The sequence below is a fragment of the Paenibacillus sp. FSL K6-1217 genome (assembly GCF_045040735.1).
In the GTDB taxonomy this organism is placed as follows: Bacteria; Bacillota; Bacilli; order Paenibacillales; family Paenibacillaceae; genus Paenibacillus_AQ.
Window position 1 is genome coordinate 5,876,126 of record NZ_CP150271.1, and the last position, 57,671, is coordinate 5,933,796.

The window sequence follows — 57,671 nt, forward strand, 5'->3', positions numbered from 1 at the left end:
GGGATGGACGTACCGCTGGTGCATCAGTTGTTCCGCCAGGAGCATGGCTGAGTAGCTACGTACGGACGGGATAAGCGCTGAAAGCATCTAAGCGTGAAGCCCCCCTCAAGATGAGATTTCCCAGTATGTAAGACCCCTTGAAGACGACGAGGTAGATAGGTTGGAGGTGGAAGTGCAGCAATGCATGGAGCTGACCAATACTAATCGGTCGAGGGCTTATCCAATATCTAGTACGCAGATTCGTTTCGGATTCAGTTTTCAGGAATCAAATCCTGAAGCATTTACGCTGTAAATGCCCGTTTGGTGGCGATAGCGGAGGGGTTCCACACGTACCCATCCCGAACACGACCGTTAAGCCCTCCAGCGCCGATGGTACTTGGACCGAAGGGTCCTGGGAGAGTAGGACGTTGCCAAGCACACAAGACCACTGTTGATTCTCAAACAGTGGTCTTTTTGTATATTCGGCGATGCGTGAAAGTAGTTATCTACAATTGCCTCAGCACTAAAATAACTAAGAGCCAGGAAGTTCTGGATGTGGACAGTTTGTGCGCAGAATACAGGTGAATTCAAGATGAAGAATACTTATACACATGTGGATAGATTTAGTTTTTTTGATACTTCTCCCCAAACGATGTGGATATCCGTTAGAATAATGTGGATAGGTACCGAAAATTGGGGATAGATAGGTGAAGGAGCCAAAAGTTATGGACAAGCATAGCAGCTTTTTGTGGACAGAGCATTTCAGGGTTCAGGCAAGTGACACGGATTACCGGTCAAGGGGCAAGCTCTCCTTCCTGCTGGATATTATGCAGCGTGCTGCGGATTCGGCTGTAAGCAGTCTGGGGCTAAGTATGGAGAGCATGCTCAAGGCGGGAATGGGCTGGATGATCATCACCCTTGATCTGAATCTGCAGCGTCTGCCGTCCCCGGGTGAGCTTCTCGATGTACATACCTGGAGTAAAGGAAACAAAGGACCCCTCTGGCAGCGGGATTACCGGATCTATGATGCCCAAGGTGTAGAGCTTGCTTCGGCGCGCTCGATCTGGGCGCTTGTGGATATCGAAAAGCGGAAGATTCTGCGTCCTTCTGCACTACCTATTGCGGTGGAGCCGTATCTGGAGGATTCCGTAGGGAGTCTGCCGGATAAAGTGATCATTCCACCTGAACTTTCCTTGCAGGAGGCTTACCGTTATCAGGTGAGATACAGCGGGCTGGATAACAACAAACATCTTAACAATGCGCGATATGTAGATTTATGCTGTGATGCACTGTCGCTGGAGGAGTGGGAGGAGTTAGAGCCTATAGGGCTTCATATTACCTATACCCATGAGGCCAAGTATGGTGAAGAGATCCGTGTTATGCGTTCCCCTCTGACTGAAGAAGGATTATATCTGCGCGGACATGACGGGGAGCGGATATTTTTTGAAGCATGCCTGAAGCTTAAGCGTTAGGTTGATTACGGTTAAAGTTACTTTCATAGCATAAAATTTGGACAGTTGCTCGGATTACAGGGAAACTGTCTTTTGTCGTATTCGGCTATTTCTCTAGATGTCACAAATATACAGTTGGCATTCGTTATACAGGTGTAAAAGGAAAATGGAGGTGATTCCTTTGGAGCAAGGCAACCCCGGGAGCCCATTGAATCCAAATAAGATTGAAGATGCCATTCTAAAGGTACACGCAGGTGACAGGCAGGCGTTCACAACCATAATCACTGCGTATGAAAGAAAGATCTACACGTATTGCTACTATATTTTGAGGAGCCGTGAAGAAGCAGAGGATGCTGTGCAAGATATATTCGTTAAAGTGTATCAGCAGCTTAGGCGTTATGAGCAGCGGGTTTCTTTTTCGGCCTGGCTGTATAAGGTGGCTTATCATCATTGCCTGGACCAGCTTCGCAGGCGTAAGCGCCGCAGCCGGTTGCTGTCCCTGTATAAGCTGCAACTGATGACGAATCAACAAGCGTTGCCGGAGGAGTCGCCGGTAGACCGGATTTTTGAAAATCTCACTTCTGAAGAGCGGGGGCTATTAATCCTTCGTGTCATTGAACAATACAGCTTCGAAGAGATCTCACTGATTACAGGAAGCAGTTCGGCGGCGCAGCGCAAAAAGTATGAACGGCTCCGTAAAAAACTGATTCAGCAAAAAGCGGATGAAGGAGGATGTGCTCATGGCAAAATGGCAGAGTCAAACTGAGAAGCAAATGCTGGAACAGATTCGCGGCAGCCTCGCAAGCGTGGAGTTTCCTGTGGACAGCTATAATGAGCAGATTATGAACCGGATTGAGCATTTGGAGACTAGAAGAGGAAGCAAATTGCTTAAAAAGACGTTGGCAGCCGCAAGCATAGCTGTAGTGATAGGGGTAGGTACAATCACAGCAGGATTCATCTCCCCTGCCTGGGCTGATACATTGAGTCAAATCCCCGTGTTCAACAGTATATTCAAGCATACGGAGAACCCGGGACTGAAATTGGCGGCGGAACAGGGCCTGACGACTTCACCTAACATGAGCGTGACCAAGGATGGAGTGACGTTAAGTGTTACGGAGGTGTTTTATGACGGGATTCAGCTGGCTATTGGATTTGAAAGAGCTGGAGTAGAGGATGGGCGGATGCTGGCTGAAATCACTGATTATAAAACTCACGAATTCGATCAATCGACCAAAGGGCTGCTGGGGTTGCCTGAACTTACCCTGGAATCCGGGGAGCCTATCGGTTCCGGTTCTTCTTCTACAGGAAACGTAAAGGGACAACCGAATACCCTTTTATTGGAAATAAGGGAATTGTGGAATGCATCAGCTTTGGGAGATGAATTCAAGGTGAACATCCGTGTGCCGGTTGCCCAGATCGCCGAGCCCTTTGAGTTCCAGGTAACGGCGAAGAAGCTTGCGGAGGGAATCATCAATCTTACTCCGGGTCTGGGGGCAAGTAAAGACTCCTTCCATTATAAAGTAAAGAGTCTGGACATCACGCCTGCTGCTATGAGGCTGATCGTCACCAGTGAAGGAGAGGTGCCTGCATCGCCGGAGCAGACAGGGGAATATGGTCCAACGGCGGTATTTTATGAGCTTGTGGATGATGCCGGTAATGTTGTTACTTCCAAGCAAGGATATGCCTTGATGAAGGCAGTTCAGCATCCCATTGTGGATAGCCTGTATAATACCTTCCCGCAAATCCCTAAGACGATTACGGTCAGACCGTATACAATGACTTTGGATAATGAGCTGAAGCTCTTGCTGGATGCCAATGGGAAACCGGTGCGAACTTATCATAAGGACCTTGAGAGCACTATTGTGATTCCGTGAACCCGCGAAAGCGGGAATGGTTAAAATTTGGATGTTTCTGGTCCGCGTCTGCTGTGCAGATGCGGGCTTTTTTTGATAGATAAGAATATATGTTGTGGGGTTATCTTGCTGATTAGAGCAGCGTTAACGGGATGTAGATTTCACTTACGGAGTCCGGATGGTGGGGGCCCAGATAGTCTTGGCCGTAGTATTCAAATTCATAAGAGAGGTTCAGGCGGTAATCGGTTCTAGGCAGAAAAACGCCATAGATATATTTGTAGGTGGCAGAGACTTCTGCAGATGGCCCTGTATGCTTAAATCTGAGATAACGTGCTGGTGGCAGTGTGTGGATAGGCAGGCTGTTGCCTAATTGTCCACAGCTAGTCTGAAGGGTAGTGCCGGCACGTACAGTTGTTGAGGCATTCAGCTCGCAGGCAATGTGAAAGGAGATTCCGTTATCTTCATAGTTATCAGGCCAATAGCCTAGCTGGTAATACTGTTCTGGAACCTTACGGTCAGGGATGACGGAAAGACTGCTGAATAGCTGTTCCCATGCCGCACCGATGACTGACTGATCTTGGGTAATGGTAATGAACGGCCCCTGCAGCCTGATCTCACCAAGCTCAATCAGGTCAGGAGAGGCGCCCTTCTGATCTGACCAATGAGGCAAATCAGCCGGCTGTAACGGATGCAGCAACAGAGGGATATCCGGGTTAGACTTGTGGCGGATATGGGTGGGGGTAGTGTGCAGCAATCTTTTGAAGGCCCGGGTGAAGGTCTCGTAATCATTATAAGCATAGTCCAGTGAGATCTCGTGAAAGGTCCGCTCGGGTCTGCCTAGAATATCTCTGGCCGCCTCGGAAATCCTCCGTCTTGCAATATAGTCGCCCGGTGTGAGTCCGGTAACTCCCTGAAACAGGCGGATGAAGTGGAACAGCGAATAGCCCGTCTCCCTGGAGAGGGTCAGAACAGACAGCGGCTGCTTCAGATTGGCTTCAATATACTGGATGGCCTGCAGAATAAGCTGGCTGTTCTTCATGTAAATCCTCTCCTTGACGTTCTATTCTACAGTCCACTCTCCCCATGTGGCAGCCCATCCGGGTACTCTAACCTCACGGACACGGTCGGTGGAAGGGAAATAAGCTTTGATATCAAGCACTGGCGTTCCCGGATAGGCATCCAGTCCGCTGACCTCTACAAATCCCTGATCAAGGTCGACGGAGATAATACGGGCAACCGTAAGTCCAAGCGGATTAGGGCGGACTGGAGACCGGGTCGCAAAAACACCGCTTACCGGGGCATCATAGGGAGGCTCGATCTGAGTAGTCCCCCGGAAGCAATCTTCTGCAAACTCATGAATCCACCACAGGATCTGGCAGTGGCTGAAAGCATCTAACCCCTTCAAGGCAGGTCTGTATTCGGGTCTAATCTCAAGTCGCAGGTTATGCTGTGTTCCCGTTACTACTCCTACTGGTATAATATTATACGATTCTAAGGCGGGCATTGGCTGTGACTCCTTTCGGCTGGGGGATGATTCTAGTCTATCGGAAGTGAAGGGAATTCGGCCTGATGATAATTGCGGACTTGTATGTCATGGTATAATAGGTTGTTGATGACAGGAAGGGGATGGAACGATGAAGGTGCTGGTATTGGCGGAGAAGCCGTCGGTGGCCCGTGAGCTTGCGCGGGTGCTGGGGTGCGGGAATAAACAGAAGAGCTATATGGAAGGTCCGAAATATGTGGTGACCTGGGCGCTGGGGCATCTGGTGGGCCTGGCTGAGCCTGAGGACTATAACAATAAATATGCAACCTGGGCGCTGGAGGATCTGCCGATTCTTCCAGAGAAGGCCAAGCTGAAGGTGCTGCGCGAGACGAGCCAGCAATATAAGGCTGTGCAGCAGCTGATGAAACGGCAGGATATCGAGGAGCTGATTGTAGCAACGGATGCGGCGCGTGAGGGTGAACTGCTGGCGCGCTGGATTATGAATATGGCTGGCTGGAAAAAGCCGTTCCGGCGGCTGTGGATCTCTTCGCAGACGGATAAGGCGATTAAGGAAGGGTTCGCTTCGCTGCGGCCTGGGCGGGACTTCGACCGGCTGTATGAATCTGCCCGTTGCCGGGCCGAGGCGGATTGGATGATCGGATTGAATGTGACACGGGCCTTAACCTGCAAGTTCGGCGCGCCGCTCTCGGCAGGGCGTGTACAGACCCCTACGCTGGGGATGATTATGGACCGGGAGAATGAGATTACCGGCTTCCGTTCCCAGGAATATGATCTGCTGACGGCAGATTTCGGGAATTTCCAGGCAGGATGGCGCGCGCAGGGCGGGGATGGCCGGATTTTTGATAGAGAGAAGACAGGAGTTCTTAAAGATAAGCTGACAGGCCGCAGCGGGCGGATCACCAAGGTGCAGAAGAGTGAGAAAAGCGAGCCTCATCCGCTGGCCTATGATCTGACAGAGCTGCAGAGGGATGCCAACCGCAAATTCGGCTTCTCGGCCAAGCAGACTTCAAGTGTGCTGCAGAAGCTGTATGAGCAGCATAAGCTGGTCACTTATCCGCGTACAGACAGCCGCTATTTGACCGCAGATATGACGGGGACGCTAAAAGAAAGACTCGACAGCGTGGCTGTCGGGCCGTATGCGGCCCTCGCCAGACCGCTGCTGCGGAAGCCGCTGCCGATCACGAAGCGGATTGTCGATGACAGCAAGGTCAGCGATCACCACGCGATTATTCCGACCGAGCAGACGGTGCTGCTCAATCTGCTGAGTGCGGAAGAGCGGAAGCTCTACGATCTGATCGTACGGCGGTTCATCAGCCTGTTCTATCCTCCGGCCCGCTATGATGCGGTAGCTGTGACGGTAACTGTGGAAGGAGAAAGCTTCCATGTGAAAGGGACCACCGTCAAGGATGCCGGCTGGCGTGAAGTGTACGGCGGGGATATGAGTTCCGATGAGGATGAAGATGAGAGCAATGCGGGGGATGAGCCCGCAGCAGGCAGTGTGAAGCTGCCGGAGCTGCGGGAAGGTGACAGTGTGAAGGTTGCGCGCTGCATCATCAAGCCGGGGCGGACACAGCCGCCGAAGCGTTATAATGAAGCTTCGCTGCTGACGCAGATGGAGAAGCATGGCCTGGGGACCCCGGCTACCCGTGCGGATATTATCGAGAAGCTGGTCAGCTCGGATACGATTGAACGGCAGGGGAATCTGCTGCATCCGACCGGCAAGGGCAAGCAGCTGATCGGGCTGGTATCCGGCAAGCTGCGTACTCCGGACCTGACGGCGCGCTGGGAAGCGGAGCTGGAAAGAATCGCGCGCGGGCAAGGGCGCCCGGAGCCTTTTTTGCAGGGTATCCGCAGTATGGCCGAGGAGCTGGTGTCCGGGGTGAAGAACAGCGGAGCGGAATACAAGCCGCATAATGTCTCTAACAGCCATTGTCCGGAGTGTGGAACAAGGATGTTAGAGAAGAAGACCAAGCGCGGCAAGCTGCTGGTCTGTCCCAAGGAAGACTGCGGCTACACCCGGGCGGGCGAGAAGCAGCTGTCGAACCGCCGCTGTCCGCAGTGCCATAAGAAGATGGAGATGAAGGAAGGCAAGGCCGGGAAGTATGTGCAGTGCCTCGGCTGCGGGATTACAGAGACGATGGATAAGGACCACAAGCATATCAACAAACGCGAGCAGCAGAAGCTGGTTCAGCAGTACAGCAAGACGGAAAGTGCAGGCAACAATCTTGGAGATCTGCTGAAGGCTGCGATGGAAGCAAAGCAGAAGGGCAAGTAGCCGCAAGAAGGTGGAAGGCTGTACAACCGGGCAAGCTAACCTGATGTGGGATAGAGCTGTTAGGTGGATGGGCTCATGATGAAAGACTAGGTAACAAAGAAAGGCGCCTAATAAGACTGCCGGGACATACCGGTGGTCTTATTGCGGCTTAAGGACTGTCCAAGGGACGGCAGATATGATTTACTTAGAGGGTTGAAACGGGATCAGGGGTTAGGGTTCCGGTAAATAGAGCGGGGCGGGTGATGAAGTGGCGGCGGCTGAAGGGATGGAGAGAGTGGTGAAAGCGGCAGAGGCTCCGGGGAAGAAGGGGAGCAGCCGGTTGTATTTTTTGGTGATTGTCTTCATGTTCTGGTTCTCTTCTTATATCTATGTTCCGGTGCTCTCTCCGTATGTGGAGCATCTGGGGGCTTCTTATGTCATGGTGGGATCGGTGCTCGGCGTATACGGCCTGATGCAGATTCTGTTCCGGCTGCCGATAGGTATCGGCTCGGATATTCTTAACCGGCGGCGGCCGTTTATTGTTCTGGGTCTGATCGCAAGCGGGGCGAGCTGTCTGCTATTCCTGGCAGGGGCACATCCGGGCTGGGCACTGGCGGCACGCGCGGTCTCGGGGATTGCGGCATCGGCGTGGGTGGTGTACTCGGTGATGTTCGCGGGATATTTTCCAAAAGAAGAGGCGGGCAGGGCTATGGGCATGCTCCAGTTCACCACGGTGATTGCCCAGTTGACCAGCATGATGATCAGCGGCTATATCGTAGATCACTTCGGCTGGAATACCCCGTTCATTATCGGGGGGATTGTGGCGGCGGCCGCGATGCTGCTGGTCATCCGTCTTCCAGAGCAACAGCTGGAGAAGCGCACGGCGATCCAGATCAAGGATCTGGCCGGTGTGGTGAAGGAGCCGCTGCTGATCAAAGTATCCCTGTTGTCCGTGCTGGCACATTGTGTGCTGTTCATTACGATGTTTGGCTATACGCCGAATCAGGCGCTGTATATTGGAGCGAGCAAGGGGAGTCTCGGCTGGCTGACGCTGGCTTTTATGCTGCCTCATGCGATAGCTACCCTGTATGGCGCGCGATTATTCGGCCGGTGGCTGGGGGACCGGGGGACGCTGATGCTGGGTTTTGCCGGAAGTGCGGTGTTCACGCTGCTCATTCCTTCGATGCCGACGCTTGCAGCGCTATGTGCAACACAGATCGGGAACGGCTTCATGCAGGGCCTCATCTTCCCGCTGCTATTAGGTAAATCGGTCTCGGGGGTAGCTCCGTTCAAGCGTGCGACGGCCATGGGCTTCTATCAGGCGGTGTATGCGATCGGCATGTCCGGCGGCCCTTTTGTGGCGGGATGGATGAGTGCGGCGTATGGCCTGCGCGGAGGTTTCTGGCTGGGGGCCATTGCAGCTGCGCTGGCTGCGGGTCTGTCCTGGTTCTGGATCAGAGAGGCCGGAGAAGCAGGCGAAGCGGGCCAAAAAGGACGGCGGATGCCGGGCCGGTGATGGCAGGTTATTGGTTTTTTGCCGGAAAGGGTAATATAATAGAGAGCAGGATAGGATGCTAGGAGGAGGGGCCGGAGGGATGGTCAAGGTTGTATTGCTGTGGTTCGCGCTGATCAACATTATCGGGTATGTGGTGATGTCGGAAGACAAGAACAAGGCCCGGAAAAGACGGGATCGGGTGCCGGAGAAAACACTGTTTCTGCTGGCGTTCATGGGCGGTGCGCTGGGTGTGCTGATTGCCATGTACCGCAAGCGCCACAAGACAAGGCATACTTCCTTCAGACTCGGAATTCCGCTGCTGCTGCTGCTGAATATGGTGCTGTACGGGTATTTTTTGAGGTAAGTGGCTTGCAGGCTTGGCTAAGATGTAAATAATAGAAAGAGGTGGCGTATATGTTATTCTCTAAAATCGTGCTTGCCTATGACGGTTCAAAAGCTTCGAATCTGGCCCTGGAACGGGCGATCGAACTGGCTAAGGTAACGCCAGGGTCCTCCCTGTACGTCGTACATGCATTTGAATTCCCGCGGTTCTTCATCGGGGAAGCTCTCGCGCCTCTGCCGGCATCGGTGAACAAGGACTATTATGACCTCGCGGTCCAGACTACGGATGAAGTGAAAAGCCGCCTGGAAGCCGAAGGCCTGAATGCTACAGTAGAGCTGCTGCAGGGATCGCCTGCGGAAGTGATTCTGAATTATGCGAAGGAACAGGGTGCAGATGTGATTGTAATCGGCAGCCGCGGGCTGGGCGGAATCCGGGAGTTCGTCCTGGGCAGCGTCAGCCATAATGTGGTGCAAAGTGCACGCATTCCGGTGCTGGTTGTTAAATAATAGGAAGTTTAGGAGAGGAGCGCTGCGGCGTTCCCCTCTTTTTTAGTATGCAAATGGGTAGATTAGCGGGAATAAGATTTTTATTCATGCTCAAAAGCGAACAATTTACAGTCATGATATGACAATGTTCGTGTTTAAGTTGACATGATGTGTAGGGCATTGTTAAACTGAATCTATGAAGAGCTCGTATAAAGCCGGGGATAGGGCCCGGAAGTTTCTACCCGGTAACCGTAAATTGCCGGACTACGAGGAAATAGGATAACTGGAACGGCAGCCGTTGCCTCCCTCTATACCAGGGCGGTGTTCCTGCACCCTCCTCTGTTCAAGGACGGGTCTGAACAGGTGCCGGCCCGTTACCTCCTGATTCCTTAGTAGTCCGGGTCCACCCGCAGCACAATGCGTCTGGAATCCGGGCTATTTTTTTGTCGGATGTGCGGGAATACGACAGGAAACGGGATACACTTAAATCAGAGAATTCTCTATTACGGAAATGGAAGGCTGGGTGAACGATGTCTGTGCAAGTAGGTGTCATTATGGGCAGCAAATCGGACTATGAAACGATGGAGCATACCTGTGCGGTGCTGGAGGAGCTGGGCATAGCTTATGAGAAAAAGGTTGTCTCCGCACACCGCACGCCGGATCTGATGTTCCGTTATGCCGAGGAGGCGGCGGAGCGCGGCCTGCGGGTCATTATCGCCGGAGCGGGCGGCGCGGCGCATCTGCCGGGTATGGTGGCTGCTAAGACCACGCTGCCGGTCATCGGTGTACCTGTGCAGTCGAAAGCCTTGAACGGCATGGATTCGCTGCTGTCTATTGTGCAGATGCCAGCGGGTGTCCCCGTAGCCACGGTAGCTATCGGCCGCGCCGGAGCTATTAATGCGGGGCTGCTGGCGGCGCAGATCATCGGCGCCTTCGAGCCGGAGGTGGCGGAACGGGTGCAGCAGCGGCGCGAGGCGACTCAGCGCGAGGTGCTGGAAAGCAGCGAGAGCCTATGAGGCCGGAGGAGCTGAAGGCCGGAGGCCTGGAGGGTAGCGCGGAGCAGGTTGGGGCTGAGCGGGCGATCAAGGCTGAAGGTGCCGGGGCTGATCGGGCGGTAAAGGCTGGAGGCAGAGAGATAGCTGCCGGGGCTGAAGCGGAGTCGGAAGAGACCGGGGGGCAGCCGCCACGGACGCTGCTGCCCGGCGCAACGATCGGCGTGCTCGGCGGCGGGCAACTCGGGCGTATGCTGGCGCTGTCCGGCAGCGCCATGGGCTACCGCTTCGTGGCGCTGGACCCAGCCAAGGATGCGCCGTGCGGGCAGGTTACGCCGCAGATCACCGCGGCGTATAATGACCGCGATGCCGCGCGTGAGCTGGCGCGGCGCTCGGACGTCATCACGTACGAGTTCGAGAACGTGGACGCGGGCGTAGCCGCGCTGCTGACGGAGGAATCGTACGTGCCGCAGGGCAGCGCGCTGCTGTACACGACGCAGCACCGGCTGCGCGAGAAGGCGGCTATCGAGGCGGCGGGCGTGCCCGTTGCCCCATACCGCAAGGTCGGCAGCCTGGCGGAGCTGGAAGCGGCGGCTGCCGGCCTGGGCCTGCCCTGTGTGCTGAAGACAGCCACAGGGGGGTACGACGGCAAGGGACAAGCCGTCATCCGCAAGCCGGAAGAGCTGACGGCGGCGTTCCGGCAGGTTGCGCCGGGCGCATTGGCCCAGGCAGACGGGGCCGCGCCAGTGGACGTCCCCGAGCTGGTGCTGGAGAAATTCATCACCTTCAAGTGTGAGATTTCGGTCATTGCCGCCCGCAGCGCATCCGGAGAAGTTAAGAGCTTCCCGCCTGCCGAGAACATTCACGTGGATAATATCCTGCATCTCTCGATTGTGCCCGCCAGGGTGCCGGAGGAGATTCAGCGGCGGGCCTGCGAGCTGGCGGAGAAGATTGTCTCCGGCATGGGAGCTGTTGGACTGCTGGCGGTAGAGATGTTCGTGACGGAGGACGGAGAGCTGTTCGTTAATGAGCTGGCGCCGCGTCCGCATAACTCCGGGCATTACACGATGGATGCCTGTGTGACCTCGCAGTTCGAGCAGCATGTGCGGGCGATCTGCAATCTGCCGCTGGGGGATACCTCGCTGCTTACGCCAGTTGTGATGGTGAATGTACTCGGCCAGCATTTGGATGGAGCCATTCAGGCAGCCTGCCTGCCGAGCGAAGAAGCAGACAGGCTTGGGGTATCAGCCAAGCTTCATATATACGGCAAGACAGAGAGCAAGACCGGCCGCAAAATGGGCCATATCAACCTGCTCTGCAAGGATACCGGCGACGGATTGTCCTGGGTAGAGCAAACTAACCTTTGGAGGAACTGAAAAGCTATGATCGAACGTTACAGCAGACCTGAGATGCGGGCCATTTGGACCGAAGAGAACAAATTCAACGCGTGGCTGGAAGTTGAAATCTGTGCCTGTGAGGCGTGGGCTGAACTGGGTGTGATCCCGCAGGAGGATGCCGCGAAGCTGCGCAAGGATGCCAAATTCGACATCGCACGGATCGACGAAATTGAACAGGAAACGCGCCATGACGTCATTGCTTTTACCCGTGCGGTATCCGAGAGTCTGGGGGCAGAGCGCAAATGGGTGCATTACGGTCTGACCTCCACGGACGTTGTCGATACGGCGCTTGGCTATCTGCTGCGTCAGGCCAACGAAATTCTGGAACAGGATATTATCCGCTTTATTGAGATTCTGAAGGATAAAGCCATCGCCTACAAGGATACCCCTATGATGGGCCGTACCCATGGCGTACATGCGGAGCCAACGACCTTCGGGCTGAAGATGGCGCTGTGGTATGAGGAAATGAAGCGTAATCTGGAGCGTTTCCGTCATGCGGCAAAAGGGGTGCAGTTCGGCAAAATCTCCGGGGCAGTCGGCACCTATGCCAACATCGACCCGTTCGTTGAGGAATTTGTCTGCCGGAAGCTGGGCACAAGCCCCGCTCCAATCTCGACGCAGACCTTGCAACGTGACCGTCACGCGGAATACATGGCGGCGCTGGCGCTGGTTGCCACTTCCCTGGATAAGTTCGCTACCGAGATCCGCGCTTTGCAGAAGAGTGAGATCCGCGAGGTAGAGGAAGCTTTTGCCAAGGGTCAAAAGGGTTCATCAGCTATGCCGCACAAGCGCAACCCGATCGGCTGCGAGAACATCTCCGGCCTGTCGCGCGTGATCCGCGGCCACATGATGACAGCTTACGAGAACGTGCCGCTGTGGCATGAGCGCGATATCTCGCATTCCTCGGTAGAACGGATTATCCTGCCGGATGCGACCATGCTGCTGAACTACATGCTGAACCGCTTCGGCAATATCGTGAAGAACCTGACCGTGTTCCCGGAGAATATGAAGCGCAACATGAACCGTACCTTCGGCGTTCCGTTCTCCGGCCGCATCCTGACGAAGCTGATCGACAAAGGCTTCAGCCGCGAACAGGCATACGACACTGTACAGCCGCGTGCCATGCAGGCCTGGGAAGAGCAGACCCAGTTCCGTGACATCGTGGAAGCCACCCCGGAGATCACGGCCGTGCTCAGCCCGGAAGAGATCGAGGATGCGTTCAATCCTTCCTGGCATCTGAAGCATGTGGACACCATCTTCCGCAAGCTGGAGCTGATCTAATTATTTTTTTAAAAAAGGTAAGTCAGTGGTGAACTGATGAGCTGGAGAAGATATGGCGGAGCGGTGGGGGCAGTAGTTGTTCTGGAGTGTAAGCGACAGGGGGGACACGATTAGACATTGGGGTTAAAAGAGGAACGGAGAGGAATTTTGGAACTGTAGAAGCGACAGCGTTCGCCTTTATGTTTGGATTTCTACCGCTGCCTGCGGTTCAAATCAGGAAATTCAAACATAACAGCGATCGGAAGTCCAAAATTTCCGCAGTGACCCTATTAACCCAAAGGAGTAATTCAGTTTCCGCTCAAGCGAAGCGAAGGAATCTCAGCGCCTCAAGCGCTTTTAGCCCAAATATACGCAAGATCATTTGTTCAAGGGAGGAAAGGTCATGACATCAACGGCCGTATCCACTGCCGTGGAACTCGTAAATGCGCCGCTGCTCTACAAAGGCAAGGTTCGTGAGCTGTACGATTTGGGGGATGAGGTGCTGATTGTCGTTACCGACCGGATCTCCGCATTCGATTATGTGCTGGACCCGGCGGTGCCGGACAAGGGCAATGTGCTGAACCGGCTTAGCGCCTTCTGGTTCGGCCAGACAAAGGAGCTTATCGAGAACCATGTGGTTCATATCGAGGTGGATAAGCTCGGGGATATTGCGAAGGACCGCGAAGCGCTAAGGAACCGTATTATGGTGGTTCGCAAAGCCCAGCGGATCGATATCGAATGTGTCGTGCGCGGCTGCATTACAGGCGGCGGCTGGCGGCAGTATCAGGAGACCGGCCGGGTGAACGGCATCGGGCTGCCCAAGGGACTGCGGAAGAATGCAGTGCTGGCGGAGCCGATTTTCACACCTGCGGCTAAGAATGATGTAGGTCATGACGAGGACATTCCGTTTGAGCAGATGCAGGAACAGATCGGTGCGGAGCTTGCGCAGGAGCTTAAGGAGAAGAGCCTGAAGCTGTTCGCTTTTGCCAGAGAATATTGTAATGAACGCGGGATCATCCTCGCCGATTGCAAATTCGAGTTCGGCCTGCTGGACGGTAAGGTGATTCTGATCGATGAGATTTTTACACCGGATGCTTCCCGCTTCTGGGCCAAGGACAAGTACGCTCTGGATATTGAGATCGACAGTATGGATAAGGAGCCTGTGCGGACGTACCTGGCAGCCTCCTCCTGGGATAAGAATAGTACGCCGGACCCGTTGCCGCCTGAGGTGGTCGAAGAGACATCGCGCCGGTACCTGGATATCTACCATAGACTTACCGGGATGTCGCTATAAGGAAAACCCTCTTTTGTAGATTAACCATTAAGTGTTAACTGTACTTTGTACAACTAAAACGTTCGAGAAGCCTGAAATCCGCAGTTTAACTGTACTCTGTGCAACTAAAACCTGCAGAAGCTCTTAAAAACAAGGATTCGCTGATATTTAGCTGTACGAAATACAACTACAATGAATATTGTCCCTGAAAACCGGATTTTAGATGTACAGAATGCAATTAAAGTTCCAGTTACTACCGACCGCAAGCGTAGGTGAGCGTTTCTTTTCAGATAAAGGCCTAATTCAGTTCATTAAACTCTAGGAGGAACTACAAGCGTATGTTAAAAGCGACAGTCTACGTCACCATCAAGAAAAGCGTGCTCGATCCCCAAGGTGTTGCCGTGCAGGGTGCCCTGCACTCCGTCGGTTTCCAGGAAGTTGAAAGTCTGCGGATCGGCAAGTATATGGAGCTGACGCTCGATACCGATAACCGCGCAGAAGCGGAAGGACGTCTGAAGGAAATGTGCGAGAAGCTGCTGGCCAACACGGTGATCGAGGATTACCGCTACGAATTGGAGGACTAACCATCATGAAATTTGCAGTACTTGTCTTTCCGGGCTCCAATTGTGACATTGACTGCTACAAGGCAGTAGAAGACAGCCTCGGCGAACCTGTAGAATATGTATGGCATACGGCGACAGACCTGTCGGCATATGACTGTATTCTCGTGCCGGGCGGCTTCTCTTATGGTGACTATCTGCGCTGCGGCGCAATCTCCCGGTTCGCTCCGGTAATGGCTGAGGTGGCTAAGGCGGCAGAGCAAGGCAAGTTCGTACTGGGCATCTGCAACGGGTTCCAGATTCTGACCGAAGCGGGCCTCCTGCCGGGTGCGCTGCGCCGTAACATGTCGATGAAGTTCCGTTGTCATGACACGGTGCTTAAGGTCGTTAATAACACAACCCCGTTTACTATTGACTATGTGAAGGATGAAGAGATTGTCATCCCGATCGCGCATGGCGAAGGCAATTACTATTGTGATGAAGAGACGCTCGCAGAGCTTAAAGCGAATAATCAGATCGTATTCACCTACAGTGACAACCCGAACGGTTCGGTAGCCGATATTGCCGGAGTCAGCAATGTGGCAGGCAATGTGGTTGGCATGATGCCTCACCCGGAACGTGCAGCGAATAGTCTGCTGGGCTCGGAAGACGGCAAACGGATGTTCACATCCATTCTCAAGACATGGAGGGATCGTTATGACGCAGCAAGTATCCGCTAAGGAGCCGACCGCAGAGCAGATCGCGGAGCAGAAAATCTATAGTCAGTTCGGGGTATCGGACAGCGAATATGAGCTCATTACTTCCTTCATGGGACGTAAGCCTAACTATACAGAGATCGGCGTATTCAGCGTAATGTGGTCCGAGCACTGCGCATATAAGAACTCGAAGCCGCTGCTGAGCCGCTTCCCGACAAGCGGGCCGAAGGTGCTCATGGGACCGGGCGAAGGCGCGGGGATCGTGGACATCGGCGATAACCAGGCGGTTGTCTTCAAAATCGAAAGCCACAACCATCCGTCAGCGGTAGAGCCTTATCAGGGCGCGGCGACCGGGGTGGGCGGGATTATCCGCGATATTTTCTCCATGGGTGCAAGACCGGTAGCTCTGCTCAATTCCCTGCGGTTCGGGAAGCTTGAGAGTGACCGGGTAAAATATCTGTTCGAGCATGTGGTATCCGGGATCGCGGGCTACGGCAACTGTATCGGCATCCCCACGGTCGGCGGGGAAATTATGTTCGATGACAGCTATGACGGCAATCCGCTGGTCAATGCGATGTGTGTCGGCCTGATTGATCACGATAAAATCCAGCGCGGTGTCGCCAAAGGGGTAGGCAACCCCGTATTCTATGTAGGTCCTCCTACCGGCCGTGACGGGATTCACGGTGCGACCTTCGCCTCGGTTGAGCTTAGTGATGAGTCGGAAGCGAAGCGGACGGCGGTTCAGGTCGGCGACCCGTTCATGGAGAAGCTGGTGATGGAATCCTGCCTGGAGCTGATCGACAGCGGTATCGTACTGGGGATTCAGGATATGGGTGCAGCCGGACTGACCTGCTCCAGTGCTGAGATGGCAAGCAAGGCAGGCAACGGTCTGGAGCTGTATCTGGATCAGGTGCCGCAGCGTGAGGACGGCATGACTCCTTATGAGATGATGCTCTCCGAATCACAGGAGCGGATGCTGTTCGTGGTAGAGCCTAAGGATGAAGCACAGGCACAGGAAATCTTCGACCGTTGGGGCGTTATCTGCCGCAAGGTGGGGAAGGTTACGGATGACGGCCGCCTGAAGCTGTTCCATCACGGCGAAGTGGTCGGCGATATGCCGGTAACGGCACTGGTGGATGAATGCCCTATTTATAACAAACCATCGGCAGTTCCTGCTTATTATGAGGAGAATGCCTCGGTGGATACGCTCCGTTATGAAGAAGTAACCGATCTGGGCGGCGCTCTGCGTACCGTACTGGGTTCGCCTACGGTAGCAAGCAAAGCATGGGTGTACAACCAATATGATTACATGGTACGCACCAGTACTGCGGTTCGTCCGGGTTCCGATGCGGCAGTGGTAACCATTCATGGCACCCGCAAAGGTCTGGCCATGACTACAGACTGCAACGGACGTTATGTCTATCTTGATCCTGAAGTGGGCGGACGGATTGCTGTCAGCGAAGCGGCGCGCAACATTGTCTGCTCCGGTGCCCAGCCGCTGGCGATTACGGATAACCTGAATTTCGGCAGTCCCGAGAAGCCGGAGATCTTCTGGCAGATGGAACGTGCGGTAGACGGTATGGCTGAAGCCTGCCGGGTGCTGGATACGCCGGTTATCGGTGGTAATGTCAGTCTGTACAATGAAAATGCCTCTGGAGCCATCTACCCGACACCGGTTGTCGGCATGGTGGGCCTTGTGGAAGATACCGATCATATTACAACCCAGGCCTTCAAGCAGGAAGGCGATGCTATTCTGCTGCTCGGGATTACGAAGGCAGAGCTTGGCGGCAGCGAGTTCCAGTATGCCGTTCACGGCTTGACCGAAGGCCGTCCGCCGGAGCTGGACCTGGCGACAGAGCGCAAGCTGCTGGATGCAGTACTCGCTGCAATCCGCAGCGGGAAGGTGCGCTCGGCGCATGACCTGTCGGAAGGCGGTCTGGCCGGAGCACTCGCCGAGAGCTGCATCAGCGGCAGCATCGGCGCGAATATTGAATTGTCCGCCGGCGGGCTCCGCCCGGATGTAGCGCTGTTCAGTGAGAGCCAATCCCGGATTATCCTGACTTCGGCGCCTGACCGTGCAGAAGAATTGCGGGCAGCGGTTGCCGCTTACGGCGTACCTGTAGAGATCATCGGAACTGTGGGCGGGGACCGCCTGCGTGTTACTCTGGACGGATCAGCTGCACTGGATGAAGCTGTTACTGAACTCAAGACCATTTGGGAGGATGCTATTCCATGTCTTATGAAATAAAGACCGGGAACAAGCAGGAAGCCCCTATCCTGTGGACCGGCGACTTTTACAACGAAGGAACGGGCTCGGGAGATATTTTTGACACGTTAAAAGAAGAATGCGGCGTCTTCGGGGTCTTCGGACACCCGGAAGCCGCCTCCATGTCTTATTACGGCCTGCATGCCCTGCAGCACCGGGGAGAAGAGAGCGCGGGCATCTGCGTGGCGGATGGACGCGACTTCAACTATCACCGCGGCATGGGCCTCGTGAAGGAAGTCTTCGACAAGGACAAGATTGCTTCGCTGGTGGGAGACATGTCCATCGGCCATGTGCGTTATTCCACCAGCGGAGACAGCCGCCTGACCAATGCGCAGCCGCTGGTCTTCAAATACCGTGACGGCGATCTGGCGATTGCCACGAACGGCAACATCGTCAACGAGCCGCTGATCCGCAAGCAGCTCGAACAGGGCGGCTCGATCTTCCAGACGACCAGTGATACCGAAGTGCTGGCGCATCTGATTGCGCGGTCGCAGAAGGATTTTGTCGAAGCTACGAAGGATGCCTTGTCGCAGCTGGTCGGCGGCTTCGCCTTCCTCTTGATGACCAATGACAAGCTGATTGTCGCCTCAGACACCCATGGACTCCGTCCGCTTGTTATGGGCCGTCTGGGCGAAGCCTATGTCTTCGCTTCTGAATCCTGTGCGCTCGAAGTGATCGGCGCCGAGCTGGTGCGTGATATCGAGCCCGGCGAGCTGCTAGTGCTCGATCAGAACGGCTTCCGTGAGGACCGCTTCGCAGAGCCTAAGCGCAAAGCACTGTGCGCGATGGAGTACATCTACTTCGCCCGCCCGGACAGTGATCTGAACGGCTCCAACCTGCACTCTGCGCGCAAGCGGATGGGCAGCCGGATGGCGCTCGAAGCCTTCGTGGACGCGGATATTGTAACCGGCGTGCCGGATTCCAGTATCTCCGCCGCCATCGGCTATGCCGAGCAGACGGGCATCCCGTACGAGCTGGGACTGATCAAGAACAAGTACACCGGCCGGACCTTCATCCAGCCCAGCCAGGAGCTGCGTGAGCAGGGCGTGAAGATGAAGCTCAGCGCCGTGCGCCGTGTCGTGGAAGGCCAGCGGGTCGTCATGATCGACGACTCCATCGTGCGAGGCACCACCTCGCGCCGGATCGTTAACCTGCTCCGCGAGGCCGGAGCACTTGAGGTTCACGTGCGGATCACCTCGCCGCCGTTCAAGAACCCTTGCTTCTATGGCATTGATACCCCGGACCGCCGGGAGCTGATCGCCTCCTATAAGACGATCGCCGAGATGTGCGAGGAGATCAACGCCGATTCCCTGGCGTTCCTCTCCCCGGATGGGCTGATCCAGTCCATCGGCGGCTATAATAGTGACGATTACAAAGGCGGCTTATGCCTGTCCTGCTTCGACAATGATTACCCGACGCAGGTGGATTTCGGCGGGGAAGAGAAGGACGGATGCTCGTGTTAGGTGAGACATCCCCCTAAGTCTGTGGGGCTCATCCCCCTAAGTCCCCCTTGCGAAGGGGGATTCCAGAGGGCGCTGCCCTCCGGCCACCCGAAAGCTTGGCGGTCTGTGTCTGCTCTAAACTTGCTAAGTAGGCTTGGGTGCGGGTCCCCGCTTTGTCCCTGTGTGCTGCGCACGGACGGGACACGCTTCACGGCGCTGCACCCCCGGCGGCCTGCGGTCCGCCGGGCCCGCTGGCTCCAGAATCTGTCCCGTTTGCTGCGCAAATCCGGAGATTCTGTCGCCTTAAGGCCCGCACGGCTTCGCCCCGTGCGAGGAATAGCTCCCGCCCCCGTCCTGTTTGCTGCCGCAAAATCGGGGTGACGGTCGCTCTAGAGCCCGCACGGCTTCGCCCCGTGCGAGGAATAGCTCCCGCCCCCGTCCTGTTTGCTGCCGCAAAAACGGGGTGACGGTCGCTCTAGAGCCCGCACGGCTTCGCCCCGTGCAGGCCTAGCTCCCGCCCCCGTCCTGTTTGCTAACGCAAAGTCGGGGGACCGGTCGCCTAAGGAGGCGCTGTGCGAAGCCCAGCGCCGACCCCTTGCCGCTGTGCAAGGCGCGAAGCTTCGGCTTGCGGCAGGGATTTAAACCCGGTGGTGTGAGTCATGGAGAGGAAATTTGGAACTGTAGGAGCGGTAGCGTCCGCCTTTATATTTGGATTTCTACCGCGACCTGCGGTTAAAATCAAGGAAATCCAAATATAACAGCGGCCGTAAGTCCAAATGTTCCTCGTAATGACGACTATAACCACCTCCCCTCTTAAGGGGGTTCAAATCCCTGCCGCCCCGAACACGCGCTCTAAACTAATCTAAATGAGGTGTCCAAACGTGTCAGAAGCGTACAAGAAAGCCGGAGTGGATATTGCGGCTGGCAATGAAGCAGTAGAACGCATGAAGAAGCATGTGAAGCGCACATACCGTCCGGAAGTGATGACAGAGCTGGGCGGCTTCGGCGCCCTTTTCGGCCTGAATAAGGACAAATACGAAGAGCCGGTCCTCGTATCGGGCACAGATGGTGTGGGCACGAAGCTGAAGATCGCGTTCGCGGCTGACCGCCACGACACGATTGGCATCGATGCCGTCGCCATGTGTGTGAATGACATCGTGGTGCAGGGCGCGGAGCCGCTGTTCTTCCTCGATTATCTGGCCTGCGATAAAGTGGTGCCGGAGAAGATCGAGGCCATTGTAGCCGGGATCGCCGAAGGCTGCCATCAGGCGGGCTGCGCGCTGATCGGCGGCGAGACGGCCGAGATGCCGGGGATGTATGCGGCAGGCGAATATGATATCGCCGGATTCACCGTAGGCGTGGCCGATAAGGCCAAGCTGGTAACCGGAGCGGATATTGCACCCGGGGACATTGTCATCGGCCTGGCTTCGAGCGGGATTCACAGCAACGGCTTCTCGCTGGTGCGCAAGCTGCTGCTGGAGGAAGACGGATACAACCTGGATGAGGTTGTACCTGAGCTGGGAGCGCCGCTCGTGGACGTTCTGCTGGCTCCAACCCGGATCTACGTGAAGCCGCTCCTCGCTCTGCTGGAACAGCTTCCGGTCAAGGGGATGGCCCATATTACGGGCGGCGGGTTCATCGAGAATATTCCGCGCGTGCTGCCGGAGAACGTGAATGTTGAGATTAACTACGGCTCCTGGCCGATCCAGCCTGTATTCAGCCTGATGCAGAATAAAGGCAATGTAAGCAACCGCGATATGTTCACCACCTTTAATATGGGGATCGGCCTGGTGCTGGTAGTAGCGGAAGCGGACGGGGCGCGTGCGCTGGAGCTGCTTAAGGCGAGCGGGGAAGAGGCTTACCGGCTCGGCTCGGTCACTGAAGGAGAGCGCATCGTTACCTTTACAGGAGCTGAAGTCTGATGGAGCGGAGCCGAATCGCTGTGTTTGCCTCGGGAACGGGCAGCAATTTCGCTGCACTGGTCCAGGCACAGCGGGAGGGCAGGCTGGGCGGAGGCAGCATAGAGCTGCTGGTCTCGGATAAACCGGAAGCGCCTGTAGCACAGCGGGCGGAGGAGGCGGGAATCCCTGCTCTGCTGCTGCGGCCGAAGGACTTCGCGGGCCGGGAGCAGTATGAGGCTGCGATTGTGGCCGAGCTGCAGCGCCGGAACATCGGACTGGTGGTGCTGGCCGGCTACATGCGGCTGATCTCGCCGGTTCTGCTCGCCCCGTATGCCGGACGGATCATCAACATTCATCCTTCGCTGCTGCCGGCCTTCGCCGGGAAGGACGCCATCGGGCAGGCGCTGGAGTATGGCGTGAAGCTGACGGGCGTGACGGTGCATTTTGTCGATGGAGGCATGGATACCGGACCGGTGATCGCCCAGCGCTGCGTGGAGGTTCAGTCTGGAGATACCGCCGAATCGCTGGCTGAACGCATCCATCAGGTGGAATACGCGCTGTATCCTGAGGTAGTGAGTGCTTTTGCCGCCGGAAAAGTAGAATTGAACGGAAGATTGACGACTCTTGGCAATTAAGCGAAATTGCTGCATATCTGCCTGTGCTGGCTGTTTAACCGGAGTATTTTCGACATTTCAGGCAACCCCCGGCCGATTCTGATATTTCTCAGGAAATAGTTCAGAGGCGTCAGGATTTGACGGAATATCTGGCGGGCATGGCCTGAAATTGCAAAAATACAGGTTTGCTGGCGTAAGGACAGTAGCACAAATAGCAGAACAGAAACACCAGGAAATTCTAAATTAATAGTTTGTTCTACAGGATTCGTTGCTGTAATCATCCGGAGTTCTCCGGCAAACATTCATAGGCACGGGGATAATCTGATTTAAAGGTTCAGTATTCCCAACCCAATAAGCTAAGCTGCTGGAAACAGGTGGATTGTCTCCACCTAATCTGGTTGATATGTGCGGTGAACGGAGCGTAAGTGGAAAAAGTACAACTAATCCCGCCCCAATCGAATGATTGACCTTATCAGGCGTCATTTAAGTGTACATTTTCCAACTACTGCCCCGCTACGTGCTTCCCCGCCGGAATTAGATAACAAAAATCCAACTAAATCAGCAGCGCCAATGATTGGTTGCAAGCCGTCTTCAAGAGCAGCCGATTCATCAAGTAACTCTTACAACACCCCAATAATCTAGCGTGAATCCAGAGGAGGACTATTCAAAGTGAGTATCAAGAGAGCGCTGGTCAGCGTATCGGACAAACAGGGCATCGTGGATTTTTGCCGCGAGTTGTCTGCACTAGGCGTAGAAATTATCTCCACAGGCGGCACCAGCACACTTCTGGCGAAGGAAGGCGTTCCGGTCATCGGCATTTCCGATGTCACGGGCTTCCCTGAGATCATGGATGGACGCGTTAAAACTCTGCACCCCGCCGTACACAGCGGCTTGCTTGCAGTGCGTGACAACGAAGAGCATACCCGTCAGATGAATGAGCTTGGCCTTGATTACATCGACCTTGTCGTGGTGAATCTGTATCCGTTCGCGGAGACGATTGCCAAGCCGGATGTGTCTTATGAAGAGGCGATCGAGAACATTGATATCGGCGGACCGACGATGCTGCGTTCTGCGGCGAAGAACCATGCTTTTGTCAGTGTGGTGGTCGATGCGGCCGATTATGCGAATGTGCTTGAAGAAGTGCGTGCCGGCGGAGATACGACCCTTGCCACCCGCAAACGTCTTGCAGCCAAAGTCTTCCGCCATACGGCGGCTTACGACGCCCTGATTGCCGATTATCTGGCGAATGTCACCGGTGAACCGCTGCCGGAGCGCTATACGGTCACTTATGAGAAAATCCAGGATCTGCGTTACGGGGAGAACCCGCATCAGAAGGCTGCGTTCTACCGCAAGCCGCTGGCGGCGCAGGATACCCTGACGGCGGCCGAGCAGCTGCACGGCAAGGAGCTGTCCTACAACAATATCAATGACGCGAACGCAGCGCTCCAGATTGTCAAAGAGTTCGAAGAGCCTGCCGTTGTAGCCGTTAAGCATATGAATCCTTGCGGAGTCGGCGTGGGAACGAGTGTCTATGAAGCCTATCAAAAGGCGTACAATGCGGACCCTACCTCCATCTTCGGCGGAATTGTGGCGGCCAACCGGATTATTGATGCCGATACGGCTAATCTGCTGAAGGATATTTTCCTCGAAATCGTCTTGGCACCGGGCTTCACGGACGAAGCGCTGGAGATCCTTACGAAGAAAAAGAATATCCGGCTGCTCAAGCTGGGTAACCTCAGCACCGCCGCTTCCCGCAAGAGCAGCTTTGTTGTAACCTCTGTTGAAGGAGGTATGGTGGTGCAGGAAAGCGATGTGCACTCCGTGAATCCTGAGGAATTGCAAGTGGTAACAGACCGTAAGCCTAGCGAAGAAGAGCTGAAGCAGCTGCTGTTCGGCTGGAAGGTCGTTAAGCATGTGAAGTCCAACGCCATCGTGCTGGCGGCTGATGATATGACGGTCGGCGTAGGGGCAGGACAGATGAACCGTGTCGGTGCCGCCAAGATTGCCATTGAGCAAGCCGGTGAGAAAGCCAAGGGTGCTGTGCTGGCCTCGGATGCCTTCTTCCCGATGGGGGATACGCTGGAAATGGCCGCTAAGGCCGGTATTACAGCTGTGATTCAGCCGGGTGGCTCCATTAAGGACGAGGAATCGATTAAGGTCGCCAACGAATACGGCATTGCCATGGTCTTCACCGGCGTACGCCACTTCAAACACTAGCACGCTGGGAGGATCAGAGCCTTATGGATATTTTAGTAGTCGGCGGCGGCGGACGCGAGCATGCCATCATCTGGAGCTTGTCCCGCAGTCCCCGTGCCGGTAAAATCTACTGCGCTCCCGGCAATGCCGGGATTGCGCAGCTTGCGGAATGTGTGCCGATCGGCGTCTTCGAGTTCGATAAGCTGACCGCTTTTGCCAAGGAGAAGAAGGTAGGTCTGGTAGTCATTGGACCGGATGATCCGCTCGCTGCAGGCATTGTGGATGCCTTCGAAGCCCAGGATATCCCGGTATTCGGCCCGCGTAAGAATGCCGCAGAGATTGAGGGCAGCAAGACCTTCATGAAGGATCTGCTGCATAAGTACAGTATTCCGACAGCGGCATATGAGAAATTCAGCGATTATGATACAGCACTGTCTTACCTGCGGACGCAGGGGCTGCCGATTGTGATCAAGGCGGACGGACTGGCCGCAGGCAAAGGGGTAACCGTAGCGCATTCCCGTGAGGAAGCGGAGCAGGCCCTTCAGGAGATCATGGTCGACAAGGTGTTCGGGGAAGCCGGTGCCCAGGTTGTGATTGAAGAGTTCCTGGCCGGGCAGGAAATGTCGATTCTGGCCTTCGTGGATGGCGAAACGGTGCGGCCTATGGCTGCGGCCCAGGACCATAAGCCTGTATTCGACGGCGATAAAGGACCTAATACGGGAGGCATGGGGACGTATTCCCCGCTTCCGCATATCGATGAGGCGGTCATCCGTGAAGCGGTGGAGACGATCATTGAGCCGACGGCCAAAGCGATGGTGGCGGAGGGCCGTCCCTTCAGCGGGGTGTTGTTCGCGGGGCTGATGATCTCGCCGGACGGCAGTCCGAAGACCATTGAATTCAATGCCCGCTTCGGGGACCCCGAGACACAGGTGGTTCTTCCCCGGCTGCGAAGCGATCTGCTGGAGATCTTCCTCGCTGTGACCGAAGGCAGACTCGCCGATATTCCGATCGAGTGGAGTGACGAGGCGGCAGTCTGCGTGGTTCTGGCCTCGGAAGGGTATCCCGGGCCTTACCCGAAGGGTGTGCCTATTAGCGGGCTGGAAGACAGCGGCTCTGCGCTGGTCTTCCATGCAGGAACGGCACGCGCCGGGGACGGCGGCTGGGTGACCACCGGCGGCCGTGTGCTTGGGGTGGTAGGCCTGGGGGCAACCCTTGCCGAAGCACGTACATCGGCCTATGCCAGTGCGGAAAAGATTACTTTTCCGGGTAAACAGAACCGCAGCGATATCGCTATGAAGGCGCTGGTCTGAGGAGAAAGTCCCAAAAAAAGGACTGACAAGTTGTAGGAGAAGTGCTATAATACAACTCGTACGGGGGAAAATGTGCGGATAAATACAGATAAAGGGTCTTTCCTTTCAGGGAAAGGCCTTTTTTAAAAATATAAAAATTTATATGTTTGAAATCATAGCTTATCCTGCTATTTCTCGCTGAAACGGTGCCGTCCCTAAAAGGACGGCACCGTCGTTTCCACTTGCAATTCCAGAACGAATGCTATAATAGCAATAACAGTGGTGTTTATGCAGATGTACAGTTACAGATTTAAGGGGGAATTGGTTTTGAGTAAGGTAGGAAGAAACGACTTATGCCCGTGTGGAAGCGGGAACAAATATAAGAAATGCTGCATGGAGAAAGACAGAGCGGCAGCCCTGTCGAATCTGCGGCTGGTCACCGCCGGGGATGCAGCGGCGCAAGCGCCTGTAACCATACCCGGCGTAATCGTGCATGAGGAACAACCGGCTGCGGAAGGGACTGTCTCTGCCGCGGGCAAGCTTACGCTGCCGAAGCTGAAGAAGATGGTAGCGAAGGAGCTGAAATGGGAGCATCCGGCCCATGAACAGCTCGCGCTGGAGCTGATCGAGAGCATGAGAGACCGGTATGACCGGGAGCTGATCCTGGAAGCACTGGTGCTATGGAATGGCTTCTCCCGTCAGACCAAGCCGGCAGTGAAGAAGACCGGCTCCTTCTGTGCGGCGATCGAATACCTGCTGTCCGAGGAATACGGCTTCATGCTGTCGCAGGCAGAGCTGGCCGACAAATACGAGGTTACCACGGCGACGATCTCCCGCAAGGTTAAAGAGATCTATAACTATGTCGAGGAATACGGCATGGCCGGAGAAGCGGATGAATTGATTGCACTGAACGGTGCGGGAACTCCGCAGGAGAAGGCGAAGGCCTTGCTGGGCAAGGCGCTGGAGGCGACTTCTGTGAAGCGCCGGGTCCAGCTGGCGGAGAAGGCGCTTGAGCTCTATCCGGACAGCCCGGAAGCCTACCTTATTCTGGCTGAGGAATCGGAGAATGAGGAGGAGGCCCGTGAACTTCTCAAGGCGGGAATCGCCGCAGGCAGACGGGAACTGGGCGAGTTGTATTTTACCAAGCATAAAGGGCATTTCTGGGGGCTGTATGAGACCCGTCCTTATATTCGCATCTGCCAGAGCTACGCGGAATCCTGCTGGTTCGCCGGCAATGCGGAGGAAGCGGCAGAGATGCTGGAGCATATTCTGGAGCTGAATGAGGACGATTCTACCGGTGCCCGCTATCTGCTGACGGCTGTATATCTGTATAGCAACCAGTTGAAGGAAGCGGAACAGATCATGAAGGACTATGGTGCAGAGGATGCCGCAGCAGCCTTTGCCTATGACCGGATCGTGCTGGAGTTCAAGCAGAACGGCATCACCTCGCAGCTCAAAATGCTCTACCGGGTTGCCCGCGGAGTCAACAAGCATGTGCCTGACTATCTGCTGGGTAAGAAGCGCCTGCCGCATAATCTTCCGGATTATGTCGGTATGGGCGATTCCAATGAAGCGATTGAATATGTGATTATGCACTCACGGTTGTGGGCGAGTATGCCGGATCTGCTCAAGTGGATGCTGAAGCAAGAGACACTGTAATAGACACTATAGATGCAATACCAGACACAGTCCTCCGGGGCTGTGTTTTTTGATGATTCAGGAATTGTAGGAGAAAAACTGAACACAATGGCGGAGGCATTATGTTACGGAGAATACCCCTTGCCATCTTAGTCTAATTAGACTATATTATGAATTGTAGTCTAATTAGACTAAATTTTCAGAAAAGAGGTCCTTGTCATGTTATTTATTACTGGAGCAACAGGAACCGTTGGAAGTCGGGTTATACAAACCCTCAAGCTTAAGGATGTTACATTTAAAGCCCTCACCCGGACACCCGAGAAGCTGTTAGCAGACCGGACAGATCAGATGATTGTCGTGACCGGCGATATCAAGGATTGCAGCGGCTGGTCAGACAGCCTGCGCGGCGTGGAGACCTTATTCCTGATCCTGCTGGATGATGCCGAAGAGATTCTGCAGGCTGCCCGGGACCAAGGTATACGGAATATCGTGTTCTTATCCTCGGCCTCCATTAACCGTTCGGATGCAGGCTACAACGAGAATGCAATGAAACATAAAAAGGTCGAGGAGCAGATTCAGGCGTATGGCTTTCAGTACGTTTTTATCCGGGCCGAGGCCTTCATGCACAATACCGTTTACTGGAGAGACCTTTTTAGATACAATAAGGGAACGATCCGGCTGCCGGCCCTTGAGGCTAAGCTGGCCAGTGTGCACGAAGCAGATATTGCCGAAGTGATCAGTGTGGTGGTAACCGATTTTGACAGATTCTCCGGGAAGGTCTTGACCCTTACAGGGGCGAATATTCTTAGCCAGCGGAACATACTGTCAGAGATCTCCAAGCAATTGGGACAATCCATTCAGCTGGAAGAGCAGACCATCGATGACTTCCGTTCCTATATGGGCAACTACATCGCTGAAGAGTATATAACCCTTAGAGTCCAGGACTGGGAGTATTCCCTGAAGCATAAGCTCGCTGTGACCGATACGGTGCTGATGATTCTTGGCCGGGAGCCTTATACGTTCAGAGAATGGATCGCTGAGCATATCCGTGATTTCCAATAATCGTATAGAAAGAGGAATTGCTATTATCCCCTTATTAATACTGGGCCTGCTGAAGGATTGCGGACAATCCAGCGCTTATGAATTATTGAATGTCTTCAAGGAGCGGGATTACAGGTATCTCGTTCATATGACGAAGGGATCGCTGTATTACAACCTGCAGAAGTTAGCGGGTGAAGGCTTGGTGCGGCTGGTTGAAGTCGTTAGCATTAACAACTATCCTGAACAATACATTTATGAGATTACAGCGCAGGGTGACGAGCATTTCACAATGCTGATGGCCAAATATTCGCTGCAGACGGACGATATTACATTAGCCTTTTATATGACTACGCTGTTCGCCCACCAATATGATGCTGAGCAATTCAAGGCGGCCGTAGCGGTGCAGATGGAGCAGACACGGCGCAAAATTGCCGAGATCGATCATGCGCTGGATGCCAAGCAAGAGAAGATCTACGATATGGCGAAGTCGATGATGAATAATGTCAGGGCGCATCATGAACTCAACCTGAAATGGTTTCAGGAGCTGCTGGAACAGTAGTGCGGCACTCCCAGGGACAATGAATTGAATAGCGGTGTATGAGCGCATACTCCCTTTTATTTGCTGAATACGGCAGATACATGGGAGTATTTTTGTGCACACGAACGAGCGGGGACTGATAATATGTCTCTATAATTCCACTGTCAGTGGATGATGTGTTGTGTGGAGAGGACAAGGGTTGAAAAAATGTCCTTGGAAGAGTATGTTACAAGAAGCGAAAACGATAAGAAAGAGACAGTGAGGCGGGAAAACATGAGAGAAGGCGAAAACCGGATCGTAGGAATGGAAGATATAGTACGCGCACACCATGTGCTGCGGGAGGTAATCGTCCGTACGCCGCTCCAGCTGGATGCGGTATTGTCGGCTAAATACGGCTGCAATGTGTACTTGAAACGCGAGGATTTGCAGATTGTACGCTCCTTCAAAATCCGGGGGGCCTATAATATGATCCGCAGTCTGTCTGACGAAGACAGGGCCAAGGGGATCGTCTGTGCCAGTGCTGGGAATCATGCCCAGGGTGTGGCCTATTCCTGCAAGGCGCTTGGCATCAAAGGCAAGATATTCATGCCTAGCACTACACCTAATCAGAAGATTAAGCAGGTCCGGCGCTTCGGCGGCGAATTCGTGGAGGTTATTCTGAAGGGGGATACCTTCGATGATGCCTACGATGAGGCGCTGCAGGCCTGCATTGACCATAGCATGACGCTGATCCACCCGTTCGATGAGCCGCGCATCATTGCCGGCAACGGCACCATTGCCATGGAGGTGATGGAGAACCTGGACAAGCCTGCGGACTTCGTGTTCGTCACGATTGGCGGCGGCGGGCTGGCGGCCGGTGTAGCCACTTACATCAAGACGGTGAGCCCGGCGACTCAGGTCATTGGTGTGGAGCCTAGCGGCGCAGCCTCCATGAGCGAAGCCATGCAGAGCGGTGAGGTGATCACCCTGAAGGAGATCAACAAGTTTGTGGACGGCGCGGCGGTGAAGCGTGTCGGCGGCTTAACCTTCGACATCTGCTCGAAGCTTCTGGATGATGTGGTGAAGGTGCCGGAGGGCAAGGCGTGTACCACGATTCTGGAGCTGTATAACGAGAACGCCATTGTAGTGGAGCCTGCCGGTTCCCTGCCGATTGCTGCTCTGGACATGTACCGTGATCAGATCCGCGGCAAAAGCGTGGTCTGCATCGTCAGCGGCGGCAACAACGATATTGACCGGATGCAGGAGATTAAGGAGCGTTCCTTGATCTACGAAGGCCTTAAGCATTACTTCATGGTGAATTTCCCGCAGCGCGCGGGTGCGCTGCGCGAGTTCCTGACCGAGGTGGTGGGACCGGACGATGATATTACCCGGTTCGAGTACACGAAGAAGAACGAGAAGGAGAACGGCCCGGCGCTGGTCGGCATTGAGCTGATGTCTACCGAGGCCTACGCTCCGCTGATTGAGCGGATGAAGCAGAAGGGCGTCGATTATGTGGAGATCAACAAGGACGTTAATCTGTTCAGTATGCTGATCTAAGGTGGCCGTATAGTAACATATAGACAAAGCAAACCCCGTCGAGCAAAATCTGGACGGGGTTTTTGATCAGAAAATGATAAATTAAGATACGTTGGCCCAGACGAACCGTCTACAGCTCAGGAACCTCAGTCTTGAGATACTGCTCAGCTGCGTCGTCCAGCAGGTAGCCGTTACTCTTCATCAGCTTCATGAAGCCGTCCAGCTTCTGCAGGAAGGCGCTGGAGCTGCCGTTCTTGGCCAGGATGCTGGCGTAAGCCTTCTGCGCCTCCAGATCCATCTCCTGATTATCGTAATGGAAGAGCGGGGTGTTGTTCTGGCCGTAGAAGGTATTCACAGCATACTGGTTATACAGCTTCTTGACGGCCTGTACCCGGTTGGATTTGGGATAGGTCTGGATGAACTGCTCCTGGGTCAGCGCACGGTCGGCTACCTCGCCCCAGGCAATGATCAGCCCGTTATCCTTGGACGGGGGCAGATCTGATTCAGCCGCCATAATGGAAATATAGCTGCTGATATCCTCTGTTACGTAGGGCTTATATTTGCGGTAAGCCGCATAATCAATCACCGGGTAAAAGCTGCCCTCGGCGGTATCCAGCTTGTACCCGCTCTCTCCCGCACTTTGCAGCATGGCGCGCAGGGCGGGGCTCTCCGTACTCTCGGCCAGCTTCGCCATGCTGACACCCCCTCTGTAGACGGTGAGGAGCTTCCGCTGGATATCGCTGCTGCTGAATTTCTTCTCCCAGGAGGGCAGCAGCGCCTTGTGCAGGTTCTCCAGCTTCAGCGTCAGCAGGGTCGCCTGATAGGGAGTGACCGCATACAGCTTCGTCTTCATATACGCAATGGTGCCCGGCAGATTGCCGCTGGACAGCAGCGGCAGCGCGCCCTTGTAGACTGCTTCCGCATGGCTGGCGGCAGTGGCCCCGCTTCCGCCGGACTTAGCGCCCGCAGTTGACCCCGGAGTGCCTGTGCTGCTTCCGCTGCCTGCGGCACCGGCCGGGGCGGACATCATTGCCTGAAGCCCCATGAGCAGGGCGATTGCGGCGGATAGAACGTGATGCTTTTTCATTCAAGTCTCCTCCAGTGTGGAATAGATATGGGATACAGCCTCTAAGATGGGAAGAAAATAAACTTCAGCCCCAGACCTCCGGCAGCTGCCAGCGCCAGACTGACCCAGGGCGAGACCGGAATGACGGGGAACAGATTGTCCAGGAACATACCGGCGAATACCGCAATAACGGCAATTCCGATGTAGATGCCCAGGCCCTTGATGTCGAAGGTCTTGGGCTTCGGGCTGTCGTCCTCCGACAAGGAGGTCATCCATTTCATTATAAGTTCAACCAGCGGGACGGAGCCTGCGCCGACGGCGACCAGCGTGAACAAGCTGAGCTGGCTGAATACTTGCTGCGGGCCGCCGATCCACTGCGTAATCAGGCCGGCAATGCCCATCGTCCCGAACAGCAGAGTCAGAGCGGCCCAGGAGATCATCAGGGAATTCTTCAGCCGGCTGCGCGGAGTACGCGGGGGAGCGCTCTCCATCACCGCCTTGAAATAATCGCCCGGCATCCCTCCGAAAATCTGCTTGGCGTTCTTCCCCTTGGCTTGTCCCTTCAGCAGCAGCACAGCCGCCTCCAGCAGCAGCTCCTCTGCACGTACAGCATCTACGGAACTGGCGCGCATCGCCAGAATCATATCTTCGAAATAAGAGCGGTTAGACGGCGTCATCTGCTCCCGCAGCAGGTTGTTCTGCTTAATCATAGCTTTGACTTTCATAGTGTGGACCTATACCTCCAGCATTGAGTGATCAGGATACCTTCAACCTAGAGTATACGTTTGTGCACCAGCCGTGTGCAAGGACAACGTTTGTTCACGAAGAGCTGAATAATCCTTTTGGAAGAGTAAACACTGAAGAGGTGGTTGCTCCACAAATCAGGCTAGAGGGAAGGCAGGGAACGTTATGGAACAGGAGAACAAGCAAGAACCCGGCAAAGCTGTGAACGGCGGCACCGCGCCTGCACCGACTAATAATGTGGGGGACTGGGGCAATTCTGACGGCTTCAGCCTATGGGATGCTGCGGCGCAGGGCGAGGAGAACGGGCTTGAGGATTGGGACGGCCGGCAGGAGACTCACGATATGTTCCACGACAGCTATGAATGAGTGATGCTTAAACGGGCAGACATGGGCCTCTTTTGCTCCTGCGGGAGTGAAAGGGGCTTTTGTCAAATACAGGGGAGTGGAATTGCGGGCTTGATGCTTATTGACAAGAAATTAGCACAGATATTATAATGGAGGCATAAATCATACTAAGTTAATCGGAATTATTATCTTTCAAAATAAATCAGTAATCCAGGGGAGGACGCCGCAATGGAACGGAATATCATCATCCGGCATAACGGAGAGGAACTGACAGCGAGCATACACTATCCGGCCGCAGACCGGGCAGGGACAGGACGGTGCAAGAACCGGGTGCCGCTTGCTGTAATCTGCCACGGCTTCGTAGGCAGCCGGATCGGTGTTGACCGGATCTTCGTTAAGGCCGCCCGTGAGCTGGCGCAGGATGGCTACATGGTGATCCGCTTCGATTATGCGGGCTGCGGGGAGAGCAGCGGCAATTACGGCAGTGAGGATATGGAGTCGATGATCGGGCAGACCCGGGCGGTGCTGGATTACGGCATCAGCTCGGCCGATGTGGACCCGCAGCGTGTAACGCTGATCGGGCATAGTCTGGGCGGGGCGGTGGCGCTGCTGACCGGTGTCCGTGACCGGCGGGTGAAGAACCTTGTGCTCTGGTCCGCCGTCGGCTATCCCTTCAATGATATCGTCAAGATTGTCGGAAGAGAAGCCTTCGACCGGTCGGTGAAGAGCGGGTCGGCCGATTATGCAGGTTATTCGTTCACTCCGGTATACTTCAATTCCCTCGCTGCCTTCCAGCCGTTCCAGGAGGCCGGAAAGTTCAGCGGCGATGTGCTGGTCATCCACGGAACCTCCGATGATGTGATCCCTGTGGACTATGCGTTCCTCTACCAGAAGCTGTTCTGGACCCGGCCGGAAGGGCGGTGCGACAAGGAGATTATTTTCCAGGGCGATCATACCTTCTCTTCGGGTCCTGCGCAGGAGCAGGTGCTGAAGCGCACCCGGGATTGGATGAACCAGCAGGAGCATCTGCAGGAGGAATGGCAGAACTGGATGATATAGGAGCATTGCCGCACTCGCAATGGCCGGGAATTAGCTGTAAAATAAAGGGGCAGACCATTACTTGGGAATGGAGGCTCTTACCCTATGAAATTACCGGCCTTTTTTATTGCGCACGGCTCCCCGCTGCTGGTGCTTGAGGATAACGACTATACGCGTTTCCTGGAGCGGCTGGGTTCGGATCTGGGGAAGCCCCGCGGCATTGTCATCTTCTCAGCCCATTGGGACAGTCCCGAGCAGTTGATTACAGTGGATACGCAGCATGATACGCAGCATGATTTCTACGGGTTCCCGGAAGAGATGTATCAGCTCACTTATCCTGCTCCAGGTGATCCCGCACTCAGCAGCCGCATTTCGGAACTCTTCAGGGACGGTAATCTGCCTCATCAGCCAGTGCTGGGCCGGGGGCTGGATCATGGCGTCTGGGTTATCCTGAGCAAAATGTTCCCGCAGGCGGATATCCCCGTCGTGGCCTTATCCGTGGATTCGCTCCGCTCGCCTGAAGAGCAGTATAACATCGGACGGCTGCTTGCACCGCTGCGCGAGGAAGGTATCCTCCTGATCGGCAGCGGCGGCCTGGTTCATAACCTCAGACTGCTGAAGCAGGATGATCAGCCGGAGCAGTGGGCGATGGGCTTCGACGGATGGATTGCACAGCGGCTCGAAGCCTGGGATCTTCCCTCCCTGTATGCCTATGAGAAGCAAGCCCCGCATGTGCGGGATGCCGTACCTACCTACGGCAAGGAACATTTCGTCCCGCTCTTCTATGTAATGGGCACAGCCGATGAAGGCCGGCGGGCCCAGTTAATGATTCAAGCCTATCAATATGGTACGCTCAGCCTGAACTGCTGGATGCTTGACTGACTGACGGATAACTGACTAAGGGTTGACTATTATATGAATGAATACAGGACACAGCCGCTATAAGGCTGTGTCCTTTTTCTGCTGATCTCAAGACAAACTCTGCCAGCTATGATTAAATAAAAGAAGCAAGCTGTAACTTAACGATTAGGAGGAACAACGTGTCAATATCGATGAACCGTTATGCATCCCGTCCTGTATATGCTCTGATCCTTGCTGCGATGCTGCTCTCTGCCTGCAGTAACGGGCAGGCCACGCCTGTGCCCGTACCAACATCTGCACCCACAGCAGCGCCAACCCTGGAGCCGCAGCCGACAGAGGCGGTGGAGCAGACACCGGCCCCAGAGCCTGCCGCCGGGACGGTCTCCGGCTTAACGGGCCTGCCTGCGGAGGAAGGGAGCCTGCCCCGGCCGCTGGCGGTCATGATCAATAATGCCCCGGCGGCCCGGCCGCAGTCCGGGATCAGCGAGGCGGATATTCTGTACGAGGTGCTGGCGGAAGGCGGAATTACCCGGCTGATCGGTATCTTTCAGAGTCATTCCGGCGTGGTGAAGATCGGGCCGATCCGCAGTATCCGCCCGTATCTGCTGGATATCGGCGAGAGCTACAGCGGCATAACGGTCCATGCCGGAGGCAGCCCGGCCGCTTATGCCATTCTGCAACGGGAGAAGAAGGCGGACATGGACGAGATCGGCCGGGCGGGAGCTTACTTTTGGCGGGACAAAGAGCGCAAGGCCCCGCATAACCTGTACAGCAATGCCGCCAAGCTGCGGGAGGGCGCAGCGAAGCTGGGCTATGCGGAGAGCGTGAAGGTTCCCGGTTTTCTTTTCCACGATCCGGATTATATTCCTGTGGAGGGCGACCCGGTGCTTGCGCTGAGCGTGAACTTCCTGCTGAAGAGCTACAATGTCGGGTACAAATATGACGCAGAGCAGCGCATATATGCCCGCTGGGTGAACGGCAAGCCGCATCTGGATCTGAATAATGCCCGTCCGGTGGAAGCGGCGAACATCATCGTGATGGGTTCGGACCATAAGGTGCTGGACGATATCGGCCGGCTGCAGGTGGACACGGAGCTGGGGGGAGAAGCGGTGCTGTTGCAGCGCGGCGTAGCTCTTAAGGGCAAGTGGTCGCGCAGCCCCGGAGACGTCATCCGGTTCGTGAAGCAGGATGGCAAGGAGGCGCTGATGTTCCCGGGAATCACCCATATTCTGATCGTCCCGAACAGTCCCTCGTTCAGCAGTCATGTCGAATATGCGCTGGCACCTGCGTCCCGCTGAGTCCGGCTGGAGAATTGAATGTTCGGATGATAATTTTCGCAATTACAGGGAATTGTTATTATAGTGTGAAAAAGTTCGGTTTTTTGTCTTCTATCCCTTCTATCGATATGATAAGATAACAAGGGTTGTCATTCATTTTCATGCGTTTTACATGGAATGACTTCATTTTTTTCACGGCAATATTATGTAAAGGGGTCCTAGACTAATGAAGCTCAGAAAAAAGGATATATTCTTTGAGACGCTGGAAAACATGGCTGACACCATTGTTCAGGCGGCCGATTATTTCGCTCAGAATATCTCGACTCTCGAGGGCAATGTGGAGAATTTCGCTGCGGAGATGAAGAAATACGAATCCCAATGCGACACTTACACGCACACTGTCATTAAGGAATTGAACAAGACGTTTATTACGCCGCTGGAGCGGGACGACATCATGGATCTGATCACCAGCATGGACGATGTCATTGACGGGCTGGAGGCCTCTGCCTCGCGTTTCTATATGTATAATCTGCTGGATGCGGATGAATATATTGTTCAGTTCGCTGAGATTCTCCGCCAGAGTGCGTACGAGATCCAGAAGGCGGTTCATTTGCTATCCCAGAAGAAGCTTCTGGCGATCCGTGAATACACCATCCGCCTGAATGATCTGGAGAACCAGGGCGACGAAGTCCTGCGCATCTGTACCAAGGCCTTGTTCGAGAAGGTGAAAGACCCGATTGAGCTGATTAAGCGCAAAGAATTGTACGAGCGGCTCGAGACAACCACAGACAAATGTGAAGACGTAGCCAATATGCTGGAATCGATCATCATGCGCAACTCATAAGGGGCTCTGAAATATGGATACATCTATATATGTACTGGCTTTTGTTATCTTCCTTGCGCTGGCGTTCGATTTCATCAACGGGTTCCATGATACCGCCAATGCGATTGCGACTTCTGTCTCCACACGTGCGCTGAAGCCGCGTACAGCGATCATGCTGGCTGCTTCCATGAACTTTATCGGCGCCTTGATGTTCACCGGAGTGGCGAAGAAGATCGGGGGAAGCATTACCGATCCGACCTTGCTGGACAACGGGATAGACATTGTGACAGCGACGCTCATTGCGGCGATTATCTGGAATCTGGTCACCTGGTGGCTCGGTATTCCATCGTCCTCTTCCCATGCACTTATCGGTGCGTTAGCCGGTGCGGTATACGTTGGGGCAGGTACGGAGCATATCAAATGGAACGGATTCATTGAGATTGTGGAGGGGCTGGTCTTCTCCCCGCTGATCGCTTTTGTAATCGGGTATATTGTGATGACGATTCTGAAGTGGATCTTCGCGAAGCGCAGTCCGCACACGGTCAACAAGGGCTTCCGTTCGATGCAGATCATCACAGCAGCACTTCAATCCTTCACCCATGGTACGAATGACGCGCAGAAGGCGATGGGGATCATTACCTTTGCCCTCGTGACCTCGGGACGGCTGGATACGATGGAGGTTCCGCTCTGGGTTAAGATCGCTGCGGCTACATCGATGGCGCTCGGAACGTCTATCGGCGGCTGGAAGATTATTAAGACGATGGGCACGAAGATTTTCAAAATCGAGCCGATCAACGGCTTCGCAGCGGATATTTCGGCGGCCTCTGTTATTTTCACAGCGACGCTGCTGCATCTGCCGGTAAGTACGACACATGCGATCACCTCATCGATTCTGGGTGTAGGTTCAGCCAAGCGCTTCTCCGCTGTCAAATGGGGAGTGGCCGGACGGATCGTGGTCACCTGGTTCATTACGATTCCGATCAGTGCCGTGCTGGCGGGAGTGATCTTCAAGCTCTTCTTCTAGATCCGAACAGAATAGATTGCCTGGACAAAGATGTCGCGGAAGCCATGGATGGCTTTAGGACATCTTTTTTTGTGTTCAGCGGTCAGCCTCCGCCTAAGAGGGGTTCTTTGATTTTTCAAGCGAGAAATGTCACAAAAAGTCACAACAACTCGATAAAAAACGTTAATAGGCGTTCGAAGAAAATGAAATACATAACATAACTAAAAGAAAATAACATTATGGAATTAAATTTTACATAGTATTATGTAGGATTCGGTAGTCTCTACAGTAAGGTGTGTTTTAAGTGTTACCATTGCTGACAAACACCCGAATAGACAAAGGAGGCTTAGCTATTGATCGACTTTCATCAGGTAGACAAACATTACGGACAATTCCATGTACTGAAGGCCATTGACCTGCATGTTCAGGAAGGGGAAGTTGTTGTGGTAGTTGGTCCCTCCGGCTCCGGCAAGAGCACGATGCTGCGCTGCATTAACCGTCTGGAGACGATCACGAACGGCGGATTAACCGTGGACGGTATAACTGTAAATGAACGCAAGACAGATATCAATACCCTGCGCAAAGAGATCGGAATGGTCTTCCAGCACTTCAACCTGTACCCGCACAAAAAGGTGATCGACAATATCACTCTGGCTCCCGTGAAGGTGCTTGGTCTAAGCAAGGCGGAAGCGGAGAAGACCGCGATGTATTATCTGGAGAAGGTCGGCATTGCCGATAAGGCGCAGTCCTATCCTTCCCAGCTATCCGGCGGACAGCAGCAGCGGGTGGCGATTGCCCGGGGGCTGGCGATGAAGCCGAAGATTATGCTGTTCGACGAGCCGACCTCGGCCCTGGACCCGGAGATGGTCGGGGAGGTGCTGGATGTCATGCGCGCCTTGGCGCGTGAGGGGATGACGATGGTTGTCGTGACCCATGAGATGGGCTTCGCCCGCGAGGTGGCGGACCGGGTCATCTTCATGGATCAGGGGCAGATCGTGGAAGAGGCTGAGCCGGAGCAATTCTTCGCCAGCCCGAAGGAAGAGCGGACGCGAACTTTTCTCAGCCGTGTGTTAAGCCACTAGACCAAATATATAGGAATCCGGGGAGGAAGCGAAATGAAAATGTCCAAAAGCTTCAAGGTGTTAAGTGTGCTGATGATTGCGGCTATGCTGGTGATTGCCGGGTGCGGCAACAACAAGAGTAAGAACGAACCTGCGGCAGGCGGCAATGCTGCCGGAGGGGCAGCCGCTGATTCTGAAGCGATTGCCAAGATCAAGGAGCGCGGCAAGCTGCTCGTCGGCGTGAAGTTCGATACCCGCCTGTTCGGTCTGAAGGACCCGGCCTCTGGCAAAGTGGAAGGCTTCGATATCGATATCTCCAAGGCCATTGCCAAAAAAATTCTGGGTGACGAGAATGCGATCGAGCTGAAGGAGGTCACCTCCAAGACACGCATTCCGATGCTGAATAACGGCGAGATTGATATGGTAGTGGCTACAATGACCATTACGGAAGACCGCAAGAAGGAAGTCGATTTCTCCGATGTCTATTTCCAGGCCGGCCAATCGCTGCTGGTGAAGAAGGGCAGCCCGATTACAGGTCTTGAGAGCGTTACGAAGGACACGAAGGTCCTCGGCTCCAAGGGGGCAACCTCGATCAAGAATATCAAAGAGAAGGTGCCGGGTGTAACCGTGCTTGAATTCGATAACTACCAGGATGCCTTCAGCGCGCTCAAGGCAGGTCAGGGCGATGCGCTCACTACGGATGATGCCATTCTGTACGGGATGGCTTCACAAGACCCCGGCTTTGAGGTGGTAGGCAAGCCGTTCACCGATGAGCCTTACGGTATTGCAGTCCAGAAAGGCAACGCCGATGTAGTTAAGGCCATTAATGATACACTGGCTGAACTGAGAGCCAATGGGGAGTATGATGCCATCTATACGAAATGGATTGGTAAAGCTCCGGCCAAGTAAGCCTGTTCCAAGCAAGGGCTTCACACGAATTTCCAGTAGAAACGGTACCGTCTTGTCTAAGGACGGCAACGCCGTTTCTACTTGTGTGTAGGAACAGCCGCCGTAGTCCGGGCAGGAAAGAACTCATACCCATAGGGTAAAGGCAGGTGAAAATTGATGGATTTCTCGATTCTAACGAATTACTTCGGATTGTATATGGAGGGCTTCTACGGTACGCTGCTGTCCAGTGTGCTGGCCCTGATCGGCAGCTTTCTGATCGGCGCGGTCGTTGCCGTCTTCCGCATGACTTCAGTCAAGGGTCTGCGCTGGTTCGGCGCGGTGTATGTGGAATTTATTCGCAATATCCCGCTGCTGCTGGTCGTGTATATTTTCTATTACGGGCCTTCCGCTCTGGGCTTCACGCTGGACGGCTTCAAGGCAGGAACGATCGGTCTCGCCGTATATACCTCGGCCTTCATCGCAGAAGCGATCCGTGCCGGAATTATGGCCGTGCCCAAGGGACAGATGGAGGCGGCACGTTCCTCCGGCCTCAGCTACATACAGACCATGCTGCATATCATTCTGCCGCAGGCGATCAAGCTGGTCATTCCTCCGCTCGGCAACCAATTCATTAATCTGATTAAGAACTCCTCGGTACTGACTCTGGTGGCCGGACTTGATCTGATGTACTTCGCCGACGGCATTTCTACCGAGACTTACCGTACCTTCGACACCTACATTTTCGTGGCGGTATTCTATCTGTTGCTTACGCTTCCGCTCAGCTATGGCGTGCGGATCTGGGAGCGCAGACTGCAGCGCAACTATTAAGAGAACTCTGAAGCTGAGGGAGGAATATTATGGATTTCGCAGGTGCGTATTCCGCCGATAATCTGAAGTTTCTGCTGGACGGACTATATGTGACGCTGATCGTTGCTTTTGTATCGATCTTCCTGAGCTTTATCATCGGCTGTATGATTGGCGTCATCCGCTACTCGGAAGTGCCGGTGCTGTCTCCGGTCATGTTCTATCTGGTGGAGCTGATCCGTAATCTGCCGCTGCTGCTGATCATCTTCTTCATCCGATTCGCTTTGCCGGAGGTCGGGATCAAGCTTGGACTGATCACTGCGGCCATTGCAGCACTAACCATTTTCGAAGCGGCAATGATTGCCGAGATCGTCCGTGGCGGCTTAATGTCGATTGACAAAGGGCAGATTGAGGCGGCGCGTTCTTCAGGGTTAAGCAATGCCCAGACCTTATGGCATATCGTGCTTCCCCAGGGACTGCGGCGGATGGTTCCGCCACTGGTCAGCCAGTTCATCTCCCTGCTGAAGGATACGTCACTCGCCGTGGTGATTTCCCTGCCGGAGCTGATGCATAATGCCAACATTGTGATCGGTCACAGCTATAGCTATGCCATCCCTACGCTGGCGCTGGTTGCCCTGATCTATTTCGCCGTCAATTATCTGCTGTCGCTGCTGTCGAGAAGGCTTGAGCATAGAGTGATATAACCTGAGCAGAATGAGGATTAAGCCATATTCAATCCAGTGCCGCTATGATACTATAATTGTCAACCTCTCTAGGCAGGAGCAATGGCGATGGGACAATCGATTCTGAGAATACAGGCGGTACAGATTCTGCTGGTGGCCGCCGTTACTGCGGTAGCCGGAGAATTCAAGATCAACCCGTTTGACGGAGATCTTTTCCGGATTGCCATGGGCAGCAGCGCGTTTCTCCTCTTCCTGTTGTTAATGAGACAGCTGCCGTATATCCGCACAGGCTGCGCTACCGGGGTGGTCGTGCTGTTATTCCGCACCGCCATGGATATGGCGGAAGGCAGCGGGATGGCGGTAGAGCAGAGTCTCAGCAGCCACTTCTCGGCGATGATCTATTATATAGTGTTCGGCGCGCTGATGCATGTCATCAAGAGCCGGATCGATACCTTCCATCCGCTGGTGCTTGGCGCCGTTGCCGCGCTGATTGATCTCCTGTCGAATGAGATGGAGCTGCTGACCCGGCTGATCGTGCTGGATTCCGCGACCTTCCGCCTGAACGAGTGGACGTACCTGATGGCGATTGCGGTCCTGCGTACGTATTTCACCACCGGGGTATACAGCAGTATCTCTGTCAGCCAGCTGCGTATCCGGGAGCGGGAGCAGCAGGAACGGACCCGGCAGATGCTCGGCTTCGGCTCCGGCCTGTACGGGGAAGTGTTCTATCTGAAGAAGTCCATCGGAACTCTGGAGCAGGTAACGCTGAACAGCTTCGAGCTGTACAGCAGACTGAAGGACGGGGAAGACACGGGACGGCACAGCCGGCAGGTGCTGGACATCACCCAGCAGCTCCATGAGGTGAAGAAGGATTCGCAGCGGATTCTGGCCGGGCTGGTGAAGCTGGTGGAGCGTGAGGTGAACGGGGACATGCCATTATCGGAGATTCTGCGCTTCGCGGTCAAGAGTAATGCCAAATATGCGGAAATGCTGGGCAAAGAGATCCGGTTTCAGGTGCAGATCACCTCCGATTACACAACCGACAGCCACATTCCACTATTAACCCTGCTTAACAATCTCACCGCCAACGCGGTGGAAGCCGTTCAAGGGACAGGCAGCATCCACCTGAACGCTGATGAGAAGGACGGGATGACGATTCTATCCGTGGCCGATAGCGGCCCAGGCATCGGGAAGCGTGATCTTGACCTGCTGTTCGAGCCGGGCTTCACCACGAAATTCGATGAAGAGGGCGTCGCGGCCACGGGGATCGGGCTTTCTCATGTACGGGATATAGTGAATATGTTCGGGGGAAGCATTATAGTTCAGCCGGTATCGCATACCGGAGGGGCCATGTTCCAGATTCTATTGCCGGGCGCAAAGCTGCGGAAGGAGGAATAGAGGATGCCGCTATCATTCTGTATTGTTGATGACGACGCGTCAGCGAGAAGGATGCTCCAGCATATTATAGAAGACAGCGGGCTTGGCGAGGTAACCGGTATCGCGGAGAGCGGGCAGGAGGGAGCAGCCCTGATTCTGAGCGGGACCCCGGACATTGTGCTGATGGATCTGCTGATGCCGGGTCAGGACGGGATTGAGACCATCCTCGCTCTACAGGCCCAGGGCTGCCGTTCCAAGTTCGTAATGATCTCGCAGATCGAGAACGGGGATATTGTCAGCCGCGCCTACAAGAGCGGCATTGAATTCTTCATCCGCAAGCCGATCAACAAGATTGAAGTCGAATCTGTACTATATAAAGTGAATGAGCGTTACGCCATGAGCCGTTATCTGGATGAGATCAAGCTGACGCTGGGGAAGCTGGAGGGCCTGCAGTTCGGACTGCCGCAGCATCCGCCCGGCAAGCGTACCGTCAAGGAGATTGTCCAGCCAATTCTGATGAATATGGGCATGATCTCGGAGAACGGCAGCCGTGATATCATCACGATCATGGAGCTGGCGGTAGCCGAAGGGAACAGCGGAAGTCTGCCGTCACTGAAGGAGCTGTATGAGCTGACCGCTGCCAAGTACAGACCGGTGCCTGCGGAGGCAGCCAGAGAGGTCAAGGCCATCGAACAGCGTCTGCGCCGCGCCTTGGCGGCGGGGCTGACCCATCTCGCGTCCATCGGTCTGACGGATTACGGGAATCCGAAGTTCGAGCATTATGCGCCGCTGTATTTCGACTTTGAAGAGGTGCGCCTGAAGATGAAGGAGATTGAACAAGGCCGGGATACCGGCAAGGTGAAGGTGAACATTAAGAAATTCCTGCAGGTGCTGCATCTGGAGGTACTGGAAGGCTTGGGCCGCTAAGCCGAATAGGGGACAAGGGCCGGGCCCCCGGATGCCGCAACGGCATGTACAACGATAGAGACAAGACCAAGAAACCACCGGAGCCGCTGGTCAGCGGGCTGGCGGTTATTTTTTTGCGGATACATGCGGTACAATGATAGGAAGCAACTAGAACAGCGCAGCTCTGCTGCGGATTGCCTGGATAGGGCGGAGGACTTATATTATGATACGAACACTTGCCGTAACCCATACGGGTGAGGTACTGAACGATCTGCAGCTTCAGGATATCGTGCTGGATGATTATGCCTGGATCTGGGCGGATTTCGCTATGCCGACGGAGGAAGAGACGTTGGCGCTCGACACGTATTTCCATTTTCACCCGCTGGCGATTGAAGATTGTATGCATGTCTTGCAGCGGCCGAAGCTGGATTATTACGAGGATGTGCAGTTCTTCGTGCTGCATTCGCTGAATGAGCGGACGCTGGAGGCCGAAGAGATCGACCTGTTCCTCAGCCGGAAATTCCTCGTCTCCTACCATCATCAGGATAAGCCGGAAATGGAGGAGGCGTGGCAGATGGTCAAGGCTGAAATACATAGCCGCAAAGGCTGGTCGGGCGGGCCAATGGCCGCTGCCTACACGGTGATGGACAAGCTGGTCGACAAATACTTCCCGTCACTGTATACGCTGGAAGATGAGCTTGCGGATCTGGAGAGCCAGGGCGGCAACGAATCGGTGGAGGATCTGATGAGCCAGGTCTTCAATGTGCGCGGAAGGCTGCTGAAGCTGCGGCGGACGATCGTGCCGATGCGTGACCTGATGTACCGGATCGTTAATTCGCAGCATGTGCAGAGCAACGGGGAAGAGCGGGTCTACTTCGGCGATATCTATGATCATCTGCTGAAGCTGACCGATATGATTGAAGTTGACCGGGAAATGACCGCCGATCTGCGTGACAGCTACATCTCGCTCAACTCCAACCGGATGAATTCCATAATGAAGACACTCACGGTCATTACCACGGTATTCATGCCGCTGACGCTGATTGCCGGAATCTATGGAATGAACTTCAGGGTGATGCCGGAGCTGGAATGGAAATATAGCTATTTCGCAGTGCTGCTGCTTATGCTGGTGCTGGGTATCGGAATGTTCGGCTGGTTCCGGCGGAGCGGCTGGTTTAAGTAAATGGAAAAAGCGCGTTAAACGCCGCCGCTTAGGAACGGCGGCGCTTAACGGAGGAGGGGCCACCGGATTTACGCTTCTTGGGGGTGGTGTGGCGGCGCTTCGCGGCAGGGCGTCTTTTTTTGCGCCGTTTGGGGGTATAGAGGGCTGCATCCTCTTCGGCGGCGAGCTCTCCCGCTCCACTGCCCTTGCCTTTGCCGAATCCGCCCATCACGAGCTTGACCATCGGAGCCATCTGTGAGAAGCCCTGCATCACCTTCTGCACCTTGCCCATAGTGTTGACGATGCCGTCAATCCCGCCCATCCGGTCAACGATTCCCTTGATCTGCTCCATATTCGCCAGGCTTCCGAGATTTCCAAGCCCGCCCAGCAGGCCTCCGGCCTTCGCGGCAGAAGCATCTGCAGCGGGTACAGCGAGAGCGGTATCTGTAACTTCAGTGCCATAAGCAGGCAGAAGCGCAGGTTCTCCGGGAAGCGGGGCAGGCGTATAAGCAGAGAGTCCCGGATAAGGCGACGGATTGTAAGGTTCAGCCAGTGAACGGCCCTGCTGGCGGGAATGATTATAGTAATGCTGAGGCATAGGATCACATTCCTTCGTTAGTGGTTTGCTATACTGTATGTCATGGGCGAACAGACGGTATAGACGAATGCCCGGGTAACCGGGATACCAGCGGAAAAGGGCGAATGCCTATAGAGCGCAGGCGGAAGTGAAGAAACCGTGTCCATGCTTGATTTCGCACGGTTTTGTAGTACTATGATTAAGGCGGTCTAACCTGGGAGACGGAAGTAGCAGAGCGTGAACTCCCGGTTATGTTGTGCGCCCGGGGCGGACGTTTGTCCATCGGTTTCACTCTTTACAGCGTGAAACCGTTAATGCTTGAAAAATGTGCTCCAGTACAATATAGTAGAGGCAAGATAATCACATTCAGTTAATGCTTAGGGGATGATATGGCGATGCAGCTAAAGAAGCTAAACGATAAAAGTATCGATCAATTATTTGAGGCTATTTTAACATTAAAAAATATGGAAGAATGCTATGTATTCTTTGATGATTTGTGCACAGTAAACGAAATTCAATCGCTCTCGCAGCGTCTTGAAGTCGCGCGGATGCTGGGCAAGGGGTCTACATATAATCAGATTGAAGCCGAGACGGGGGCCAGTACGGCGACGATCTCCCGCGTGAAGCGCTGCCTGAACTATGGCAATGACGGTTATAAGCTCACGCTGGAACGTCTGGGCCGTTAATCCATGGTTCCGGGTGTATTGCTGATCAGTCACGGCTCGCGGGATCAGACCTGGGTGTCTATGGTGGACGAGGCAGTGAGCCATCTCACGCTCCGGGAGGAGCTGCCTATGGCGGTGGCTTTCCTTGAGCTGGTAGAAGGACGATTGATACAGGATGGAATCGATAAGCTGGAACATGCAGGGGTCACAGATATTATTGTGATCCCCTTGTTTGTTTCTTCCGGCAGCACGCATGTCGATGAGATAGAATATGCGCTGGGTGCGAAGCCGGTTCCTGAACGGGAGACCGATCTTGAGCCGTTCAGGGTTGCTGCGGAGATTCATTACGGTTATCCGGTCGATGACGATCCCGATATTGCGCAGATGCTGTGGGATAAAATCCGCGGGCTGTCGAAGCATCCCGGGCGGGAGATGGTGCTGCTGGTCGGACACGGCAGCCGGCATGAGGGCTTCCGGCAGCGCTGGGAGCAAGGCATCTCTTCGCTTGCGGCGCGGGTACGTGAGGTCAGCGGGCTCGCTGCCGCTGATTACGGGCTGCTGAACCCGGACAGTGTCAGAAGCCGGGTGGAGTACTGGCAGGAGCAGGGCTATGATGTGCTGGTGTCTCCGCTATTTTTGAGTGAGGGATACTTCACCAAGGTGGTCATTCCGCAGCGGCTGGAAGGGCTGGATTATGCCTACTCCGGCCAGACGCTGCTGCCGCATCCGCTGCTGCCGCGCTGGATTCAGCGGCAGGTGGAAGCAGCACTCCGGCACCTTGGTGGTCAGCGTTAGCCGGAACGCCGGAGATGAAGCTAATCATAGGGATGCGCTCAGTGTTCAATGGAGCCTTTGCTGCATACATATATCTATACTCTCTGCCGTTCTTCTAAGCTTGGAGCCCGGGCAGCGGGTATAAATATATTCCTGCTCCGTCCCCCGACATTGCTTGTGGGGTAGAGAATTGGGTATAATCAGTAAAGTTATCCATTATATAAACAGGTGGCGTTCCGGTAATGAAAACTGCGAGATTGATTTATAATCCCACTTCTGGTCGGGAAGAAATGAAAAGACGACTCGCCGATATTCTAGACCGGCTGGATGTAGGCGGGATCGAAGCCACTTGCCATGCAACTACGGGAGAGGGCGATGCTACTGCGGCTGCAGCCCAGGCTGTGGAACGCGGTACTTATGATCTGATCATAGCTGCAGGAGGCGACGGTACGCTCAATGAAGTGATTAACGGGATGGCGGAGAAGCCGAATCTTCCCCCGCTCGGCATACTGCCGCTGGGAACGACGAATGATTTCGCGCGGGCCATGGGCATTCCGAAGAACTGGGAGGAATCCTGTGATCTGATTCTGCGTCAGGAGTCCCGCCTGATCGATCTCGGCAAGGCCAATGACCGTTACTTCATTAATATAGCAGGCGGCGGACAGCTGACGGAACTGACCTATGAGGTTCCCAGCAAGCTGAAGACCATGATGGGTCAGCTCGCCTATTACCTGAAGGGCATTGAGAAGATGGCCAGCCTTGCTCCGCAGGAGCTGTACATCCGTGCGAACGGCCAGGAGATGATCCACGACGAATTCATGCTCTTCCTGATCGCCAATACGAATTCGGTCGGCGGCTTCGAGAAGCTGGCTCCGGGTGCGCGCATCGATGACGGCCTGCTGGATGTGATTGCCGTCAAGAAATGCAATCTGGCCGAGTTCATCCGGCTGGTGCGTCTGACCATTCGCGGAGAGCACCTGAGTGACAAGAAGGTTATCCATTTTCGCACCGATGCCATGGAGGTAACCTCTCCCGGCCATGTACAGCTGAACCTGGACGGTGAGCTGGGCGGCACCCTGCCGGGCAACTTCAGCATTTTGCCGCAGCATCTGCAGATTTTTGCGCAGAATTAATCGTGAAGAACATGAAAGAAGTGAACCTATACACATGAATAAACAACGCAGCAGGCGCAGCGCAAGCCGCCGGGAACAAGGGGCGGCCCCTGTCGCCGGACTGCCGGTGAATAAGAATGATGAGGTCCTGCTCGATATCATCGGCATGACCCATGAAGGTGAAGGGGTAGGCCGCGTGGAGGGCTTTACCCTATTTGTGCAGGGCGCTCTTCCCGGTGAGAGAGTCCGGGCCAGAGTGCTGAAGACCAAGAAGCAGTATGGCTACGCCAAGCTGCTGGAGCTGGTGCAGGCCAGCAGCGACCGCATCGCGCCGCCCTGCCCGATCTATGATCAGTGCGGCGGCTGCCAGCTTCAGCATATGGACTATACCGCGCAGCTCGCGTGGAAGCGGCAGCTGGTGGTGGACAACCTGCAGCGGATCGGGAAGCTGAACGTGGCCGGTGCGCCAATAAGGGGCGCGGAGCAAACCCTTACGCAAGGCGAAGCAACAAGTGCTGCCGTTACGGAAGGCGAAGGTATCCGCGTACTGCCTGCGCTCGGCATGGACGAGCCCTGGCGTTACCGCAACAAGGCCCAGGTGCCTATCGGGGTAACCGACGGCGGTCTGGTCGGCGGCTTCTACGCACGCGGCAGTCACCGGATCATTGACATGGAGACCTGTCTGATCCAGCATGAGGACAACGACAAGGTCGTTGCCACTGTGAAAAGCCTCGGCCGTGAGCTGGGCATCACCGCCTATGACGAAGAGACCGGCCGTGGACTGCTCCGCCACGTTGTGGTCAAGAAGGCCTTCCGCACCGGCCAGATGATGCTGGTGCTGGTTACGAACGGCCGGGATATCCCGCATCTCGATGCCTGGATCGGCAGTATCCGCGGGCAGCTTCCGGCGGTTGTCAGCATCTGCCAGAATATCAACACCCAGCGCACCAATGTCATCTTCGGTAACGATACACGCGTCCTCTGGGGCAGCGAGGTCATCTACGACTACATTGGTGATGTGCAGTTCGCCATCTCGGCGCGCTCCTTCTACCAGGTGAACCCTGCACAGACTGAGGTGCTATACGGCAGAACTCTGGAGTATGCTGCGTTAACCGGCAAGGAGACTGTAATCGATGCCTACTGCGGCATCGGCACCATCTCCCTGTTCCTGGCCCAGCATGCGGATCAGGTCTACGGGGTTGAGATTGTGCCCGAAGCCATCGAAGACGCCCGCGCGAACGCGAAGCTGAACGGGATGAACAACGTGAAGTTTGAAGTCGGCGCATCTGAGGATGTCATCCCGGCCTGGAAAGAGCAGGGCATCACCCCGGACGTCATCGTCGTCGATCCCCCGCGCAAGGGCTGCGACCCGCGTCTGCTGGAGACCATCCTGTTGATGCAGCCGGAGCGTGTCGTGTATGTGTCATGCAACCCATCGACGCTGGCCCGCGACCTGCGGGTGCTGGAGGATGGGGGCTACCGGACGGTGGAGGTTACGCCGGTGGATATGTTCCCGCATACGGTGCATGTGGAGTCGGTGGCTTTACTTGATCTGAGGTAGTACTTCAAACTGCATTATCTTGGAACAGAATATGAAGGCGCAGGGGAGGCATGTCCGCAGAGCGGAGGTGGCCTCCCTTCTCTGTATTAAGCTGCTGTAAAAATCTGCCCTTAATGTGGGCTTACCCGCCTTATCCGGATGCACCAATCCGTCTATAATCAAAAATGTAAGCGAATACAAAAAAAGGGGGGGTATAAGGGGAACTATTAATGATGAAGCGTATACTAATCACATCTCTGAATATCGACTTTATGAAAAGAGCAATAGAGCATCACTGGTGAAATCATGATTCACTGATGACCTAGTGTTTGTTTGCTAAAAAAAATATGAAAGAGGTGTTTAATGATGTGGAAAAGGTTCAAATTATTAAGTGCATTATTAATTTTTTGTATGGCCAACCTGTTACCAGTCTTTCCTTCGACAGCAAGCGCGGCGGGTACAATTGTAAGCTATCCATTACCTTCGATCTATACCACAACTAGTCAATACACGGTAACAGCAGACTCTACCAATATACCGGTAATCGACACTTCGGCGGTATTTGTAAACTATAATTATTGTAATTTCTCTTTTTCAGGTACGACTACAATCACAATAACAGCAAGCGAGCCAATCAATACCTATAATATTTCTCCCAAAGCTTTGGGAATTACTGCTACAAAGAGCGGAAATACACTTACTTTTACACTTTCATCACCAACCTATCTGATCGTTAAAATCAATAATCTGAAAGATCTGGTGATTGCGGCAGATGCTCTTGAAACCAATGTTCCGGCTTCATCTGGTACAGGGATATACAATGTTAAAACCGGGTACGGTGCTGACAGTACCGGTGCCACTCTGGCTACAACTGCCATACAGAATGCCATCAATGCGGCTAACGCAGCAGGCGGTGGTATCGTATACGTTCCAGCCGGAGTGTACAAGAGCGGAAACATTGTTCTAAAAAGCAATGTTTCGGTTTATCTGGAGGGTGGTTCTGTGATAAGGGGCTCAGGAAATCCAAGCGATTACACCACCCATTTTCATAAGAATTCTCTGAATAAGGATGGAACCTGGTTTATCTATACCGAAACCAATGCAAACAATATTAAGATATACGGCAGGGGAACTATTGACGGCAATGGCCATTACATGAGAAATACCAACAACTATTTGAACAATATTCTTGTACCCTTGCAGTGCAGCAACTTCACGGTTGACGGCATAACCCTAAGAGACAGCGGCGGCTGGGCTACAATCATTACCAGATCTAATAACGTAACCTTCCAGAATACCAAGCACTTCAACAACAATGAACTGGATTATGAGAATGATGCAATAGACATTCAAGAGAGCCAGAATGTACTCATCAAGCACACTGTAGCAGTATCGGAGGATGACACCTATTCATTTAAGACATGGGATGTAGCAACTACGGATATCGCTGCAAACTGGCCGGGAAGCTCTGAAGAACAGTCAAATATAGTTGTCGATGATGCTTTGGCCTGGAGCAGATGTGGCGCCTTCAAGGTTGGAGATGGGGTGAAACAGCTTCAGGATGGCATCGTTGTTAAAAACTCTTTTGTATACCGGTGCTGGCGCGCTTTAGCGGTAGGTCATCTCTATGGAACTCCAGCAGCACAAAACATCGTATTTGACAATATAGATGTAGAAGGCTTCTGGCCAAGATCCGGTGTTCACTCCAGATGGTTTGATCTTTCTGCAAAAACCGGTCCGATCAAAAATGTGGTCTACAATAATATCAATTTACGCGCTTTAGGTGAAGTTTCAGTAATGAAGGGGTGGAGTGACACCTCTACTGTCTCCGGAGTTACATTAAACAATGTTCGCGTCGGTGGAGCTGCGGTAAATAATTTGGCAGATTTGAAAATAACGGATACAAACAGCTATGCTGCAGATCCAAAATTCAACACATTGAAATTCGAAGCGGAAGGCTATAACCTTAGTTCAGGTGTTATTTCCTATGAGTCAAGCACTGATGGCGGGATTGATGTGGGTGGAGGCAGTAATGGCGACTATATCGCATTTAAGAATGTAGACTTTGGCAGTACAGCTAAAACAAGTATTGATCTGAAGGTTGCATCCGCTAATTCCGGCGGAAAGATAGAATTCCACTTGGACAGCCCTACAGGCCCTATGCTGGGTTATTGGACGGGAGAAAGCACAGGCGGATGGCAGACATGGTCAGTCAAGAATATTCCGCTTACTGCCGGGACAGCGGTAGGAACCCATACGGTATATGTTACTTTTGTGAAGTCAGATTCAACCACCGTTGCAAATTTAACCTGGTTCCAGTTCAAGTAGAATAGAAACGGTTTGATTTGATTGTAATAAGAGGGATAAAGGGGTATATCAACCGATATACCTCTTTATTCAGCTAAAGGACTCCTCACTAGTGTTGCATAAAATTTAAAATTGTTGACAATTGGTATATTTGCAATTTATACTAAACATATCCATTTAAGGGTGTCATTCATCGAAGTTAACTAGAGCATTTTCGGCAGGGCTTTATCGCTTGGGAAAATGCTTTTTTCTGCTTTTCACTCCTGCACCAAGACATATTCCGCCTCCAGCATCAATTGCAGCATCTCTGCAAACAACTCTTTTGGTTCGAATGCACATTGTCCATCATTTTGAGATTATTCTCCTTCGCACTCACTTTCACCTACTCATTACTGAATATCACCATGTATGCTATCCTCTCTAATTAGCCTTTCTAAAGATTATCTAACGGAGGAAACATGATGTCTAAATCAATAGAATTTATCTTGAGAGATGAAATTTTTGCTGAGCTTGACATCGAGTATCCAGATGACCACGATACCCCTTTGTTGGATCAAGGGATCGATTCGGTCGGCTTCATCAAGCTTATTGTTTCAATGGAATCGAAGTTTAATATCTCGATCCCTGATGAGGATCTATTGTTTGAAAAGTTCTCCACGGCTGGATTAATCCTTAATTATTTAACCGAGAAAACGATATGATGACTATCATTCAGCGTTTATTCATGGAGGCTTGTGACCGCAAGGATCATATTATCCTTCAAGATCTAAAGCAGCAGTGGACTTATGCGGAAGTGATGACAGAAGCATACTTAATTGCTTTATATATCAACAAGAACTTTGAGCTTGAGGCCGGAAGCCATCTTGCAGTATACACAAATAATGAGCCTTTGTTCATTACTGCGGCGCTTGGCATTCAGTTCTGCGGTCATGTACTAGTACCGGTTCCTTACTCTGTATCCAAAACTGAGCTTGAAAATATTCTAAATGCCAGTGACGCCAAGCTGGTAATCAGCAAATATGCACAGCCTGCGCATTTAAATTGTGATATTCATTGGGTTACCGCTCAGGATTTCTCGCAAGAACCGGTGCCTTCGTTTGAATCCATCACGTTAACGAATCCGTCCGATCCCCATCCATGTGCGATTCTCCTTCCTACATCGGGCACAACCGGAAAATCTAAAATCGTTATGTTATCCCATGAGAATGTATTAACGAATGCGCTGGCCCATGGCGAAAAGGTCAGGTATACGGACCAGGATTCGTTTCTTGTAACGATGCCCGTTCATTTCAGTTCTACGATTGTCACGCAATTGATTTCTTGCATGCTATTTGGAACCCGAATTTGGCTTATCAGCTTGCCCTTGCTGCCGCGCACAGCGTTCAGACTGTTTCAGGATAAGGCGGTCACGGCATTCTCAGCGGTGCCTACGCAATTGATGCACTTTGTTTCCGATTATCATCAGACAACCAACTGGAGTGCCTTTGATTCCATTGAATTTATTGTGATAAGCGGTGCGCCGGTTCCCGCGAAATTAGTAGACCATCTTCAGACTGTATTTCCCCAAGCGGACATTATTCAAACCTACGGATTGACAGAAGCCTCTCCGCGGGTGAGTATGATGGACCGGGGAGACCGCTTTTTATCCTGTGGATCACCCATCAGTAACGTTTCTATTCGGCTTGTTGACGAAGAAGAGAATGAGGTTGAAGGAGCGGCTATCGGAGAAATTTGGGTCAAGGGCCCAAATGTAATGATTGGTTATTACAACAACACGGAGTTAACGAACGCTACCATTGTTGAGGGTTGGTTAAAGACAGGAGATTTGGGATATTGGAATGAATCCGGGTGTCTCATCCTCACAGGCAGAAAGAAAAATATCATTATATCCGGCGGTATCAATATCTATCCGGAAGAAATCGAGGAGTTTTTATATAGTTTGAAAGAAGTGGAGGAAGTCATGGTTGTTGGTGTGCACGATGATCTATTAGGCGAAGTACCCATCGCATTTCTGAAGGTTTGTGGAGAATGTCTGATTGATATGACTGCGCTGACACAACATTGCAACTTGCATTTGTCTTCGTATAAGGTGCCTAGACAATGGAGGATTGTAGATGAAATTCCAAAAACAAAAACAGGAAAACTGGATAGGGCAAGTACGAAGCACTTATTGCTAAATGAGTAGGGGTGAACGAAAAGTTGAAGAATACAACTCACACCTTGGGCAGGGGAATATTGCCGGTAAGTTATCCGCTGATTACAACCTATACGCAACATGCTCATCTCTTGTCCATACTTACCCATTACGAGTGCGCACACCCATGGATATTCAGCAATTATATTCAATTATTCATTAACAAAGATTATAAACATAATTGGGGGGATTTTTATTTCCCTCTGACTTATGAGCTGCGGCCTTCAGATGCATGCAAATGGATTTCTACTCAAAAGATACATAGAGATACTGTAACAACTAAATGGGACTCTGTTATTCATTTTATTATAGAAAATATTAATGCTAATAATTATATCCACACTATGGTGAATTATTTCTACGTGCCCCTAAGCGATCGGTATCAGAGACTCCAATTGCATCATGACATATTTGTTTACGGCTATGACTTAAATAGAGAGATATTGTATGTTTCCGATTTCTTTAAGAACGGCATTTATAGTCAAGCTGAGATATCATTTACCGATTTCAATCTTGCGTTCAACACTAATCATCTAACAACCAATCATGATTATCTAAGAGAAATGGTGTATCTGTATAGATTCAATGATCAAGTTCAGGATAAATTCAGTGCAGATACCCTAGTGAATTCTATAAGAAATTATTTCACTAAGAGAACGCCGGAATATTGGGAGATGTTCAATTATGGGGGCGACAGGGATCATCTTGACTTCGGCATGCAAATATACACAACTCTATTTAATTATGTGAAAGAGACAGCGGACAATGAGTCTAAGCTTGATATAAGACCCTTTCATTTACTTTATGATCATAAGAAGATAATGACGCTGAGACTCAAGTATTTGTACGATAATCAGCATCTTATGAACTTACATCAAGAGCATATAGATGAATTCACAGCCATTGAACTTAAGGCAAAGATACTTGTGAATGTAGCGATTAAATATAATTTGACAAGGGATATGAGTATTTCAGAAAGCTTATATAGGCTGATAACGGATATAGAAAATGAAGAATCAATATTCCTTGAACGATGGCTGAAGATGGTAAGTATTCCGAAGCCGGCGGTGTTCTAGGTATTACATATGGAGGGAGTGATGCTGGGATTATAATCATTGTGATATAGCGTATTGAATAAGCTCCACACAGTTCCTGCTTGTTTGACAAACCTTAAGCAATGGGGGGGATCTTTATATTCATCGTATTAACAGGGGTCGCAGGCTTCATCGGTTCCAACCTTGCCGAGAGGCTGCTGCGGGAAGGCCATACCGTTATCGGTGTCGATAATTTTCTGACCGGGTCCGCTGTCAACATAGACAATCTCTTACGGTCGCCAAATTTCAAGTTTATCGAGCATGACGTCATTTATCCGCTCACAGTTGAAGGCCCGGTCGATTGGGTGATGCATTTCGCAAGTCCTGCCAGCCCGCCCAAATATTTGGCCTATCCGATCGAAACGATGAGGGTCAACAGCGAAGGGACGATGCATCTGCTGCATCTGGCCAATGAAAAGCAGGCCGCTTTCTTCCTGGCTTCAACAAGCGAGATCTACGGTAACCCAACCGTCCACCCTCAGCCGGAGAGCTACTATGGAAACGTGAATTCGATTGGATCAAGAAGCTGCTACAACGAAGCAAAGCGGTATGCAGAGGCGATCACCTACTGGATGAACAGGAAATACGGCATACCGGTAAGGGTCATTCGGATCTTCAATACATTCGGCCCGAAGATGGATTTATATGACGGACGTGTCATTACCAATTTCATTAATCAAATCATGTCCAAGCACAACCTTACGATTTATGGCGACGGCAGACAGACGAGAAGCTTTCAGTATATCGACGATTTGCTGGAAGGGATTATAAGACTGCTGGGCACCACGTATGAACAGCCGGTCAATTTGGGGAATCCGCATGAAGTCACCATACTTGAAGTCGCCCAAGTATTGAAGGAGCTCATGAAGTCCAACGCACAGATCGAGTTTCTCCCGCTGCCGGAAGACGATCCTAGGAGAAGGAAGCCGGATATTACCATATCAAGGACGATTATGGACTGGGAACCGGCGATCGGTTTGCATGATGCACTCGCTAGAACGATCCATTATTACCAAGGTCAATATATCCATTAAACGGGAGGTACTTATGCAAGAACAGATCATAGCGATGATAAGCGAAATTAAGGACGACGCCCAGCTGGCAAACCGCTTGAACGAGCATTCCAGCATCATGGAAGACGGGGGACTCGACTCGTTACAGCTAATTACTTTCTTATTAAAGGTGGAGGAGCGTTTCGATATTGAAATCGATTTCGAACAATTTGACTTCGATTTTTTGGAGTCGGTTACGGCCTTCTGCAATTATATCTCGGAGCTGCAGAAGACGGCATCTGTATGAACGATAGAGGCAAGCGCTTGAAACCATGGATGGAGGAAGAGAATTTATGGGTAAGCGGAAAGTAACGATTCTATGCTCGGGGTTCGGTCTGGGTTTCTATATTCCCGGCCTATTAGCTGCAAGCGTTTTCAAGGAAAGGGATATCGCAACGGAAGTGCTCGTGTTCGAAAGCTATTTGGAGCAAGACAAAAGGGATCATATTGCAGACAGCAGGAAGGCTTACCACAATAATTTCGCACTTGCCAATTTTTCGGCCCGAATGCCGATGGATATCCGGAGCAGCATTGATGATGCCCAGGTAGAGCTATTGCTGGAGGCGTGGAAAGCGGAAGAACGGTACGAATTCATATCGCTATCCGGACACTGGGTCTATATTCTGGATTTGTACAGGGAGAAGATGCGGCCGAATCCAATTCATGTAGACCTGCTCTACGTCGATTCAGATCTGGCCCCGTCTTGGAAGAGCCTGAAGAAGTTTCATCCCCGGTATGACGAGCATTATTACAATGCTTGTCTGTATGACACCGATAAGATGGAGATTCGATACGAAATCCCGGTTCTTCCTGGTACGCTAATACCCTTCGAATCAAGGAAGCGGCGGCTTGTTGTTCATGGCGGCGGCTGGGGGATGGGCACTTATCAAAGTAAAGTTCCGGAGCTTGCCGGCCATAACTATGGGCTTGATATCGTAGCTTACGACTGGAAGGAAGCGAAGCCCGATCCCGACCACCGGTATTGGATGAACGATCCGGATTGGTGTTCATGGGTGAAGAGCGGAAGCGGCCTGCACGAGTTTCCGCCATACATTGAAATAGCGGGAGAAGATACGAAATCATACGCCGCTAAGGCTGATCATCATTGGTTATTTGACGTCGCTTCGGAGGCGATGGCAATTGTGGCCAAGCCGGGAGCGGGTACATTGATCGACTCGCTTGCCTCCGCAACCCCTCTTATTCTGCTGGAGCCGTTCGGCAGTCATGAGCTTAGCAATCTGGAATTGTGGGAGTCGCTGGGGTTCGGAATACGCTACGAGAAGTGGCGGGAGACGGATTTTTCCGTAGATGTCCTTAAGGAGATGCATCAAGCGATCAGGAACAGACCCGGAGAACGGACGAATTATGTGGATCACTATTGTTCGAGGGTTGCGTTAGTGAAGAGGTAAGATTTTAACGGCAGAAGGGGTTATGCTATGAGCGTAAATAAATTGAGTATCGCCCGAGATACGACGAGCTATCCGAGATGGATCGTCTTGCAGCTGCTGGAGGAGTGCAATTTGCGATGCAAGATGTGCTATGAGTGGGGACTCGAAGGGCCCTACAAAAGCAAAAAAACATTAGCGCAGCTGGACCCGGAGCTGATCAAAAAGATCATCGTCCAGTGCAGCCCCGGCAAGCCGTATTACGATTTCTTCGGCGGCGAGCCGCTGATGTACCCTTGGCTGGGCGACATTCTCGCCATGATCAATCATTATGGAAGCAGAGCGGACTTCCCCACGAACGGCACATTGCTCGAGCAGCATGCCGAGATGCTTGCCGAGACGGCGCCCAATAAAATCTGGGTGTCGCTCGACGGCCCGGAGGCAATCAACGACAGGCAGAGGGGCAAAGGCGTATTTAAGAAAGTCATCAAGGGGATCGAGAAGCTCTATGAGCTCCGGCAAAGTAAAGGCAAGCATTTTCCGAAGATGGGTGTATCCTTTATCATTACGCCCTTGAACTATATGTTTGTCGAGGAATTTTTCTTCAAGCATATCGACTTGTCGATGCTCGACCATATCAGCATGGAAGTGCAGCTCTATGCCACGGAAGAGCAGTATGACCAATATGTGGAGGTTCTTAGTGGGGAATTCGGCGTGCATGAAGCTCCTTATGCCAAGGGGATGGTGTGGCGGGACATCAGTTCGTTCAGCGAGATCGATATTCCGGAATTGACGAGACAGCTTAATAAGGTTAAAGAGTATTGCTTGAAAAACAGCATCCATGTGATCACCTATCCGAAGACGATAGATGAAGTGAATTTGCGCAACTATTTCTCGGGGCAATTCCATCAGATGGCGGATAAACGAAGTCAGTGCTCTCTTCCATGGGTTT

General features: G+C 53.2%; 54 protein-coding genes, 2 rRNA genes and 1 riboswitch (2 of these 57 running past the window's edge). Of the genes, 50 read left to right on the plus strand and 6 right to left on the minus strand.

Going from position 1 to position 57,671, the window contains the following annotated elements:
• The 5 genes from MHH28_RS25925 to MHH28_RS25945 form a co-directional block, all read left to right on the plus strand.
• A 23S ribosomal RNA gene (locus MHH28_RS25925) occupies positions 1-224 on the plus strand (it extends 2,703 nt beyond the left edge of the window).
• Positions 225-299: 75 nt separating this feature from the next.
• Positions 300-416: ribosomal RNA gene (rrf, locus tag MHH28_RS25930) — 5S ribosomal RNA — on the plus strand.
• A gap of 288 nt (positions 417-704) precedes the next feature.
• Positions 705-1,451 (plus strand): acyl-[acyl-carrier-protein] thioesterase, encoded by a 747-nt coding sequence (locus MHH28_RS25935; protein WP_405106845.1) that lies wholly within the window; start codon positions 705-707, stop codon positions 1,449-1,451.
• 145 nt (positions 1,452-1,596) lie between these two features.
• Positions 1,597-2,196, plus strand: a complete 600-nt coding sequence (locus MHH28_RS25940) for an RNA polymerase sigma factor (protein WP_405106847.1) — start codon at positions 1,597-1,599, stop codon at positions 2,194-2,196.
• The gene (locus MHH28_RS25945) at positions 2,171-3,304 is read left to right on the plus strand and encodes a DUF4179 domain-containing protein (protein ID WP_405106849.1); all 1,134 of its coding nucleotides are present in this window, start codon (positions 2,171-2,173) and stop codon (positions 3,302-3,304) included. Before MHH28_RS25940 ends, MHH28_RS25945 begins: the two co-directional genes overlap by 26 nt.
• 112 nt (positions 3,305-3,416) lie before the next feature.
• Here the strand turns inward: MHH28_RS25945 and MHH28_RS25950 are convergent, their stop codons facing one another.
• Together MHH28_RS25950 and tsaA are read right to left on the minus strand one after the other, a co-directional pair.
• Positions 3,417-4,322, minus strand: a complete 906-nt coding sequence (locus MHH28_RS25950; protein ID WP_405106851.1) for a helix-turn-helix domain-containing protein — start codon at positions 4,320-4,322, stop codon at positions 3,417-3,419.
• A gap of 21 nt (positions 4,323-4,343) precedes the next feature.
• Positions 4,344-4,787, minus strand: a complete 444-nt coding sequence (tsaA, locus tag MHH28_RS25955; protein WP_405106853.1) for a tRNA (N6-threonylcarbamoyladenosine(37)-N6)-methyltransferase TrmO — start codon at positions 4,785-4,787, stop codon at positions 4,344-4,346.
• A gap of 130 nt (positions 4,788-4,917) precedes the next feature.
• Here tsaA and MHH28_RS25960 point away from each other — a divergent pair, with 130 nt between their 5' ends.
• The 14 genes from MHH28_RS25960 (at position 4,918) to purN (ending at position 21,785) form a co-directional block, all read left to right on the plus strand.
• Complete coding sequence (locus MHH28_RS25960; protein ID WP_405106855.1) at positions 4,918-7,062, plus strand: DNA topoisomerase III; 2,145 nt, start codon at positions 4,918-4,920, stop codon at positions 7,060-7,062.
• Between the two features lie 265 nt (positions 7,063-7,327).
• Positions 7,328-8,557 (plus strand): MFS transporter, encoded by a 1,230-nt coding sequence (locus MHH28_RS25965; RefSeq protein WP_405106857.1) that lies wholly within the window; start codon positions 7,328-7,330, stop codon positions 8,555-8,557.
• A 79-nt stretch (positions 8,558-8,636) separates the two neighbouring features.
• On the plus strand, positions 8,637-8,900 hold the full coding sequence (locus MHH28_RS25970) for a DUF1294 domain-containing protein (protein WP_036693313.1): 264 nt from the start codon (positions 8,637-8,639) through the stop codon (positions 8,898-8,900).
• Positions 8,901-8,950: 50 nt separating this feature from the next.
• Complete coding sequence (locus MHH28_RS25975; protein WP_405106859.1) at positions 8,951-9,385, plus strand: universal stress protein; 435 nt, start codon at positions 8,951-8,953, stop codon at positions 9,383-9,385.
• A gap of 164 nt (positions 9,386-9,549) precedes the next feature.
• A riboswitch (purine riboswitch) is annotated at positions 9,550-9,651 on the plus strand.
• Positions 9,652-9,894: 243 nt separating this feature from the next.
• Positions 9,895-10,380 (plus strand): 5-(carboxyamino)imidazole ribonucleotide mutase, encoded by a 486-nt coding sequence (gene purE, locus MHH28_RS25980; protein ID WP_405106862.1) that lies wholly within the window; start codon positions 9,895-9,897, stop codon positions 10,378-10,380.
• A complete protein-coding gene (purK, locus tag MHH28_RS25985) occupies positions 10,377-11,732 on the plus strand; it encodes a 5-(carboxyamino)imidazole ribonucleotide synthase (protein WP_405106865.1) in 1,356 nt (451 codons plus the stop codon). The genes purE and purK overlap by 4 nt, the downstream gene beginning before the upstream one ends.
• Positions 11,733-11,738: 6 nt before the next feature.
• Positions 11,739-13,034, plus strand: coding sequence for an adenylosuccinate lyase (gene purB / locus MHH28_RS25990; RefSeq protein WP_405106868.1), 1,296 nt, complete (start codon positions 11,739-11,741; stop codon positions 13,032-13,034).
• A 382-nt stretch (positions 13,035-13,416) separates the two neighbouring features.
• Positions 13,417-14,307, plus strand: a complete 891-nt coding sequence (locus MHH28_RS25995) for a phosphoribosylaminoimidazolesuccinocarboxamide synthase (RefSeq protein WP_405106871.1) — start codon at positions 13,417-13,419, stop codon at positions 14,305-14,307.
• 317 nt (positions 14,308-14,624) lie between these two features.
• On the plus strand, positions 14,625-14,870 hold the full coding sequence (gene purS, locus MHH28_RS26000) for a phosphoribosylformylglycinamidine synthase subunit PurS (RefSeq protein ID WP_019913657.1): 246 nt from the start codon (positions 14,625-14,627) through the stop codon (positions 14,868-14,870).
• A 5-nt stretch (positions 14,871-14,875) separates the two neighbouring features.
• Positions 14,876-15,565, plus strand: coding sequence for a phosphoribosylformylglycinamidine synthase subunit PurQ (gene purQ, locus MHH28_RS26005; RefSeq protein WP_405106875.1), 690 nt, complete (start codon positions 14,876-14,878; stop codon positions 15,563-15,565).
• The gene (gene purL, locus MHH28_RS26010; RefSeq protein WP_405106877.1) at positions 15,543-17,789 is read left to right on the plus strand and encodes a phosphoribosylformylglycinamidine synthase subunit PurL; all 2,247 of its coding nucleotides are present in this window, start codon (positions 15,543-15,545) and stop codon (positions 17,787-17,789) included. The genes purQ and purL overlap by 23 nt, the downstream gene beginning before the upstream one ends.
• Positions 17,774-19,270 carry an amidophosphoribosyltransferase gene (gene purF, locus MHH28_RS26015; RefSeq protein WP_405106880.1) on the plus strand — a complete coding sequence of 499 codons (1,497 nt, stop codon included), beginning with the start codon at positions 17,774-17,776 and terminating at the stop codon, positions 19,268-19,270. The genes purL and purF overlap by 16 nt, the downstream gene beginning before the upstream one ends.
• Before the next feature lie 860 nt (positions 19,271-20,130).
• On the plus strand, positions 20,131-21,171 hold the full coding sequence (gene purM, locus MHH28_RS26020; protein WP_405106882.1) for a phosphoribosylformylglycinamidine cyclo-ligase: 1,041 nt from the start codon (positions 20,131-20,133) through the stop codon (positions 21,169-21,171).
• On the plus strand, positions 21,171-21,785 hold the full coding sequence (gene purN, locus MHH28_RS26025) for a phosphoribosylglycinamide formyltransferase (RefSeq protein WP_405106885.1): 615 nt from the start codon (positions 21,171-21,173) through the stop codon (positions 21,783-21,785). Before purM ends, purN begins: the two co-directional genes overlap by 1 nt.
• Here purN and MHH28_RS26030 read toward each other — a convergent pair.
• On the minus strand, positions 21,782-22,045 hold the full coding sequence (locus tag MHH28_RS26030) for a hypothetical protein (protein WP_405106888.1): 264 nt from the start codon (positions 22,043-22,045) through the stop codon (positions 21,782-21,784). The genes purN and MHH28_RS26030 overlap by 4 nt on opposite strands.
• Positions 22,046-22,433: 388 nt before the next feature.
• Here MHH28_RS26030 and purH point away from each other — a divergent pair, with 388 nt between their 5' ends.
• From purH to ilvA, 6 genes are all read left to right on the plus strand, one after another.
• The gene (gene purH / locus MHH28_RS26035) at positions 22,434-23,981 is read left to right on the plus strand and encodes a bifunctional phosphoribosylaminoimidazolecarboxamide formyltransferase/IMP cyclohydrolase (RefSeq protein WP_405106891.1); all 1,548 of its coding nucleotides are present in this window, start codon (positions 22,434-22,436) and stop codon (positions 23,979-23,981) included.
• A 23-nt stretch (positions 23,982-24,004) separates the two neighbouring features.
• On the plus strand, positions 24,005-25,270 hold the full coding sequence (gene purD / locus MHH28_RS26040) for a phosphoribosylamine--glycine ligase (RefSeq protein ID WP_405106893.1): 1,266 nt from the start codon (positions 24,005-24,007) through the stop codon (positions 25,268-25,270).
• 273 nt (positions 25,271-25,543) lie between these two features.
• Positions 25,544-26,908 (plus strand): SEC-C metal-binding domain-containing protein, encoded by a 1,365-nt coding sequence (locus MHH28_RS26045; RefSeq protein ID WP_405106895.1) that lies wholly within the window; start codon positions 25,544-25,546, stop codon positions 26,906-26,908.
• Between the two features lie 198 nt (positions 26,909-27,106).
• Entirely contained in the window at positions 27,107-27,949 is an 843-nt protein-coding gene (locus tag MHH28_RS26050; RefSeq protein WP_405106898.1) for an NmrA family NAD(P)-binding protein, read from the plus strand.
• A complete protein-coding gene (locus MHH28_RS26055) occupies positions 27,936-28,487 on the plus strand; it encodes a helix-turn-helix transcriptional regulator (protein WP_405106900.1) in 552 nt (183 codons plus the stop codon). Before MHH28_RS26050 ends, MHH28_RS26055 begins: the two co-directional genes overlap by 14 nt.
• A gap of 252 nt (positions 28,488-28,739) precedes the next feature.
• Entirely contained in the window at positions 28,740-30,002 is a 1,263-nt protein-coding gene (ilvA, locus tag MHH28_RS26060; protein WP_405106903.1) for a threonine ammonia-lyase IlvA, read from the plus strand.
• A 109-nt stretch (positions 30,003-30,111) separates the two neighbouring features.
• Here the strand turns inward: ilvA and MHH28_RS26065 are convergent, their stop codons facing one another.
• Together MHH28_RS26065 and MHH28_RS26070 are read right to left on the minus strand one after the other, a co-directional pair.
• On the minus strand, positions 30,112-31,068 hold the full coding sequence (locus MHH28_RS26065; RefSeq protein WP_405106906.1) for a hypothetical protein: 957 nt from the start codon (positions 31,066-31,068) through the stop codon (positions 30,112-30,114).
• A 41-nt stretch (positions 31,069-31,109) separates the two neighbouring features.
• Positions 31,110-31,772: a DUF1129 family protein gene (locus MHH28_RS26070; RefSeq protein WP_405106909.1), complete on the minus strand. Its 663-nt coding sequence runs from the start codon at positions 31,770-31,772 to the stop codon at positions 31,110-31,112.
• A gap of 184 nt (positions 31,773-31,956) precedes the next feature.
• Here MHH28_RS26070 and MHH28_RS26075 point away from each other — a divergent pair, with 184 nt between their 5' ends.
• From MHH28_RS26075 to corA, 13 genes are all read left to right on the plus strand, one after another.
• On the plus strand, positions 31,957-32,157 hold the full coding sequence (locus MHH28_RS26075; protein ID WP_405106911.1) for a hypothetical protein: 201 nt from the start codon (positions 31,957-31,959) through the stop codon (positions 32,155-32,157).
• Between the two features lie 207 nt (positions 32,158-32,364).
• Positions 32,365-33,195 carry an alpha/beta hydrolase family protein gene (locus MHH28_RS26080; RefSeq protein WP_405106913.1) on the plus strand — a complete coding sequence of 277 codons (831 nt, stop codon included), beginning with the start codon at positions 32,365-32,367 and terminating at the stop codon, positions 33,193-33,195.
• An 84-nt stretch (positions 33,196-33,279) separates the two neighbouring features.
• Positions 33,280-34,056, plus strand: a complete 777-nt coding sequence (locus MHH28_RS26085; RefSeq protein ID WP_405106916.1) for a DODA-type extradiol aromatic ring-opening family dioxygenase — start codon at positions 33,280-33,282, stop codon at positions 34,054-34,056.
• A gap of 158 nt (positions 34,057-34,214) precedes the next feature.
• The gene (locus MHH28_RS26090; protein WP_405106919.1) at positions 34,215-35,333 is read left to right on the plus strand and encodes a DUF3048 domain-containing protein; all 1,119 of its coding nucleotides are present in this window, start codon (positions 34,215-34,217) and stop codon (positions 35,331-35,333) included.
• A 205-nt stretch (positions 35,334-35,538) separates the two neighbouring features.
• Complete coding sequence (locus MHH28_RS26095) at positions 35,539-36,156, plus strand: DUF47 domain-containing protein (protein ID WP_405106921.1); 618 nt, start codon at positions 35,539-35,541, stop codon at positions 36,154-36,156.
• Positions 36,157-36,169: 13 nt separating this feature from the next.
• The gene (locus tag MHH28_RS26100; protein ID WP_405106924.1) at positions 36,170-37,159 is read left to right on the plus strand and encodes an anion permease; all 990 of its coding nucleotides are present in this window, start codon (positions 36,170-36,172) and stop codon (positions 37,157-37,159) included.
• 332 nt (positions 37,160-37,491) lie between these two features.
• Complete coding sequence (locus MHH28_RS26105) at positions 37,492-38,220, plus strand: amino acid ABC transporter ATP-binding protein (RefSeq protein WP_405106927.1); 729 nt, start codon at positions 37,492-37,494, stop codon at positions 38,218-38,220.
• 33 nt (positions 38,221-38,253) lie between these two features.
• Positions 38,254-39,108 (plus strand): glutamate ABC transporter substrate-binding protein, encoded by an 855-nt coding sequence (locus MHH28_RS26110; RefSeq protein WP_405106929.1) that lies wholly within the window; start codon positions 38,254-38,256, stop codon positions 39,106-39,108.
• Positions 39,109-39,264: 156 nt separating this feature from the next.
• The gene (locus MHH28_RS26115; RefSeq protein ID WP_405106932.1) at positions 39,265-39,915 is read left to right on the plus strand and encodes an amino acid ABC transporter permease; all 651 of its coding nucleotides are present in this window, start codon (positions 39,265-39,267) and stop codon (positions 39,913-39,915) included.
• 29 nt (positions 39,916-39,944) lie between these two features.
• Positions 39,945-40,595, plus strand: coding sequence for an amino acid ABC transporter permease (locus tag MHH28_RS26120; protein ID WP_405106934.1), 651 nt, complete (start codon positions 39,945-39,947; stop codon positions 40,593-40,595).
• Positions 40,596-40,682: 87 nt separating this feature from the next.
• Positions 40,683-41,972: an ATP-binding protein gene (locus MHH28_RS26125; RefSeq protein ID WP_405106937.1), complete on the plus strand. Its 1,290-nt coding sequence runs from the start codon at positions 40,683-40,685 to the stop codon at positions 41,970-41,972.
• Positions 41,973-41,975: 3 nt separating this feature from the next.
• The gene (locus tag MHH28_RS26130; protein ID WP_405106940.1) at positions 41,976-42,878 is read left to right on the plus strand and encodes a response regulator; all 903 of its coding nucleotides are present in this window, start codon (positions 41,976-41,978) and stop codon (positions 42,876-42,878) included.
• Positions 42,879-43,080: 202 nt separating this feature from the next.
• On the plus strand, positions 43,081-44,040 hold the full coding sequence (gene corA / locus MHH28_RS26135) for a magnesium/cobalt transporter CorA (protein ID WP_405106943.1): 960 nt from the start codon (positions 43,081-43,083) through the stop codon (positions 44,038-44,040).
• A gap of 28 nt (positions 44,041-44,068) precedes the next feature.
• Here corA and MHH28_RS26140 read toward each other — a convergent pair whose 3' ends face one another.
• A complete protein-coding gene (locus tag MHH28_RS26140) occupies positions 44,069-44,617 on the minus strand; it encodes a tyrosine protein kinase (protein ID WP_405106946.1) in 549 nt (182 codons plus the stop codon).
• Positions 44,618-44,991: 374 nt separating this feature from the next.
• On the opposite strand from MHH28_RS26140, the gene MHH28_RS26145 reads away from it, so the two are divergent.
• From MHH28_RS26145 to MHH28_RS26200, 12 genes are all read left to right on the plus strand, one after another.
• Positions 44,992-45,282, plus strand: a complete 291-nt coding sequence (locus MHH28_RS26145; protein ID WP_019913624.1) for a YerC/YecD family TrpR-related protein — start codon at positions 44,992-44,994, stop codon at positions 45,280-45,282.
• Positions 45,283-45,285: 3 nt separating this feature from the next.
• Positions 45,286-46,056 carry a sirohydrochlorin chelatase gene (locus MHH28_RS26150; RefSeq protein ID WP_405106949.1) on the plus strand — a complete coding sequence of 257 codons (771 nt, stop codon included), beginning with the start codon at positions 45,286-45,288 and terminating at the stop codon, positions 46,054-46,056.
• Between the two features lie 221 nt (positions 46,057-46,277).
• Positions 46,278-47,168: a diacylglycerol kinase gene (locus MHH28_RS26155; protein ID WP_405106952.1), complete on the plus strand. Its 891-nt coding sequence runs from the start codon at positions 46,278-46,280 to the stop codon at positions 47,166-47,168.
• A gap of 34 nt (positions 47,169-47,202) precedes the next feature.
• On the plus strand, positions 47,203-48,708 hold the full coding sequence (gene rlmD, locus MHH28_RS26160) for a 23S rRNA (uracil(1939)-C(5))-methyltransferase RlmD (RefSeq protein WP_405106955.1): 1,506 nt from the start codon (positions 47,203-47,205) through the stop codon (positions 48,706-48,708).
• A 390-nt stretch (positions 48,709-49,098) separates the two neighbouring features.
• On the plus strand, positions 49,099-51,015 hold the full coding sequence (locus MHH28_RS26165; RefSeq protein ID WP_405106958.1) for a carbohydrate-binding protein: 1,917 nt from the start codon (positions 49,099-49,101) through the stop codon (positions 51,013-51,015).
• A gap of 464 nt (positions 51,016-51,479) precedes the next feature.
• Positions 51,480-51,695 (plus strand): phosphopantetheine-binding protein, encoded by a 216-nt coding sequence (locus MHH28_RS26170; protein ID WP_405106961.1) that lies wholly within the window; start codon positions 51,480-51,482, stop codon positions 51,693-51,695.
• Entirely contained in the window at positions 51,692-53,179 is a 1,488-nt protein-coding gene (locus MHH28_RS26175) for a class I adenylate-forming enzyme family protein (protein WP_405106964.1), read from the plus strand. The genes MHH28_RS26170 and MHH28_RS26175 overlap by 4 nt, the downstream gene beginning before the upstream one ends.
• 14 nt (positions 53,180-53,193) lie before the next feature.
• The gene (locus MHH28_RS26180; RefSeq protein ID WP_405106966.1) at positions 53,194-54,264 is read left to right on the plus strand and encodes a hypothetical protein; all 1,071 of its coding nucleotides are present in this window, start codon (positions 53,194-53,196) and stop codon (positions 54,262-54,264) included.
• Positions 54,265-54,365: 101 nt separating this feature from the next.
• Positions 54,366-55,316 carry an NAD-dependent epimerase/dehydratase family protein gene (locus MHH28_RS26185; protein ID WP_405106968.1) on the plus strand — a complete coding sequence of 317 codons (951 nt, stop codon included), beginning with the start codon at positions 54,366-54,368 and terminating at the stop codon, positions 55,314-55,316.
• A 13-nt stretch (positions 55,317-55,329) separates the two neighbouring features.
• Positions 55,330-55,581 (plus strand): acyl carrier protein, encoded by a 252-nt coding sequence (locus tag MHH28_RS26190; RefSeq protein WP_209875463.1) that lies wholly within the window; start codon positions 55,330-55,332, stop codon positions 55,579-55,581.
• A gap of 46 nt (positions 55,582-55,627) precedes the next feature.
• Positions 55,628-56,743 (plus strand): UDP-glucuronosyltransferase, encoded by a 1,116-nt coding sequence (locus MHH28_RS26195; RefSeq protein ID WP_405106970.1) that lies wholly within the window; start codon positions 55,628-55,630, stop codon positions 56,741-56,743.
• Positions 56,744-56,770: 27 nt separating this feature from the next.
• Positions 56,771-57,671: the 5' portion of an SPASM domain-containing protein gene (locus MHH28_RS26200; RefSeq protein WP_405106973.1), read on the plus strand. It continues 188 nt past the right edge of the window; only the first 901 of its 1,089 coding nucleotides appear in the window; the start codon lies at positions 56,771-56,773; the stop codon falls past the right edge of the window.

Bases quoted from the DNA above. Each gene is read 5' to 3' on its own strand.
- purL (WP_405106877.1), top strand. From the start codon at position 15,543: ATGACGCAGCAAGTATCCGCTAAGGAGCCGACCGCAGAGCAGATCGCG.
- MHH28_RS25965 (WP_405106857.1), top strand. From the start codon at position 7,328: ATGGAGAGAGTGGTGAAAGCGGCAGAGGCTCCGGGGAAGAAGGGGAGC.
- MHH28_RS26130 (WP_405106940.1), top strand. From the start codon at position 41,976: ATGCCGCTATCATTCTGTATTGTTGATGACGACGCGTCAGCGAGAAGG.
- purD (WP_405106893.1), top strand. From the start codon at position 24,005: ATGGATATTTTAGTAGTCGGCGGCGGCGGACGCGAGCATGCCATCATC.
- purN (WP_405106885.1), top strand. From the start codon at position 21,171: ATGGAGCGGAGCCGAATCGCTGTGTTTGCCTCGGGAACGGGCAGCAAT.
- MHH28_RS26125 (WP_405106937.1), top strand. From the start codon at position 40,683: ATGGGACAATCGATTCTGAGAATACAGGCGGTACAGATTCTGCTGGTG.
- MHH28_RS26155 (WP_405106952.1), top strand. From the start codon at position 46,278: ATGAAAACTGCGAGATTGATTTATAATCCCACTTCTGGTCGGGAAGAA.
- MHH28_RS25975 (WP_405106859.1), top strand. From the start codon at position 8,951: ATGTTATTCTCTAAAATCGTGCTTGCCTATGACGGTTCAAAAGCTTCG.
- ilvA (WP_405106903.1), top strand. From the start codon at position 28,740: ATGAGAGAAGGCGAAAACCGGATCGTAGGAATGGAAGATATAGTACGC.
- MHH28_RS26175 (WP_405106964.1), top strand. From the start codon at position 51,692: ATGATGACTATCATTCAGCGTTTATTCATGGAGGCTTGTGACCGCAAG.
- purS (WP_019913657.1), top strand. From the start codon at position 14,625: ATGTTAAAAGCGACAGTCTACGTCACCATCAAGAAAAGCGTGCTCGAT.
- MHH28_RS25945 (WP_405106849.1), top strand. From the start codon at position 2,171: ATGGCAAAATGGCAGAGTCAAACTGAGAAGCAAATGCTGGAACAGATT.
- MHH28_RS25960 (WP_405106855.1), top strand. From the start codon at position 4,918: ATGAAGGTGCTGGTATTGGCGGAGAAGCCGTCGGTGGCCCGTGAGCTT.
- MHH28_RS25940 (WP_405106847.1), top strand. From the start codon at position 1,597: ATGGAGGTGATTCCTTTGGAGCAAGGCAACCCCGGGAGCCCATTGAAT.
- purK (WP_405106865.1), top strand. From the start codon at position 10,377: ATGAGGCCGGAGGAGCTGAAGGCCGGAGGCCTGGAGGGTAGCGCGGAG.
- MHH28_RS26115 (WP_405106932.1), top strand. From the start codon at position 39,265: ATGGATTTCTCGATTCTAACGAATTACTTCGGATTGTATATGGAGGGC.
- MHH28_RS26185 (WP_405106968.1), top strand. From the start codon at position 54,366: ATGGGGGGGATCTTTATATTCATCGTATTAACAGGGGTCGCAGGCTTC.
- MHH28_RS26145 (WP_019913624.1), top strand. From the start codon at position 44,992: ATGCAGCTAAAGAAGCTAAACGATAAAAGTATCGATCAATTATTTGAG.
- MHH28_RS26110 (WP_405106929.1), top strand. From the start codon at position 38,254: ATGAAAATGTCCAAAAGCTTCAAGGTGTTAAGTGTGCTGATGATTGCG.
- purQ (WP_405106875.1), top strand. From the start codon at position 14,876: ATGAAATTTGCAGTACTTGTCTTTCCGGGCTCCAATTGTGACATTGAC.
- MHH28_RS26150 (WP_405106949.1), top strand. From the start codon at position 45,286: ATGGTTCCGGGTGTATTGCTGATCAGTCACGGCTCGCGGGATCAGACC.
- MHH28_RS25935 (WP_405106845.1), top strand. From the start codon at position 705: ATGGACAAGCATAGCAGCTTTTTGTGGACAGAGCATTTCAGGGTTCAG.
- MHH28_RS26190 (WP_209875463.1), top strand. From the start codon at position 55,330: ATGCAAGAACAGATCATAGCGATGATAAGCGAAATTAAGGACGACGCC.
- MHH28_RS26095 (WP_405106921.1), top strand. From the start codon at position 35,539: ATGAAGCTCAGAAAAAAGGATATATTCTTTGAGACGCTGGAAAACATG.
- MHH28_RS26065 (WP_405106906.1), bottom strand. From the start codon at position 31,068: ATGAAAAAGCATCACGTTCTATCCGCCGCAATCGCCCTGCTCATGGGG.
- purE (WP_405106862.1), top strand. From the start codon at position 9,895: ATGTCTGTGCAAGTAGGTGTCATTATGGGCAGCAAATCGGACTATGAA.
- MHH28_RS26050 (WP_405106898.1), top strand. From the start codon at position 27,107: ATGTTATTTATTACTGGAGCAACAGGAACCGTTGGAAGTCGGGTTATA.
- MHH28_RS25970 (WP_036693313.1), top strand. From the start codon at position 8,637: ATGGTCAAGGTTGTATTGCTGTGGTTCGCGCTGATCAACATTATCGGG.
- MHH28_RS25950 (WP_405106851.1), bottom strand. From the start codon at position 4,322: ATGAAGAACAGCCAGCTTATTCTGCAGGCCATCCAGTATATTGAAGCC.
- purF (WP_405106880.1), top strand. From the start codon at position 17,774: ATGTCTTATGAAATAAAGACCGGGAACAAGCAGGAAGCCCCTATCCTG.
- MHH28_RS26165 (WP_405106958.1), top strand. From the start codon at position 49,099: ATGGCCAACCTGTTACCAGTCTTTCCTTCGACAGCAAGCGCGGCGGGT.
- corA (WP_405106943.1), top strand. From the start codon at position 43,081: ATGATACGAACACTTGCCGTAACCCATACGGGTGAGGTACTGAACGAT.
- rlmD (WP_405106955.1), top strand. From the start codon at position 47,203: ATGAATAAACAACGCAGCAGGCGCAGCGCAAGCCGCCGGGAACAAGGG.
- MHH28_RS26120 (WP_405106934.1), top strand. From the start codon at position 39,945: ATGGATTTCGCAGGTGCGTATTCCGCCGATAATCTGAAGTTTCTGCTG.
- MHH28_RS26085 (WP_405106916.1), top strand. From the start codon at position 33,280: ATGAAATTACCGGCCTTTTTTATTGCGCACGGCTCCCCGCTGCTGGTG.
- tsaA (WP_405106853.1), bottom strand. From the start codon at position 4,787: ATGCCCGCCTTAGAATCGTATAATATTATACCAGTAGGAGTAGTAACG.
- MHH28_RS26140 (WP_405106946.1), bottom strand. From the start codon at position 44,617: ATGCCTCAGCATTACTATAATCATTCCCGCCAGCAGGGCCGTTCACTG.
- MHH28_RS26075 (WP_405106911.1), top strand. From the start codon at position 31,957: ATGGAACAGGAGAACAAGCAAGAACCCGGCAAAGCTGTGAACGGCGGC.
- MHH28_RS26030 (WP_405106888.1), bottom strand. From the start codon at position 22,045: ATGATTACAGCAACGAATCCTGTAGAACAAACTATTAATTTAGAATTT.
- MHH28_RS26100 (WP_405106924.1), top strand. From the start codon at position 36,170: ATGGATACATCTATATATGTACTGGCTTTTGTTATCTTCCTTGCGCTG.
- MHH28_RS26080 (WP_405106913.1), top strand. From the start codon at position 32,365: ATGGAACGGAATATCATCATCCGGCATAACGGAGAGGAACTGACAGCG.
- MHH28_RS26070 (WP_405106909.1), bottom strand. From the start codon at position 31,772: ATGAAAGTCAAAGCTATGATTAAGCAGAACAACCTGCTGCGGGAGCAG.
- MHH28_RS26195 (WP_405106970.1), top strand. From the start codon at position 55,628: ATGGGTAAGCGGAAAGTAACGATTCTATGCTCGGGGTTCGGTCTGGGT.
- purB (WP_405106868.1), top strand. From the start codon at position 11,739: ATGATCGAACGTTACAGCAGACCTGAGATGCGGGCCATTTGGACCGAA.
- MHH28_RS25995 (WP_405106871.1), top strand. From the start codon at position 13,417: ATGACATCAACGGCCGTATCCACTGCCGTGGAACTCGTAAATGCGCCG.
- MHH28_RS26045 (WP_405106895.1), top strand. From the start codon at position 25,544: ATGTACAGTTACAGATTTAAGGGGGAATTGGTTTTGAGTAAGGTAGGA.